Annotated in this window: 59 protein-coding genes (1 of these 59 running past the window's edge); 29 read left to right on the forward strand and 30 right to left on the reverse strand. The window is 39.9% G+C overall.

Features of this window, described 5'->3' with window-relative positions:
- The first annotated feature begins 78 nt into the window (after window positions 1-78).
- A complete protein-coding gene (locus AABI99_RS00005) occupies window positions 79-1566 on the forward strand; it encodes a dipeptidase (RefSeq protein ID WP_338362520.1) in 1488 nt (495 codons plus the stop codon).
- A gap of 74 nt (window positions 1567-1640) precedes the next feature.
- On the opposite strand, the gene AABI99_RS00010 is transcribed toward AABI99_RS00005, so the two are convergent.
- On the reverse strand, window positions 1641-2027 hold the full coding sequence (locus AABI99_RS00010) for a putative porin (protein ID WP_338362521.1): 387 nt from the start codon (window positions 2025-2027) through the stop codon (window positions 1641-1643).
- A 169-nt stretch (window positions 2028-2196) separates the two neighbouring features.
- Between AABI99_RS00010 and AABI99_RS00015 the strand changes: the two genes are divergently transcribed.
- Window positions 2197-2385: a 2TM domain-containing protein gene (locus AABI99_RS00015; protein ID WP_338362522.1), complete on the forward strand. Its 189-nt coding sequence runs from the start codon at window positions 2197-2199 to the stop codon at window positions 2383-2385.
- Between the two features lie 62 nt (window positions 2386-2447).
- Here the strand turns inward: AABI99_RS00015 and AABI99_RS00020 are convergent, their stop codons facing one another.
- From AABI99_RS00020 to AABI99_RS00030, 3 genes are all read right to left on the reverse strand, one after another.
- On the reverse strand, window positions 2448-2885 hold the full coding sequence (locus AABI99_RS00020) for an OsmC family protein (RefSeq protein ID WP_338362523.1): 438 nt from the start codon (window positions 2883-2885) through the stop codon (window positions 2448-2450).
- A 151-nt stretch (window positions 2886-3036) separates the two neighbouring features.
- Window positions 3037-3174 carry a DUF2256 domain-containing protein gene (locus AABI99_RS00025; RefSeq protein ID WP_338362524.1) on the reverse strand — a complete coding sequence of 46 codons (138 nt, stop codon included), beginning with the start codon at window positions 3172-3174 and terminating at the stop codon, window positions 3037-3039.
- A gap of 1 nt (window position 3175) precedes the next feature.
- Window positions 3176-4678 (reverse strand): deoxyribodipyrimidine photo-lyase, encoded by a 1503-nt coding sequence (locus AABI99_RS00030; RefSeq protein ID WP_338362525.1) that lies wholly within the window; start codon window positions 4676-4678, stop codon window positions 3176-3178.
- 84 nt (window positions 4679-4762) lie between these two features.
- Here AABI99_RS00030 and AABI99_RS00035 point away from each other — a divergent pair, with 84 nt between their 5' ends.
- From AABI99_RS00035 to AABI99_RS00060, 6 genes are all read left to right on the forward strand, one after another.
- Window positions 4763-5371 (forward strand): flavin reductase family protein, encoded by a 609-nt coding sequence (locus AABI99_RS00035; RefSeq protein WP_338362526.1) that lies wholly within the window; start codon window positions 4763-4765, stop codon window positions 5369-5371.
- A 71-nt stretch (window positions 5372-5442) separates the two neighbouring features.
- Complete coding sequence (locus AABI99_RS00040; protein WP_338362527.1) at window positions 5443-7371, forward strand: S9 family peptidase; 1929 nt, start codon at window positions 5443-5445, stop codon at window positions 7369-7371.
- 261 nt (window positions 7372-7632) lie between these two features.
- Complete coding sequence (locus AABI99_RS00045) at window positions 7633-9087, forward strand: ATP-binding protein (RefSeq protein WP_338362528.1); 1455 nt, start codon at window positions 7633-7635, stop codon at window positions 9085-9087.
- A gap of 8 nt (window positions 9088-9095) precedes the next feature.
- On the forward strand, window positions 9096-9770 hold the full coding sequence (locus tag AABI99_RS00050) for a response regulator (RefSeq protein WP_338362529.1): 675 nt from the start codon (window positions 9096-9098) through the stop codon (window positions 9768-9770).
- Window positions 9771-10074: 304 nt separating this feature from the next.
- A complete protein-coding gene (locus tag AABI99_RS00055; RefSeq protein ID WP_338362530.1) occupies window positions 10075-10350 on the forward strand; it encodes an EF-hand domain-containing protein in 276 nt (91 codons plus the stop codon).
- Window positions 10351-10360: 10 nt separating this feature from the next.
- Window positions 10361-10813 carry a hypothetical protein gene (locus tag AABI99_RS00060; RefSeq protein ID WP_338362531.1) on the forward strand — a complete coding sequence of 151 codons (453 nt, stop codon included), beginning with the start codon at window positions 10361-10363 and terminating at the stop codon, window positions 10811-10813.
- Between the two features lie 125 nt (window positions 10814-10938).
- On the opposite strand, the gene AABI99_RS00065 is transcribed toward AABI99_RS00060, so the two are convergent.
- The 5 genes from AABI99_RS00065 to AABI99_RS00085 form a co-directional block, all read right to left on the reverse strand.
- Window positions 10939-12240 carry an MFS transporter gene (locus AABI99_RS00065; RefSeq protein ID WP_338362532.1) on the reverse strand — a complete coding sequence of 434 codons (1302 nt, stop codon included), beginning with the start codon at window positions 12238-12240 and terminating at the stop codon, window positions 10939-10941.
- A gap of 4 nt (window positions 12241-12244) precedes the next feature.
- Window positions 12245-14185 carry an EAL domain-containing protein gene (locus AABI99_RS00070; RefSeq protein ID WP_338362533.1) on the reverse strand — a complete coding sequence of 647 codons (1941 nt, stop codon included), beginning with the start codon at window positions 14183-14185 and terminating at the stop codon, window positions 12245-12247.
- A gap of 144 nt (window positions 14186-14329) precedes the next feature.
- Window positions 14330-15169, reverse strand: a complete 840-nt coding sequence (gene yghU / locus AABI99_RS00075) for a glutathione-dependent disulfide-bond oxidoreductase (RefSeq protein WP_338362534.1) — start codon at window positions 15167-15169, stop codon at window positions 14330-14332.
- A gap of 77 nt (window positions 15170-15246) precedes the next feature.
- Entirely contained in the window at window positions 15247-15825 is a 579-nt protein-coding gene (locus AABI99_RS00080; protein WP_338362535.1) for a rhomboid family intramembrane serine protease, read from the reverse strand.
- A 103-nt stretch (window positions 15826-15928) separates the two neighbouring features.
- Window positions 15929-16612 (reverse strand): type 1 glutamine amidotransferase domain-containing protein, encoded by a 684-nt coding sequence (locus AABI99_RS00085; RefSeq protein ID WP_338362536.1) that lies wholly within the window; start codon window positions 16610-16612, stop codon window positions 15929-15931.
- Between the two features lie 167 nt (window positions 16613-16779).
- Between AABI99_RS00085 and AABI99_RS00090 the strand changes: the two genes are divergently transcribed.
- Complete coding sequence (locus AABI99_RS00090) at window positions 16780-17703, forward strand: LysR family transcriptional regulator (protein WP_338362537.1); 924 nt, start codon at window positions 16780-16782, stop codon at window positions 17701-17703.
- Window positions 17704-17715: 12 nt separating this feature from the next.
- On the opposite strand, the gene AABI99_RS00095 is transcribed toward AABI99_RS00090, so the two are convergent.
- The 5 genes from AABI99_RS00095 to AABI99_RS00115 all read right to left on the reverse strand — a co-directional run bounded on the left by AABI99_RS00095 (window position 17716) and on the right by AABI99_RS00115 (window position 23362).
- Window positions 17716-18450 carry a dienelactone hydrolase family protein gene (locus tag AABI99_RS00095; protein WP_338362538.1) on the reverse strand — a complete coding sequence of 245 codons (735 nt, stop codon included), beginning with the start codon at window positions 18448-18450 and terminating at the stop codon, window positions 17716-17718.
- Window positions 18451-18528: 78 nt separating this feature from the next.
- Window positions 18529-19785 (reverse strand): glycerophosphodiester phosphodiesterase family protein, encoded by a 1257-nt coding sequence (locus tag AABI99_RS00100; RefSeq protein WP_338362539.1) that lies wholly within the window; start codon window positions 19783-19785, stop codon window positions 18529-18531.
- A 55-nt stretch (window positions 19786-19840) separates the two neighbouring features.
- Window positions 19841-20704 carry a carboxylate/amino acid/amine transporter gene (locus AABI99_RS00105; RefSeq protein ID WP_338362540.1) on the reverse strand — a complete coding sequence of 288 codons (864 nt, stop codon included), beginning with the start codon at window positions 20702-20704 and terminating at the stop codon, window positions 19841-19843.
- A 103-nt stretch (window positions 20705-20807) separates the two neighbouring features.
- Window positions 20808-22943, reverse strand: coding sequence for a M3 family metallopeptidase (locus AABI99_RS00110; protein ID WP_338362541.1), 2136 nt, complete (start codon window positions 22941-22943; stop codon window positions 20808-20810).
- A 212-nt stretch (window positions 22944-23155) separates the two neighbouring features.
- Window positions 23156-23362: a hypothetical protein gene (locus tag AABI99_RS00115; RefSeq protein ID WP_338362542.1), complete on the reverse strand. Its 207-nt coding sequence runs from the start codon at window positions 23360-23362 to the stop codon at window positions 23156-23158.
- Window positions 23363-23534: 172 nt separating this feature from the next.
- Between AABI99_RS00115 and AABI99_RS00120 the strand changes: the two genes are divergently transcribed.
- From AABI99_RS00120 to yegD, 6 genes are all read left to right on the forward strand, one after another.
- Window positions 23535-24395, forward strand: coding sequence for a mechanosensitive ion channel domain-containing protein (locus AABI99_RS00120; RefSeq protein WP_338362543.1), 861 nt, complete (start codon window positions 23535-23537; stop codon window positions 24393-24395).
- Window positions 24396-24802: 407 nt separating this feature from the next.
- A complete protein-coding gene (locus AABI99_RS00125; protein WP_338362544.1) occupies window positions 24803-27067 on the forward strand; it encodes a TonB-dependent receptor in 2265 nt (754 codons plus the stop codon).
- Between the two features lie 106 nt (window positions 27068-27173).
- Window positions 27174-27473 (forward strand): hypothetical protein, encoded by a 300-nt coding sequence (locus AABI99_RS00130; protein ID WP_055017158.1) that lies wholly within the window; start codon window positions 27174-27176, stop codon window positions 27471-27473.
- A gap of 54 nt (window positions 27474-27527) precedes the next feature.
- The gene (locus tag AABI99_RS00135; protein ID WP_338362545.1) at window positions 27528-28184 is read left to right on the forward strand and encodes an HAD family phosphatase; all 657 of its coding nucleotides are present in this window, start codon (window positions 27528-27530) and stop codon (window positions 28182-28184) included.
- Window positions 28185-28217: 33 nt separating this feature from the next.
- Window positions 28218-29060: a DNA ligase gene (locus AABI99_RS00140; RefSeq protein WP_338362546.1), complete on the forward strand. Its 843-nt coding sequence runs from the start codon at window positions 28218-28220 to the stop codon at window positions 29058-29060.
- 61 nt (window positions 29061-29121) lie between these two features.
- Window positions 29122-30486 carry a molecular chaperone gene (gene yegD / locus AABI99_RS00145; RefSeq protein ID WP_338362547.1) on the forward strand — a complete coding sequence of 455 codons (1365 nt, stop codon included), beginning with the start codon at window positions 29122-29124 and terminating at the stop codon, window positions 30484-30486.
- A gap of 11 nt (window positions 30487-30497) precedes the next feature.
- Here yegD and AABI99_RS00150 read toward each other — a convergent pair whose 3' ends face one another.
- The 3 genes from AABI99_RS00150 to AABI99_RS00160 are packed head-to-tail and all read right to left on the reverse strand — an operon-like array spanning window position 30498 to window position 32831.
- Window positions 30498-30962: a methylglyoxal synthase gene (locus AABI99_RS00150; RefSeq protein WP_338362548.1), complete on the reverse strand. Its 465-nt coding sequence runs from the start codon at window positions 30960-30962 to the stop codon at window positions 30498-30500.
- Window positions 30963-30999: 37 nt separating this feature from the next.
- Window positions 31000-31641, reverse strand: coding sequence for a LysE family translocator (locus AABI99_RS00155; RefSeq protein WP_338362549.1), 642 nt, complete (start codon window positions 31639-31641; stop codon window positions 31000-31002).
- Window positions 31638-32831: a multidrug effflux MFS transporter gene (locus AABI99_RS00160; protein WP_338362550.1), complete on the reverse strand. Its 1194-nt coding sequence runs from the start codon at window positions 32829-32831 to the stop codon at window positions 31638-31640. The genes AABI99_RS00155 and AABI99_RS00160 overlap by 4 nt, the downstream gene beginning before the upstream one ends.
- Before the next feature lie 183 nt (window positions 32832-33014).
- Here AABI99_RS00160 and AABI99_RS00165 point away from each other — a divergent pair, with 183 nt between their 5' ends.
- Complete coding sequence (locus AABI99_RS00165; RefSeq protein ID WP_338362551.1) at window positions 33015-33488, forward strand: hotdog fold domain-containing protein; 474 nt, start codon at window positions 33015-33017, stop codon at window positions 33486-33488.
- 7 nt (window positions 33489-33495) lie between these two features.
- On the opposite strand, the gene AABI99_RS00170 is transcribed toward AABI99_RS00165, so the two are convergent.
- The 3 genes from AABI99_RS00170 to AABI99_RS00180 form a co-directional block, all read right to left on the reverse strand.
- Window positions 33496-33987, reverse strand: coding sequence for a polymer-forming cytoskeletal protein (locus AABI99_RS00170; protein WP_338362552.1), 492 nt, complete (start codon window positions 33985-33987; stop codon window positions 33496-33498).
- Window positions 33977-35140, reverse strand: a complete 1164-nt coding sequence (locus AABI99_RS00175) for a peptidoglycan DD-metalloendopeptidase family protein (RefSeq protein ID WP_338362553.1) — start codon at window positions 35138-35140, stop codon at window positions 33977-33979. The genes AABI99_RS00170 and AABI99_RS00175 overlap by 11 nt, the downstream gene beginning before the upstream one ends.
- Window positions 35141-35277: 137 nt before the next feature.
- Window positions 35278-35592 (reverse strand): YebG family protein, encoded by a 315-nt coding sequence (locus AABI99_RS00180; RefSeq protein ID WP_338362554.1) that lies wholly within the window; start codon window positions 35590-35592, stop codon window positions 35278-35280.
- Window positions 35593-35926: 334 nt separating this feature from the next.
- Between AABI99_RS00180 and AABI99_RS00185 the strand changes: the two genes are divergently transcribed.
- On the forward strand, window positions 35927-36223 hold the full coding sequence (locus tag AABI99_RS00185) for a ComEA family DNA-binding protein (protein WP_338362555.1): 297 nt from the start codon (window positions 35927-35929) through the stop codon (window positions 36221-36223).
- Between the two features lie 11 nt (window positions 36224-36234).
- On the opposite strand, the gene AABI99_RS00190 is transcribed toward AABI99_RS00185, so the two are convergent.
- Both AABI99_RS00190 and dsbB read right to left on the reverse strand, forming a co-directional pair.
- Window positions 36235-36537 carry a DUF6170 family protein gene (locus AABI99_RS00190; protein WP_338362556.1) on the reverse strand — a complete coding sequence of 101 codons (303 nt, stop codon included), beginning with the start codon at window positions 36535-36537 and terminating at the stop codon, window positions 36235-36237.
- A 1-nt stretch (window position 36538) separates the two neighbouring features.
- Entirely contained in the window at window positions 36539-37057 is a 519-nt protein-coding gene (gene dsbB / locus AABI99_RS00195) for a disulfide bond formation protein DsbB (protein ID WP_338362557.1), read from the reverse strand.
- 540 nt (window positions 37058-37597) lie between these two features.
- Between dsbB and fadR the strand changes: the two genes are divergently transcribed.
- On the forward strand, window positions 37598-38311 hold the full coding sequence (fadR, locus tag AABI99_RS00200) for a fatty acid metabolism transcriptional regulator FadR (protein WP_338362558.1): 714 nt from the start codon (window positions 37598-37600) through the stop codon (window positions 38309-38311).
- Between the two features lie 235 nt (window positions 38312-38546).
- The gene (locus AABI99_RS00205; protein WP_138540691.1) at window positions 38547-39152 is read left to right on the forward strand and encodes a peroxiredoxin C; all 606 of its coding nucleotides are present in this window, start codon (window positions 38547-38549) and stop codon (window positions 39150-39152) included.
- A gap of 89 nt (window positions 39153-39241) precedes the next feature.
- Here AABI99_RS00205 and AABI99_RS00210 read toward each other — a convergent pair whose 3' ends face one another.
- Complete coding sequence (locus AABI99_RS00210) at window positions 39242-41833, reverse strand: TonB-dependent receptor (protein ID WP_338362559.1); 2592 nt, start codon at window positions 41831-41833, stop codon at window positions 39242-39244.
- A gap of 378 nt (window positions 41834-42211) precedes the next feature.
- The gene (gene smpB, locus AABI99_RS00215) at window positions 42212-42691 is read right to left on the reverse strand and encodes an SsrA-binding protein SmpB (protein WP_338362560.1); all 480 of its coding nucleotides are present in this window, start codon (window positions 42689-42691) and stop codon (window positions 42212-42214) included.
- 146 nt (window positions 42692-42837) lie between these two features.
- Here smpB and AABI99_RS00220 point away from each other — a divergent pair, with 146 nt between their 5' ends.
- Both AABI99_RS00220 and AABI99_RS00225 read left to right on the forward strand, forming a co-directional pair.
- A complete protein-coding gene (locus tag AABI99_RS00220; RefSeq protein ID WP_338362561.1) occupies window positions 42838-43275 on the forward strand; it encodes a type II toxin-antitoxin system RatA family toxin in 438 nt (145 codons plus the stop codon).
- Window positions 43275-43592, forward strand: coding sequence for an RnfH family protein (locus AABI99_RS00225; protein WP_338362562.1), 318 nt, complete (start codon window positions 43275-43277; stop codon window positions 43590-43592). Before AABI99_RS00220 ends, AABI99_RS00225 begins: the two co-directional genes overlap by 1 nt.
- Before the next feature lie 61 nt (window positions 43593-43653).
- Here the strand turns inward: AABI99_RS00225 and bamE are convergent, their stop codons facing one another.
- Window positions 43654-44013 carry an outer membrane protein assembly factor BamE gene (gene bamE / locus AABI99_RS00230; RefSeq protein WP_338362563.1) on the reverse strand — a complete coding sequence of 120 codons (360 nt, stop codon included), beginning with the start codon at window positions 44011-44013 and terminating at the stop codon, window positions 43654-43656.
- 106 nt (window positions 44014-44119) lie between these two features.
- Here bamE and AABI99_RS00235 point away from each other — a divergent pair, with 106 nt between their 5' ends.
- Complete coding sequence (locus AABI99_RS00235; RefSeq protein WP_338362564.1) at window positions 44120-44434, forward strand: GIY-YIG nuclease family protein; 315 nt, start codon at window positions 44120-44122, stop codon at window positions 44432-44434.
- Here AABI99_RS00235 and AABI99_RS00240 read toward each other — a convergent pair.
- The 3 genes from AABI99_RS00240 to ilvC form a co-directional block, all read right to left on the reverse strand.
- Window positions 44421-45602: a tetratricopeptide repeat protein gene (locus AABI99_RS00240; protein ID WP_338362565.1), complete on the reverse strand. Its 1182-nt coding sequence runs from the start codon at window positions 45600-45602 to the stop codon at window positions 44421-44423. The genes AABI99_RS00235 and AABI99_RS00240 overlap by 14 nt on opposite strands.
- A gap of 79 nt (window positions 45603-45681) precedes the next feature.
- Entirely contained in the window at window positions 45682-47601 is a 1920-nt protein-coding gene (locus AABI99_RS00245; RefSeq protein WP_338362566.1) for a methyl-accepting chemotaxis protein, read from the reverse strand.
- A gap of 165 nt (window positions 47602-47766) precedes the next feature.
- Window positions 47767-49239, reverse strand: coding sequence for a ketol-acid reductoisomerase (gene ilvC / locus AABI99_RS00250; RefSeq protein WP_338362567.1), 1473 nt, complete (start codon window positions 49237-49239; stop codon window positions 47767-47769).
- A 139-nt stretch (window positions 49240-49378) separates the two neighbouring features.
- Between ilvC and ilvY the strand changes: the two genes are divergently transcribed.
- The 6 genes from ilvY (at window position 49379) to AABI99_RS00280 (ending at window position 54806) form a co-directional block, all read left to right on the forward strand.
- Window positions 49379-50284, forward strand: a complete 906-nt coding sequence (gene ilvY / locus AABI99_RS00255) for an HTH-type transcriptional activator IlvY (protein WP_338362568.1) — start codon at window positions 49379-49381, stop codon at window positions 50282-50284.
- Window positions 50285-50405: 121 nt separating this feature from the next.
- A complete protein-coding gene (locus AABI99_RS00260) occupies window positions 50406-51452 on the forward strand; it encodes a GGDEF domain-containing protein (RefSeq protein ID WP_338362569.1) in 1047 nt (348 codons plus the stop codon).
- A 160-nt stretch (window positions 51453-51612) separates the two neighbouring features.
- Complete coding sequence (locus tag AABI99_RS00265; protein WP_338362570.1) at window positions 51613-52416, forward strand: MipA/OmpV family protein; 804 nt, start codon at window positions 51613-51615, stop codon at window positions 52414-52416.
- A 13-nt stretch (window positions 52417-52429) separates the two neighbouring features.
- Window positions 52430-52798, forward strand: a complete 369-nt coding sequence (locus tag AABI99_RS00270) for a DUF3019 domain-containing protein (protein WP_338362571.1) — start codon at window positions 52430-52432, stop codon at window positions 52796-52798.
- A 14-nt stretch (window positions 52799-52812) separates the two neighbouring features.
- Window positions 52813-53505: a response regulator transcription factor gene (locus tag AABI99_RS00275; RefSeq protein ID WP_338362572.1), complete on the forward strand. Its 693-nt coding sequence runs from the start codon at window positions 52813-52815 to the stop codon at window positions 53503-53505.
- A 23-nt stretch (window positions 53506-53528) separates the two neighbouring features.
- Entirely contained in the window at window positions 53529-54806 is a 1278-nt protein-coding gene (locus tag AABI99_RS00280; RefSeq protein WP_338362573.1) for an ATP-binding protein, read from the forward strand.
- Window positions 54807-54870: 64 nt separating this feature from the next.
- On the opposite strand, the gene AABI99_RS00285 is transcribed toward AABI99_RS00280, so the two are convergent.
- Window positions 54871-55083: a DUF3820 family protein gene (locus AABI99_RS00285; protein WP_338362574.1), complete on the reverse strand. Its 213-nt coding sequence runs from the start codon at window positions 55081-55083 to the stop codon at window positions 54871-54873.
- Between the two features lie 435 nt (window positions 55084-55518).
- Window positions 55519-57093: a cation:proton antiporter family protein gene (locus tag AABI99_RS00290; protein WP_338362575.1), complete on the reverse strand. Its 1575-nt coding sequence runs from the start codon at window positions 57091-57093 to the stop codon at window positions 55519-55521.
- A 266-nt stretch (window positions 57094-57359) separates the two neighbouring features.
- Here AABI99_RS00290 and AABI99_RS00295 point away from each other — a divergent pair, with 266 nt between their 5' ends.
- Window positions 57360-57671, forward strand: the beginning of a protein-coding gene (locus AABI99_RS00295) for a sporulation protein (RefSeq protein ID WP_338362576.1). Its footprint extends 432 nt past the window's final position; only the first 312 of its 744 coding nucleotides appear in the window; its start codon is at window positions 57360-57362; the stop codon falls past the right edge of the window.

The raw sequence follows: 57671 nt of genomic DNA on the forward strand, positions 1-57671 counted from the left end.
CCTGTCGCAAAGCGCTATTTAATATTATGCTGCAGGGCTATAATTCGGCCCTTATTTAGTCATACAAAGGGATACGTTTTGAAAAAGTTAGTTTTGCTTTGCAGTGCTTTATTTGCCTTTAATACTCATGCGCAATTACATGAAAATATTGATAGTGTTGCCGATTACGCTGTAAACACTTACCAAAAAGCTCAAGTGCATACGCTAACTAACTTAGTGGCGTTTCCTACGGTAAATAAAGACTCAATACCCGCGCCACAAAATCCTGACTTTATTAATTTTAAGTCGCTCTTAAAAATGAAAGCCGCAGAGCTTGGGTTTGATTACCAAGACTTAGGCTATACCGTGCTTATAGGTATGGGCGATCAAAACGAAAAGGTTACCGTTGTTACTCACGGTGACGTACAGCCAGCTAACGCGAGTAAGTGGAAACAAAGCCCATTTATTATTGATACCTCAGAGCCAGGCAAATTAGTAGGGCGCGGCACAGAAGATGACAAAGGCGCTATAGCTACTGCGCTTTACGCTATGAAAGCGATTAAAGATAAAGGCATAAAGCTTGATAACAGTATAGAGTTGATGATTTACCTTGCCGAGGAGTCAGACTGGGGCCCACTTACTGAATTTATGAAAACCTATGAGCAACCAAAATATGCAGTAACCATTGATGCATCATACCCAGTTGTAGTAGCCGAAAAAGGCTGGAGCTTAATTGCCCCAACCTTCAACGCTACTTCAAAACAAACAGGCGTCTATGTAAGTGACGTTGCAGGTGGCGCGTTTAAAAGCCAAATACCAGAAGATGCAAGCTTAATACTTCATAATGCAAGTGCTAAGCTTATTGCCTCATTAAAAGCAAAAGCTAAAACGCTGAGTGAAGTTGAGTTTAATTTTGAAGAGCAAGGTAAGGGCTTAAAAATAACTGCTAAAGGGGTGTCGGCGCACTCATCTGAGCCAGAGTCGGGCGTTAATGCTATTGCCCATTTGAGTGAGTTACTTAAAGACGTCGCACTTGAAAATAACAGCGATGGCCAGCTTATTAAATTTGTAAACCAATTAATTGGCTTAGATATTCATGGTAAGCAATTTGGTAATATTGCTTACAAGCATAATTTTATGGGCCCAATGACAGTGGCGCCTACCCTAATCGAGCGCGATGGTAATGCACTAACGTTAGCCATTAACGCGCGCCGCCCAGTAGGCAAAGAGGAAAACTTACTTAAACAACAAATTAATAGCGCTATCAAAGGGTGGGAAACTACAAATAACGTAACGCTTACTAAAGTTGAAACCATTATTGGTACACCCATGCTGTTAGATAACGCACCGCACTCACAAAAGCTGCTCGATATATTTAAGCATTTTACCGGCGACAATAAAGCTGACTTTGTATCTATAGGTGGTGGCACTAACGCAAAACTATTTGATAATGCAGTTTCGTTTGGCCCTTCAATGCCGGGTAAACGTTACACAGGCCACTCTGAGCATGAATTTATAACGCTTGAGCAATTGGCGCTTAATTTACGTATGTATACGGCAATGATGATAGAGCTAGGTAATATGTAAGCTATAGCTGTTTTAATTTAAAAGCCGCCTTGTCTAACTAAAGTGACTCCAGCAAGGCGGCTTTTTTGTATTTATTAAAACTGGGCTACAATACTGAGATTGTATATATCGTAGTTATTTTTATCAGTGTAATTAGCGCTGAAATAGTAGCTATCGTTAATAAAACATTTACCTTCAACAACTAAATCTGAGTCGTATAAACCAACGCCAACTGCTACATGTTTATTAAAGTAATAATTTGCCAGCACATTAAAAAAAGGGTTATCACCAGCATCTAGGTAGTCAATATTTACAGTAATGTAGCTTTTATCGTAAAGGTAAGCAAAGTAACGTGATGATAAATCCCACGACTCTATTTCGTCGTCAGTCTCAACAGTAAAACCAATGTAGTTGGTGTTATTAATTTGGTGATTATATTGCGCTTTAAATAGATAAATTGCATTTAAAATAAGTGAAAACACATCTAAATAATTGTAAGTAACTGTATGTTTGTATAAGTATTTGTAGAGATGCGCTCAAAGGGGCTGCTATAAATTTATGACTAATGTCATGTTAACTGATGACAAATAGCACCTTTCTGGCTTAAAAATTAGGGCAATAATAACCCTACATTTTAAGAGGAGAGCAAACATGAATACATCAACTTTTTTTGATAACTTAAAACAATACCTTGTCGTCTTAACTTTTTTTACTGTGGTTAATTTAATAACATCGCCCGATTATTTATGGGTGGTATGGCCTGCTATAGGGATAGGTATAGCGCTGCTTAACGATCTATTAAGTTTAAACGACTCAAAAACGGTTAGGGATGAGCGTTAAGCCAACTAACAGGTTACCTAGCTTAACGCGTAGCGTGCAAACCTTAAAATTCAAGATTGCTTTTATGAGGGTGAGTCAAGTTTTGTGCTAAGTGAAATTTCGGTATTGAGTAGTTTTGAAATGGGGCAGCTTTGTTTAGTTTGCTCACATAATGCCTGAAATTGTTCATTGGCTATGTCGCTGATACGTGCTTTTACTTCAAGTGCGATGTGAGTGACAGCAAAGCCGTCATCAACCTCATCTAGGCTTACGGTGGCTTTAGTATCAATTTTATCAGCTTTAAAACCGGCATCACCGAGTGCAAGTGACAACGCCATACTAAAACAGGCACTGTGCGCCGCACCGATTAATTCTTCTGGATTAGAGCCAGGCTCGTCTTCAAAGCGAGTATTAAAGCCAAATGGTTGTTTATCAAGTGCGCCGCTTTGCGTAGAAATACTGCCTTTACCTGTTTTAATATCACCAGACCAAGTTGAGTTTGCCGTTTTTTTAATCGTCATCGTCTTCTCCTTGCGTTGTATGTAAGCTTTTCAGGGTGAGTAAGTGCTATTTACATAAAACACCTAAATTCAGCCTCAAAAGTCGTGTTGTATACACTGTTGCAAAATAGACGCCAGCAAGCTCTTGTATGACATAGAGAATTAGTATCTTTTACTTTTTACTACGTTTACAGCGCTCTGAGCAGTAAATAACGTTATCCCAATCACGTTGCCATTTTTTACGCCACGCAAAAGGCTTGTTGCAAACAGGGCATATCTTTTGTGGCAGGTTTAACTTTTTGTGCGCCATATTAATGCCTCTTTGCTTTTTGTTTTACTGTGCGAGTAAGCCCCACATGCCTTTTTAATATATGGGGGATCGCACGTTTAACATCGGCGCGCTCACGATATTGCCATAAACGCTCGCGCGCTTCTTTAGAAGCTTGGGTTAAGTCAAGCATGGGCTCAGGATAGTCTTCACCGAGTTTAAAGTCGTTAAATAATGCTTCCATTGGTGTTTGTTGCCAAGGCTCGTGTAAATATTCTATAGGTAGTTTTTCAAGTTCGGGGCACCACTTTTTAATGAATGTACCGGTTGGGTCTTGATCTTCAGATTGTTTAATTGGGTTGTAATGCCTAATGGTGTTAATGCCCGTAACCGATGCCTGCATTTGTATTTGTGGGTAATGAATACCCGGTTCAAAGTCTAAAAAGTAATTTGCCAGCGGTAAACTTGCCTGCTGCCAGCTGATATTTAAATGGTGAGTTACAAAGCTTACCAACATAGCGCGCATTCTAAAATTAATATAGCCCGTAGTTTTTAAACAGCGCATACAGGCGTCAATAATAGGAATACCCGTTTGGCCTTGCGCCCAACGCTCAATGTCGCGTTCTACACGCTCATCGGTACGATACGGAAATACATGATAACCAGGGTTTAATGCTTTAAACTCCATGGTGCATTCGCTTTCAAACTTTTGCATAAAATGGCAGTGCCAATGCAGGCGCGATACAAAAGCAGCGAGCGGACGTTTCCAGCCTTTTTTGCTGGGGGATTTAGAATGGTATTCATCAATTGCTATTTGGTATACCTGTTTAAGGCTAATATTACCCCATGCTAAATAAGGTGAAAGCCGAGAGCAATAAGTGCGGCTTAAACTGGGGCTAGATATGCCTTTTTGATATCCCTTACCGCGCTCAGTAAAAAAGCTTTGCAATATTGCGCGCGCGGTTAAAGGGCCACCCACTTGAAAGTTGTCATCATTTTGCGTGTAGTTATCGGGCAAATTGGGTGTTTGGTAGTTATTAAGGGTAATGGTTTTTATGTTTTTCCAATTAGGAATAGCAACAGGGGCCTGCATTGTTTGTTGCCAGCGTGCGTTCCAATCTTTACGGTTTTTTTTGCCACGAATAACGCCGCCCGTTTGTGACTCAAGCCAGTTAACTTTGTTAGCTTTACACCATATAGCCACGGCTTTATCGCGTTCAAAGGTATTGTTTAAGCCAATTTCTTGATGGCTAAATATGTTGACTATTTGGTATGTTTGATTAAGCGTGTTTAACAGTGTCAGCATGTTTTGGTTAAAAATATACAGCGTTGCTTTATAGCGAGTTAGCTGCTGATTTATTTCGCCTATTGATTGATAAACAAAACGCCAATGGCGCGCATTATAATGTGCATCCTCAAGCATTAGTGGCTCAAAGCTGTATAGCAGTAACGTGGGTAAATCATCACTAAATGCATTTTTAAGTGGTTGATGGTCGCTAAGGCGTAAATCGCGTTTAAACCACACTATGTTTATTTTTTCGCGCATATTTAAAAAAGTGGCTGCAGTTATGAAATACTCTACGCACTAAAGCGCTTTTACGATTTACAATAAGGCACATAAAGGAAAATTATGTTTTTAGATTTAACGCAAAGCACGCAGCACAATGTTTACTCTTATTTAGTTGGGGGTATTAGCCCGCGGCCTATTGCCTGGGTAAGCACACTTAGTAAGGAGGGGATTGCTAATATTGCCCCGTACTCTTTTTTTACAGTGGCCAGTTGTAACCCGCCAGTGCTGAGTGTGACTCAAGTAAACCCACGCGACAAAGCTAATAAAGACACGCTTTTAAATCTTCAAGCCACTAACAACTGTGTGGTTAATATTGTCAGCGAGGAGCTGGTAGAGAAAATGAATCAAAGCTGCGCTAATTATCCACATAATGTGAGTGAATTTGAGGCGGCAAATATTGAATCAGTTGCTAGTAAGCAGGTTGCATCCTTAGGCGTTGCAGCAGCTAAAGTAAGATACGAGTGCACCTTAAGAGAAATTATTCAAATAAGCGACCAACCAGGTGGCGGCAAAATTATGCTACTCAACGTGGTCGGAATTCATATTGACGATAACGTGTTAGTGAATGGCTACATAGACCCCACGCGTTTAAACAGCGTAGGCAAAATGGGCGGAGACTACTTTAGCTCTACCAAAGATAAATTTGTACTAAAGCGGCCACAATTGTAAAATAACAGATTAACTTTATACACTTACTGTTAACTCATTAAGCGTTACTGATAAAAACAAATGGATATTGAATGTCTAAACTTTACCTCACTTTAGTATTTGCCCTACTTAGTTTTAGCTGCCTATCAGCCTCTGATAAAAAGCTACCCATAGAAGCGTTTGCAGGCTTAAAAAGCATAAGCCAAGTTAAGCTCTCACCTGATGGAAATAACATTGCGTATGTTAGAAACCTTGATGGCGATTTAGTTTTAATGGTGCAAAGCCTTACAACAGGCAAGGGCAAGCCGATTATTAAATCGGATAACCACACTGTATTTTTTGACTGGTTTAGTTGGGCAAATAATGATGTTTTGTTATTGGGCGCACGATACATTAAATATCAATTTGGTGGGGTTAAGTATGCATCTACTTTAATGTATTCGTATAATCTAAGTGATGATAAAGGAATAAAACTGGCGTTTAGAGCAAACAACACGCGTGATGAAAAGCAGCCTCAGTTTTCTGACCGAATTATTAGCTTTTTACCGGAGCAAGAAAATAAAATACTCGTGCAGGGCGACTTTAAAATTGCCAATACCCCTGCGGTGTATGAACTTGACCTAACTACCTTACGCAAAAAACAAATACAACGTGCTCGTGCAGATGTAACCAGTTGGTTTGCTGATAGACAAGGCAAGGTTCGTATTGCTAAAAAAATGGATGGAACACAATTTACTTACGAGCTGTACAACGAGCAAAATGAGTCGTGGCAAACACTATTTAGCTACGAAGTATTTAGTGAGCAAAGCATTTCGATACTTGGCTTTGATAAAGACCCTAACTTTTTATACATCACTGCGTTACATGAAGGGCGTGATGCATTATTTAAGCTTAATCTAACAACTAACAAACGTGAGCTCATTTTTAGCGACGACAAGTATGATGTAGATGGCGATATTTTTTACTCCCGTAAAACTGGCGAAGTGGCAGGCTTTACGCATTCGCATTTAGAAGATGGTATTGCGTATTGGGATGAAGACTTAGACAAGCTACATCGCTCTTTACGAGCATCATTACCTAAAGATTCATTTGAAATGGATATTGTTAGCACCAGCGACGATCAGCAAAAATATGTACTTTATGTCAGCTCAGATAAAACATCCGGCGCCTACATGTTAGGTGACAGAAAGCGAGGTGAATTAACATTTTTTGCAGACGTTTACCCACACATTAATGAAAGCGTATACGCCGGTAAAGAGCACATCAGCTATAAAGCTCGTGACGGGCTTATTATAGAAGGCTACTTAACGCTGCCTGTTGGCTATGAGAAAGGCGATAAGTTACCCACTATTATATTTCCACATGGTGGACCTATGGCGCGAGACTATGCAGGCTTTGACTATTGGACTGCGCTACTGGCATATAATGGTTATGCCGTGTTACAGCCTAACTTTCGTGGCTCAAGTGGTTATGGTTATGACTTTTTAATGCAGTCGATCCAAGGTTTTGGTTTAGCCATGCAAGATGACTTACAAGATGGAGCTAACTGGTTAATAGACCAAGGGATTGCTCAGCCAGATAAAATTTGTATTGGTGGCGCAAGCTATGGTGGATATGCCGCCTTAATGGCTGTTATTAAACACCCTGAAACATTTAAATGTGCGGCAAGTTTTGCAGGGGTAACTGACCTTGAGCATATTGTGAGTAAAGCCCGACACTTTACAAACAAAGACATAGTAAGAAAACAGTTTGGAACAAATAGCGATAAGTTAGAGGCCAATTCGCCGGTCAATTTTGCTAAATCAATCAACAAACCTGTTTTACTTGTGCATGGTAGCGACGACAGTGTTGTCCCTATTTACCATAGTAGAGAAATGGAAGATGAACTAGATGACGAAGATAAAGATGTTACTTACATTGAGCTAGAAGATGGCGATCATTACTTGTCCTATCAGCCGCATAGAATTAAAACGTTACAAGCGTTCTTAGACTTTTTTGATAAGCATTTAAAAAACGATTAATAACAAAGGCGACTTAGGTCGCCTTTTTTGAGCTTAATTTTTTATATAATGCACATTGTTTGCACTTTTACTTGTTAACGTTATACGTTGTTATTAAAGGCGCTATTTATAAGTCGCTATAATAGAACACGCAATTAATACAATTGTTATTACAGACTATTCTTGAAAGTGCTTAGAGCTTTTAAAAATATGTTTTAGCAGTAAAAAATACGCAATAAATAACAGCTCAAATGCTTTTAGAGTCAGGTTTATAAAAAATAAATGAAAATTCATAACAAACTTTTTTTAATATTATTTAGCTTCACCTTTAGCATTATTGCGGGGCTTGTTGTGCTTATTCAGTATAGTATTGGCCAAGGTATTATTGATTTTGTAAACGCCAAAGAAGTAAAAGCATTAGAGCCATTAACGGTACAGCTGGCTAATAAATACGCGCAAAAGCCCTCGTGGGATAAAATTATAGGTAACGATCAGCGCTTTTTAAGGTTGGTTGAATCGCAATTACAATCTAGTCAGTTTTTATCTAGTTTACGTGAGATACCACAGCGCTCGGAAATTCGTGGCGAACAAAGACCCAGACCTCCACAGCATATGGCGCAACGCGATCGCCGTCCACCGCCTGAGCATGCCGCGCACTATGCTCTACTTGATGAAAACCAGCAACGTATTTTTGGTAAATTATTTGAGGATTTAAAGTACATTAAAACGCCTATTGAGCTTGAGGGTAAAGTAATTGCTTACCTTGCTGTTTCAAAAAGAAAAAGCCTAGCAGATGGGTACGAGCTGGATTTTTTAAAGCAACAAACTAACTACTTATGGCTTATTGCGTTAACCGCAGGGCTACTTACCTTAATGTTGTCTTTTTTACTGGCAAGGCATTTAGTTGGCCCTGTAAAGCAAATTGCCAGTGGTATGCATAAGCTAACCAAAGGGCAGTACAGTACCAAACTTTTATTAGATAGAAAAGACGAGCTGGGCCAGCTTAGTGAAGATTTTAATACTTTGGCCTTTACGCTCGCTAAAGATGAGCAAGTACGTAAACGTTGGCTTGCAAATATTTCTCATGAACTAAGAACGCCCATGAGCATTTTACTTGGTGAACTTGAAGCCATGCTCTTAGGGGTACGCGAGCCTTCACATAATAATATTAGTTCTGCTAACGATGAAGCGCTGCATTTAAAGCGCTTGATTGACGACCTACACATGTTAAACAGCGCAGAGCTAGGCGGCATGCATTACACCATGCAACCTACCGACGTAGGCTCTTTACTTAACTCCATAGAGCAAAAGTATCACATTATTTTTGAGCAGCACGCTATTAATTTTTACCTTCTTAATAGCGCTAATAACACCACAGTAAACGCAGATAAAACACGTATATTGCAATTGCTAGATAATATATTAATGAATGCAGTGCACTACGCGCAGTGCTCTACTATTTCTTTAAGTGCCAATAACGTAAATATTAAAAGCCACGCCTATTTAGAGCTTGTAATTGAAGATAACGGGATAGGCGTTGAGCAAACGCATTTATCGCACTTGTTTGAATACTTATACCGCGTTGACAGCTCGCGTAATCGCCAAAAGGGAGGCTCTGGTTTGGGCTTATCAATTTGCCAACATATCGTTAAAGGCCACCAAGGTGAAATAGCGGCTGAAAAAGCAAGTTTAGGTGGTTTAGCGATTATTATTCGCCTACCTTTAGTAAAGGTTTAGAGGACAGTATGCAAGAGCAGATACTTATTGTTGAAGATGAAATAAAACTTGCCAATTTAATGCGCGACTTTTTAACAAGTCATCATTATCAAACGCACCTTATTCATCATGGAGATGAAGTACTTAGCTGGCTTGAAAGTAATCGTCCATGCGTTATTTTATTAGATATTATGTTGCCAGGGCAAAGTGGTATAGAGCTGTGCAAAGCGATAAGAAAGCTCTCTAATGTGCCCATTATTATGGTTTCAGCAAAGGTGGAAGAGATTGACCGACTTTTAGGGCTGGAGCTGGGTGCCGATGACTACATTTGCAAACCGTTTAGTTATGCTGAGCTGGTGGCGCGTGTAAAAGCAATTTTAAGGCGTGTTAATACCACAAAAGAGCCGGTAAATAATGCCATGATACTGGATGAAAGTACTTACAGTGTTAACTATAAAAATAGCAGTATAGAACTTACTAATTTTGAATTTCAGCTATTTAAGCCCTTGTATTCAAACCCTAACAGAATCTATTCACGCGATAGTTTAATGGACACCATGTACGCAGACCAACGTATTGTTAGCCACCGTACTATCGATAGCCACATAAAAAAGTTACGTAAAAAGCTTGATGAAGTTACCCAAACCGATAGTGTTATTCAGTCAGTTTACGGTGTTGGTTACCGGTTTGTGCATCCCAAATAAGTAAACAGCCTCTGACTTTTATCAACTGAAGTATTTTTTAGCGCCTTATTTGCGTGCTTTTACTTACGTCGTTTTGTATTTATGATTTATGTCGTGTTCAAAGCGTTATTAATTAAAGCACTATTAATATAAGGTAGCGGCTGTATAGAAACCTTCACTTCATCACCTTAAAGTAAATTTTTAAAGGGTAAAAATACCCCCTTAAAAATAGGTTTTATTTCCTTATTTTTTGCACATTATTTGCGTTTTTTTAGCGTACTTTATACCCATACGCTTTATAAATATTTAACTCAAGGTGACCACGATGAAGCATTTTTCTACTTTTGCCATTGCTGCATTATTATCAGTGGCTTTTTCAGCCAATGTTGCAGCCAGAGGCGGTGATACCCCACCACCTAAACCTGACTTTTCAAGCATAGATACAGATGGTGACGGTGTGATTAGCCTTGCTGAATTTAGCGAAAGCGCGCCACCTCATGGCGATGCGCAAACTATTTTTAACGAAATTGATGCTGATGGAAATGGCGAAATTAGCGAACAAGAATTAACTGAACACAAGCCGCCACGCCGCGCACGTTAAGGAAAAAAATATGATCAACAGTATTGGTAGCTCAGCGAGTTTTATGACGCAACAATCTAGCCAAGTAAGCGCTCTAACTTCAGAGCAAACGGAGTTTGTTAAAGAAACTCTTGCAGAGTTTGACTCACAAAACCTAAGCACGGAAGATGCGCAAAGTATTCAAGCCGCATTTGCAGAGCAGGGGATTTCGCCTACAAAAGAGTTGGCTGATTTAATGAGCGAGCTTGATTTTGACGCTAAAAGTATTGGCGATGCAGGACGCCCTGAAGGGCAGCGCCCGCCACCGCCGCCGCAAAACTCTCTAGAATCTGTTGATACTGACGAAATGGTTAGCTATTTAGATGAGTTATTAACTGAATATTCAAGTCAGCTATCAGATGAAGATAAAGAGTCAATTCTTTCATCGGTACAAGAAAAATTTGGCTTTAGTGAAGGCGATTCACTGCTAAATGTAACAGCTTAGGTGTTATAACTTGAGGTAAAGCTGAGCGTTTATCCTTAGGTCTTAAGTCCAAAGCCCAGCGACTATTTTTGCTGGGCTTTTTTATTATGCCAATTCGCTTAATTAAGTGTTTTTGCACATTGGTATTACTCTGCTTGCGGTAGAAAAATCGCACTAATAGCGCCTACTAAACCGAGTAAGCTATAGAGTAGAATAAGTTGTGCGGTCGATAAAAACGCGTCAAAAAGCCCTATACTACCTAACATTAAAAGTAAAATACCAATAACAGTATTACTAACAGATACATAATCCGTGCGTTTGTTGCCTTGTGCCATATCAACCAAATAGGTTTTACGGCCAAGTCGCACACCTTGATGAGCAATACAAAGTAAAAAATAAAAACCAGGCATTACCCAAGCATATTCAAATAGCTGGCTATACCATGTGGCTAAAATAAACACACTTAAGCCGTTTATAGTGACAAGCAATGCACTGATCACAAGCACCTTTTGGCTAGAAAAATCGCTGAGTCTTCCCCATATTGGCCCAGAAATTAAACTTGCTAAGCCAGACACAGCTAAAAATACTGCCAACAACGAAAATTCAAACTGCTGAGCACTGGCTAAAATAATATAAAATGGCGCGCTTAGGGCTGAGCAAAGTAAAAAGGCGCGGGTAATTACAAAGTGTGCAAATTGTTTATCTTGGTAAAGCAGCTTTACTTTACTTAGCGCATTTAAAAAACCATTTTTACCGCCTTGTGTTGCCCCTTTATGCTCGTTTATGCGGCTATAAAAAAGCGCAGCAATAATCCATAAAATCGCACCTAAACTCAGTGCAATCAGTACCGTGTTTAGCTCCCCTTGCCCCGAAAAAAACCACATCATTAACCCAAAGGTGAGTGTTGCAAAGCCGGCAATACTTGCCGCTAAACCACTAATATTACCTCGCTTTTTTTTAGGAATAACTTTACCTAATACATCTTTAGCGGCAATTGAGTTAAACCCGCGGGCAAGGCTAAAGAGTATCAGCAAAGCTAAAATTGCATAGCCTGCCTGAGTACCCTCTAATACAAATGAAATGCCCACTATAGCGCCAATACATGCAGCTTGGACAACTGCACCATAGACCCACACCCATTTTCTGACTGAGAGCTGTCGGATGATATTAGCGATGACTAATTGGGGTAATAATGAACCTGACTCTCGAATAGGCACGAGCCATGCTATAAACGCGCTTGGCACATTTAAGCTTTGCATTAACCAAGGTAGGGTTACTTTAGGATTGAGTAGGGCATCGGCAAATTTACTAAAAAGCTGGCTTGTTAATAAAAGAATAAAGTTTCCTGCGACTTCCTTACAGTCATTTTCGTTTATATCTTTACAGGCGCGTGCGTCCTCATCGTTATTAAGGCGTTTATAAACTTGCTCTTTGGTGAGTTTTTTCATACAGCTAACTACACAATTTGTTTTGCTCATTAAGGTATGAATCTACAAAGCGTTGCTCCATAGGTTTAGAAAAATAATAACCTTGTAGGTGAGATACGCCAATCTCTGTTAGCATATTGGCTTGCTCTAAGGTTTCAACGCCTTCGGCGACTACTATAAAATCAAGCGTTGAGGCCATTTGCACAATTGCATGAATAATACTTAAGCCTCGTTTATCCATGTTTTGAATAAAGCTTTTATCTATTTTTACTATGTCTACACCTATATCTAACATGCTCGACAAGGATGAATAGCCAGTACCAAAGTCATCAATAGAAATACAAAATCCTTGTTTTTGCAGCTCTTTTACGGCGGTTAAAAAAGTGAGTTTATCTTCAGCAAATACAGACTCGGTAATTTCAAGATGCAGGTTTTCTGGTTTTATACCGTATTGATTAGCGATATTTGCTACTTTACTGACAAAGCTAGGATCTTGCAGTTGTATAACCGACACATTTACACTCACAGCAATTGCCGGCTGAAGGTTTTTAAACGCTTTTGCTTGCATACAGGCTTGTTCAATCACCCATAAACCAAGTTCAGTTATGAGATTGTATTGCTCGGCAATGGCAATAAACTCATCGGGAAAAATCGCTTCGTCATTTAACTGCCAACGTAAAAGTGATTCAAACGATGTTACCTTTGTTGTTTTACTGTCAATTATAGGCTGAAATACCAATCGCAAGCCATTGTCCTTTATTGCACTGGCCAAACGCTTACTGAGCAATTGCTCTCGCTCTTGCTGGCGTTTCAAATCGTTGTTGTAAATATTAGCGCAGCCTTTGGCAATGCGCTTTTGATGGTACATGGCTAAATCGGCAGAGCGAATTAACGCGCTTAAATCACCCTCATGCTCAGGGAATAACGCTATACCAATAGTGGCAGATACCCAGCTTTGGTATTTATATCGTTCATGCTCAGCACTAATACTTTTAATCACCTTTTTGGCAAAATTACATAAATCGTGCTCATTTTTATAGGTAGTTAAAATTAAAAACTCATCGCCGCCCCAACGGCATTTAAACAAATCACGGCTACACACATGAGTGAGTCGCTCTGCTATTTCTTTAAGTACTTGGTCACCAACTTTATGGCCCATGGAGTCATTAATTTGTTTAAAGCCATCTAGGTCAACAAAAAGCAAAGCGAGTTTTTCGTTGGGGTGATTTGCAAGTTGTTTATTGGCAAGTTTCAAAAATGCGGTGCGATTTAATAAACCTGTCAATGGATCGGTATTTGACAAGCGGTAGATTTCTTCTGTCCTAACTTCTACTTTGTTTTCCATCTCGTTAAGAAGTTCACGGTTTTGGTTTTGCAGCTTTATAGCGGACTGAGTAAATTCGGCTGATTTATAAGAAGAGGCCAACATAATAGCCGAAAAAGTAATACCCAAAAAGCCAAGTACATAGTGATAATAGTCATTAGATAAGGCGAGCACTAATGAGTAAGGCAGTAATAAAATGATGCTATAGCTTACCGAAGTAAAACGACTGCCTGAGAGTAAATTAGCTGACCCCCCAGCAAATGCTGATAAGATAGCTATTGTGGTGGTAATTTCAACCGTTGACGCACCTTTATGAAACCACAGCGCGTAACAGCACCACAAAATAGCTGTAGCAATACACCCTAATGAAAAGCGTTTTAGAAAGTTTGTGGCATTAAAGAGTCGTTCATTGCCTTTTCTGTAGTTAAAGTAAATAACATCCATTAGCCTAACCGCTAAAACGATTAGCATGAAAAAAAGCCATATTACTTTTTCTTGATTTCTTACTTCGTTTGTTAGGTCAAAGGCAAATACAAGGACAAAGCTAACTAAGGCGGAGACGCTAATTCCAGATAAAGCATTAGAATATAAAAGCTTTACGGCTTCTCTTCGTTCATCATTGTTTAAATTTTTATATTGCACTCACAAAGCCCTATGAAAGTAATGCAGGTAAATCGGGTTACATTTTATAAAAACACAATGATAAATATAGTTTAATGATGGAAAAAATGCAGATTTTCAATAAAAAAATGCCCATAACACAATATCTTGCTATGGGCTGATAGATTAAAAGTCGCTGGCGCTGTGTCGTTCGCTAAGTTGCTCCTCTTCAGGACCCCAGATGCGATTAACGCGGCGTCCACGTTTAACTGCTGGGCGCTGTGATACTTGCTTAGCCCAGCGAGTAACGTGTTTATAAGAAGCCACATCTAAAAACTCGGCGGCATCGTAAAGATCACCCAGTACAAGTGAGCCATACCACGGCCAGATGGCAATATCGGCAATAGAGTATTCATCGCCCGCCATGTATTCGTTTTCGCTTAAATGGCGGTCCAGTACATCGAGCTGGCGTTTTGTTTCCATAGTAAAGCGATCTATCGGGTACTGCATTTTTGTTGGAGCGTAGCTATAAAAATGACCAAATCCGCCGCCTAAATAGGGCGCTGCACCCATTTGCCAAAATAGCCAGTTACGGCACTGTGTCTTGGCGTTAAAGTTTTTTGGAATTAACACATCAAATTTTTCTGCTAAGTATTGCAGTATTGAGCCCGATTCAAAAATGCGTGTTGGTGGCGTGGTTGAGTGATCCATTAGCGCAGGTATTTTAGAGTTTGGATTAATATCCACAAAGTCCGAACCAAATTGATCGCCTTCGCCAATATTTATTAAATAGGCATCGTATTCTGCATCGGTTAGGCCAAGCTCAAGAAGCTCTTCAAACATAATTGTGGCCTTTTGACCATTAGGTGTAGCTAGAGAATAAAGCTGAAACGGATGCTCGCCAATACTCAAGGTTTTATCATGAGTAGCACCTGCTGTAGGGCGGTTAATATTGGCAAACTTTCCGCCACTTTCACTTTCCCACGTCCAAACTTTTGCTGGCGTGTATTCGTTATTGTTGCTCATAAAAAAACCTCAATTAATGAAATAAAATTTTACTGATAAATAATAAGTAAGGGCAAAAAAGCACAATTAAAGATCGATTACTTACCTTTTAGCCTATCTGATTTTGCAAGCTTGTAACCTAAAAAGAACCCGCTTAAAGCCCCAAACAAATGGCTTTCAAACGAAACATGAAAGCGCTGTGGTAGCACACCCCAAATAAATCCGCTGTAAAGTAGCGCAACCACAACGGCAATAACAATCGACTTGAACGAGCGCCTAACTACGCCATAGCACAGTATAAAGCCCCATAAACCATAAATTACGCCGCTTAAACCGACATGAAAACTGCTTCGCCCAAAGGCCCAGACTAATAGCCCGCCAATTAACGCGGTAAAAATAAACACGGTGTAAAAGCGTTTTACACTGTATTGGCAAATTAGCCAGCTAAGTACAGCAAAAGGAAGCATGTTGCTTGCAAAGTGCCACCAGCTGCCATGTAAAAATGGGGCGCACAAAATGCCGATTAACCCTTGAACACTGCGAGGGTAAATACCTAAACTATTAAGCGTAATGCCAGGTAAGCTGTTGATCACCTGTAGTATTAGGCATATAAAAACAACGCTAAATATTGCAAATCGCGTACTGGTTATCAGTGAAGATGATGGGGTAGATGGCATATAAACGCCTTAGTAGGATTATTTTGTACCAGTATAGGAGTATGTTTTCGCTATTAAAAGCGATTTAATATGCGCGGCGTTGTACGCCGCGCATAGGGGCTATTTAACCAAGCTTAGTTAATAGCTTTTTAGCCGCAAGCTCCGAACTTGCTGGGTTTTGACCTGTAATTACTAAACCATCTTCTACGGCTAATACGCCCCAGTCGTCGGTTTTTTGATAATCGCCGCCTTTTTTAATGAGTTCATCTTCAACCAAAAATGGCACGACGTCTGTTAGTTGTACAGCAGCTTCTTCTGAGTTAGTAAAGCCCGTTACTTTTTTACCAGCTACGAGTGCCTTACCCTCTGTATCTTTAGCATTTAAAAATACAGCGCTTGCGTGACAAACAGCCGCGACTGGCTTTTGTCCTTTTACAAACGTATCGATAAGTGCGATAGAATCGCTGTTATCTACTAAATCCCACAATGGGCCGTGGCCCCCTGGGTAAAATACCGCGTCAAAGTCGTCTGCGTTTACTTCGCTTAATACTTTGGTGTTTGCCATCAGCGTTTGTGCTGCGCTGTCGTTGTCATAGCGCTTGGTTGCTTCGGTTTCAAAATCAGCAAGTGTGCTGGTTGGGTCAATAGGAGGCTGGCCACCAGCAGGAGAAGCAAGCGTTACCTCTGCACCAGCATCAACAAATGCGTAGTAAGGCGCTGCAAACTCTTCTACCCAAAAACCTGTTTTTTCGCCTGTGTTACCAAGCTCAGAATGTGAGGTAAGTACCATAAGTATTTTTTTAGCCATAACAATATTCCTTCGATTATTGAGTAAATTAATTTATGTTTAGCTTTTACCAAAACGTTGTAAATACTATATGTACTTACAAGGATTAAAACAACGATGATAAATTTGACTTTATTGGTTTAATAATTGATACAATATTGGCATGAATACGCAAAAAGCGGTTTACGATGAAAGTGTCGTTTGAGCAACTCAAAAGCATGGTGGTATTTGCACAGATTGTAGAGCAGGGCAGCTTAACAGCAGCAGCAAAGCAGCTAGGGCTAACACGTGCGGTGGTTAGTTATCACCTTAAAAAATTAGAAACGCAGTTAGAAGTCATACTGCTTAATCGCTCAACTCGCACCATGACACTGACAGAGGCGGGTATAACTTATTACGAGCGCTGTAGGGTGATCACAGAGCAAGCAAATGCGGCTAATCAACAAATAGAAAACATAAAAAGCGAGCCTCAAGGGGTATTAAAAATTAGCTGTCCAGTTAATGTTGGCATGCAATTAATAGTCCCTGCGATTAATACGTTTAAGCGCCAATACCCAAAAATTGATGTCGATTTACAGCTCACTGATGATGTAGTAGATATTATTAAAAATGGTTTTGATATTGCTATTCGCGGTGTTGCTTTGAGCGACTCAAATTTACAAGCCACTAAGTTAACGACCATGAGTACGTGTATTTGTGGGTCGACTGAGTACTTTGAGCACTTTGGCAAACCTAAAACGCCAGCTGACTTAGCTTTACATAAATGGGTTGTTTACCAACTTAGTAGTAAAACATTAACGCTTAGCAAAAATGGTAAAAAACACGATGTCATACTCCAAGGAGGCATAAGCACTAACAATGCAGCAGCACGTACAGCGTTTGTAGAGGCAGGTCATGGGCTTGGTCGTATTCCTTTGTATGATGCATGGCCTAAAGTTCAGGCTGGGTTGCTTGAAATAATACTTGATGATTATAAAACAAAAGATATTGAGCTTTTTGGTGTATTCCCACCAGGGGCGGCAGGCTCCAAAAAGCTCAGGGTGTTTATTGATTATTTAAAAGCCTATTTTGTGAAGCAACATACCGCTTTAGGGCTACTAAAAAATACGTAAAACACTACTTAATCACAATGTACGGTTAAATAACGCAACCGCTTGTTGATACATGGTGATTGCAAGTGCACCGTCATAGCGCTCGCCTTCATCACGCATAAATGCATGCTGTGCGTTTACTTCTTGCCATTGGTAATTAATACCCGTGGCTACACATTGCTGGTAAATTTTACTTCGGCCTTGTTGCGGTACATGTGGGTCTTGCTTACCCCAAATAAAGTGTATTTCACCTTGAATATCGGCCATGCGTTCAAATGAGTTATTACCGGCTTGAGCAGGCAAAGTATCACTATGAATATCGGTGGCGTATAAACAAAATGCGGCTTTTATGTGTGGGTTTAATGCGGCTCGGTAAGCTAAATGCCCGCCAATGCACACACCCATAGCGCCCACTGTGCCAGTGCAGTAATCTTGGCTTTGTACAAAGTCAATGAGTGCTTGTGTGTCGCTATCGTGGTGCTCAAGTGGCTTTTGCCATTTATCGGCATTGCCTTTATCTTTACCTGCATCGTTGTACGAAAGTACAGTACCAATTGGGTTTAGCTCATGAAATACCTCAGGCACTAACACCACAAAACCATGGCTTGCTAAAATAGCAGCGCTGCGCGCAATAGGCGCGGTTTGCTGAAAAATCTCAGAGTAAAAAATAATACTGGGGTATTGGCCGGCTGCTTGTGGGCGGTAAACCGTGGTTCGCATTAGGCCTGTTGGGGTGGGTAAGTCGGTATTATGGTGTTGGATTATCATAAAAGCGCTCAGTTAAATTATTTAATAAGGTAATGGTAACTGAGCGCAGCAGAATAAACGATTGCTATAATGCATTTTTTAAATGCTTGCAGGCATTTTATTGCAACTTGCGTAGTAGCTTACGGTTGCAGGCCAATCCGAAAATATACCCATAACCCCAACATCCTGCGCGAGTACATCAACCACTGTCATCATGTCGCCATCGTTATCGATAACATCGGCGATTGATTGATAGTAGTAACCACCGCCCTCATTAAGAGGCCCTGAGCGCTCAAGGCTCCATGCAATCAGTTCAAGTCCTGCAGCTTTTGCGTCAATAGCATATTGTGAGGGGACAATATTACTTTCGTTGTCTATGGTGAGCATCATCCAAATAGGGGGCGCTAATATTTTAACGCCATCAGCTACTAGCTCTTGCATACTTGGTTGCCACGTTGCAGGGTTGCTTGGATCAAAGCCCGCTTCACTGTCACGGCCATCTAAATATACGCTTTGATTTGCAAAGTCGGGGTTGTTATTTATCCAATATTTCACATCATCTAGATTAAATGATTGCGGGTACACATCATTGCTTGGTACGTCCAATTGCGTGTACTCATCAAGCATTTTTTGCGCGTATTGCTGTTGTGTCATGCCCTTAAAGGGCATGTTAACTTGCGGCGATTTTAGCTCTGGGGTCATTTTTACACCTAGGCTTTTAAATAACTCAATACTTTGCTTATGGGTCATTAGGGTACCATTTGTAGCGTATAAATTGGTGCGCCAATTGGGCGTGCCCTGCATATATTTATCAGCAGTGGTGGCTTGGGTGTTGGCGCCATCCATTTTACCTTCAAGCGTTAAAAACTCGCTCAGGCTGATATCGCTTGTGCAGCATTTAGCACTGGCAGGCGTACCACTTGCCGCGTTAGCGGGAGTAAAAGGAACGGTGCATTTAGCGGCAAGTTCGTCAATGGCTAATATATTAGTGGTGGTGTGCAAATCGCACTGAGAGTGGCGACAAACGAGTTCTTTGTCGTTGGTAAAGGTTACATCGCATTCCAAAATACCTGCGCCCATTCGCGCTGCAGCGATATAAGACTCCTTTGTGTGTTCAGGGTATTGCATTGGCGCACCACGATGAGCAATAGAAAAATCTGTACGGTAAAATGGCCCATCTGTACACGATTCTAATTTTGTTTTTAAATCGCTCTGTGCCATATCATTAATTAGATAGTCGGCACGAGTACCTAATTGAATATCAGGCGCTTCGCCTTTTGCAACTTCAACATCGTCGACGCAGGCGCTCAGTAATGCAAGTATTACTGAGCTTGTTATTAGGGTGAGATGTTTCATGTTTAATCCTTCATATTATTTTATTCAACCCTAATCGCATTCAATGACAAATTAGCTACAAGGATGTGACGTTCTGTTTATTTGCCCCTATTTGATTAATTAAAAGTGCTGCTAACATAATTGCACCCCCTATACTTAAGCGTATTATGTCGGCATTTTTATTCCATATAAGCACGTTAACAATAATACCAGCAGGAATAAGCACGTTGTTCATTACCGCCAATGCGCCCACATTCACTTTAGTTGCGCCCTTGTTCCATAAAAAGTAACCCAGGCCCGAGGCTACAATCCCTAAATAGATTAAAATACCCCACTGGGTAGCTGTAGTTGGTAATTTGCTTGGGTTACCAAATAAAACGTAGCAAGCATTTGCCACCACTAAGGCGCCAATAAAAAACCAACCAAAAACGGTTTTATCATCGAGCTGATTAGTGGCCATTAAACGTTTATAAGTTACTTGGCCGGTAGCAAAACTTATATTGGCACCCTGAACCAGTAATAAACCAATAATAAAGTGACTATTCAGGTTTTCCCAGCGAATAGCCACAGCACCCAGCACGGCGATAAGTGCAACCGCAAAAAAGCGCGGGTTAAAATGCTTATTAAGCGCATCGTTTAAAAGCGTTATATATAGCGGCGTCATAACGGTAAAAAGCAGCACTTCGGGTACGCTTAAAAATAAAAAGGAGTGATAGTAAAAACTGTACATTACACCCAGCTGCACAGCGCCTATCAGCATGAGTTTAACTGCGAGGGGTTTTGAGGTGAGTTTAGGTTTTAAAAAGGGTAAAAAAACCAATGTGGCTAATGCAACTCGTATTAATACGCTAAACCACGCATCCACCTGACCTGCTAGGTACACACCAATTAAACTAAATGAAAAAGCCCAAAGTAGGGTAACTGCAAATAAATAGCCCATAATTGTCGTTTTTTATAATTTATAGTGTGGCTAGTTTATCTGTTATAAACAATAAAAGCCCGCAAGCGGGCTTTTATAAGGCAAAAATTAATAAACTAAGTTATTAATCAACTAAACCACGGCGCTTAAGCAGTGCGTCTGTTGTTGGTTTTTGGCCTCTAAACTCAATGTAGCTTTGCATTAAGTCGCGGCTGTTACCTTTTGATAGGATTTCTTCACGGAACTTGTCACCGTTTTCACGGGTAAGGCCACCGTTATTTTCCATATGTGCAAAGGCATCTGCAGCAAATACTTCAGTCCATAGGTAGGCGTAGTAACCTGCTGAGTAACCACCGGCAAACGTATGGCTAAAGTAGTTTGATTTATAACGCGGTGGCACTGGGTAGTAATCAATACCGTGTGCTTTTAGCGCATCGCTTTCAAACTTTTGAACATCACTGATTTTTTTATCAGAACCAAATGAGTGCCATTCCATATCAAGTAAAGCAGCTGCTAAGTATTCAGTAGTACCAAAGCCTTGGTTGAATTTTTGCGATGCTAATACTTTATCCAGTAATGCTTGAGGAATTGGCTCACCTGTTTTGTAGTGCTTAGCGTAGTTAGCAAGTACCGACGGTTCAATCATCCAATCTTCGTGTGCTTGTGAAGGAAATTCAACAAAGTCACGTGCTGTAGCAGTACCCGCTAGGCTTGGGTATTTAACATTTGAGAATAAACCGTGCGCAGCATGACCAAATTCATGGAACATAGTCGATACTTCGTCGAAGGTCATTAGCGTTGGCTCACCTTCAGCTGGTTTTGGAATGTTTTGTGCGTTGTAAATAACTGGTTTAGTGCCTTTTAAGCCGCTTTGGCTTACGTATGCACTCATCCATGCACCGCCACGCTTACCTTCACGTGCGTATGGGTCCATGTAAAATAGACCGATAGCGCTGCCATCAGCGTTAAATACTTCGTACACTGTTACATCTTCGTGGTAAACAGGTAAGTCTTGGCGCTCTTTAAAGGTGATACCGTAAAGTTTGTTCATTGCGAAGAATAAACCATCATGGATCACAGAATTCATTTCAAAGTATGGTTTAACTAGCGCAGGGTCTAGGTCATACTTTTCAGCACGTACTTTTTCTGCGTAAAACGCCCAGTCCCATGGCTTAAGCTCAAAGCTTTCGCCAGAATCGTTAATAACTTTTTGGATAGCGGCCGCTTCTGCTTTTGCTTTTTCAACTGCTTTTGGCGCCAGGTCATCTAAAATGCCGTACACGTTATCGGTTGTTTGTGCCATACGTGATGTCATTACATACGATGCCCAATCTTTAAAGCCTAATAGCTCTGCTTTTTGCGCACGAAGATTAGTTTCTTCAATAATGATAGGGCCGTTAGTTTTAGCGGCACGGTTTGTAGAGGCTTTAAAAATTTGCTCGCGAAGCTCACGGTTTTCAAGGCTTGATAAAATTGGCTGTTGTGTCGTGTTAACCAAGGTTATCATGTAGCCTTCTTTGCCTGCTTTTTTAGCTGCCGCCGCAAGGCCTGCAATTTCACCCTCAGAAAGGCCAGCAAGTTTAGACTTGTCTGTAACAACAATAACGTCTTCTTTAAACGATTTTAAAATGTTTTGAGAAAACGCGGTAGATAACTCTGCAAGTTGTGCGTTTATTCCGCGCATTTTTGCTTTTTCAGCATCGCTTAACTTAGCACCGGCTTTTACAAATTGCTTGTAGTAGAAATCAACTAAGCGTTGATCTTCAGCGTTAAGCGCATCTTTATTGTCGTAAATAGTTTGTACACGCTTAAATAGCGCGCCATTTAGGTAAATGTCATCAGAGTGAGCAGATAATACCGGCGCCATTTTTTTGCTTATACGTTGGTATTCGTCATCTGAGATTAAACCCGATAGGTTATAAAAAGCAGCCGATACGCGGTTTAATAACTCACCTGACTTTTCCATTTCAACCAGGGTATTTTCGAATGTTGCTGGTTCAGGATTGTTAGCAATCGCTTTAATTTGCGCAGTGTGCTCGGTAATGCCAGCATCAAAACCAGCTTCGTAGTCTTTTGTACCAAACTTATCAAACTCTGGTGCCATGTATTGTAGTGGGCTTGGTTTGAATAATACATTGTTTGCGTTCATATTTTGCACTTGTGCTGCGCTCTCTTTGGCTGTGCTCTGTGTCTCATTAGATGAGCAAGCTGTTAGGATAAGGGCACTAGCAATCGTAGTGGCGATCAGTGTTTTACGCATAATAACTCCATAAAAAGATGAGCCGAAATAGGCTTTTCGAGTCGAAAACCTAGTTAACTTATCAAATTTTGGCGTTTATACAATAAAGTTTATCGGTGTTAAGCGGGATTTAAACGCAAATTAACTACTGAAGATGCTATTTTGGGGTAAAAGTAGCCTTAAAAATAAACGTAAGGCTACTTAAATTTTAGGTTGCGTGTGCGTAAACTTGCTTAGTTATAGCCAAGCACATAGCGTTTTTCAGAGCCAAAGCTACTTGATTGTTGACCGAATTCTTTGTTAATACTCGAAAGCGTTTGCTCTTGCTCAGCAAGAAGGCACAAAATTTTATTGCGGTAATCTAGGCTGGTTTCGAACAAGTTTAAATCTACCTGCGGCTGCAAGGTAGCGAGTCTTTGATTGAGTGTAACTTGTGACATAAGCGTTCTCCAGTGCGTCTACACTATTTATATAGCACCCAGTGCGATAAATAGTTAATAAATTGGTGTTTTAATCTATTAACTTAGCGTTCTAACCCTATTATGCCGTGCTAAGCTTAGCGAATACTGAATCCCCCCGTTTTTTTATAAAAAGAATCGTTTAGGAGAGCACATGACGCTTGAACATATCCAACACTATTTGAATGTTGTTATTTTTACCTACGACGATGTCAACATCACTGTAGCTAAGGTAATACAAGTACCGTTAATTTTATTTATTATGTGGTTTGTTGTGACTCGTGTTGGCAAATTAATTAAAAAAACTTTGCTCGCTAAAAAAATAAGTCAAGATGCGGTTCATTTATTTACGCGCATTTACTTTATTTTGAGTATCGCGATATTAATCTTTACCTGCCTTGAAGTATTGAGTATTCCACTTACTGCATTTGCTTTTGTGTCTGGAGCAATAGCTATAGGGGTCGGTTTTGGCGCACAAAATATTATTAATAATTTCATCAGTGGCTGGATTTTGATGTGGGAGCGCCCCATTCGTATTGGTGACTTTTTAGAAGTGGGGAATGCAAAAGGGGTGGTAGAAACAATTAATACACGCTCTACCCGCATTCGTAGAAACGATGGTGTGCATATGCTTATACCTAACTCGCAATTGCTCGAAAACACAGTGACCAACTGGACGCTAATAGACGGTAATGCACGCTCTTCGGTTAGCGTAGGCGTTGCTTATGGTAGCGATGTATTATTAGTTAAAAAACTCATTCAGCAAGTGCTAGATGAACACGACGCAATATTAGCAAATCCAAAAGCCTCTGTTTTATTTGACGACTTTGCTGATAGCTCACTGGTGTTTAATGCCATTTTTTGGGTTTGTGCAGAGTCAGAAACCATGCTCAGAAAAGTACGTAGCGATATCCGCTTTAGTATTTATGCCGTTTTTGAAAAACACGATGTAGTGATTGCATTCCCACAGCGTGATATTCACATTGATGGAGAAATCGCGCTAAAGCGCACTTAATAAATCTAGCCTTAACATTTAGCAAGTATTAATGGGCTTTAACTACGTGTCTCTAGTTTGGGTTTATTTGTAAAAACATACAACTTGCTACTTTAAAATAGCTTTAAAATGAAAGGACATATGTCCGCATTATTGGTGTTTTGCATCTAAAATAGGGTGAAAATGCTTAAAAAAGAGGTTAAATGTTGCAAAAAAGTTTCTTTTTTTGTACATATTTATGCAGTAAATTTGTAATACGATGGTATAATCTTCACCGTTCGTTCAGCCTCATTACTCCGTTTTTGTACTCTCGGTAATGAGGTCCGCGCAACTTCTTAGTCGCGAAAAATTGGCCGAGCCCGCAATGAATACATTGCGCAACACAAAAACCGTTGAACAAGAGTGCATACAAAAGGTTAATACCCGACATGAAAGCAATCAAAAAAACTGCAATAGCGACCATCATCAATGCTGCTCTACTATCCGCAGCTGGTACCTCTGTTTCTACTCTTGCTGCTGAAGAAGAAACTGCAAAAAAAAATAACCAATTAGAAGTTATTCAAGTTACTGCTCGTAAACGTGTAGAAAATGCCCAAGAAGTACCTGTTGCTGTATCTGCATTACAAGGTGATAACCTTGATGCGTATAGCTCTGCTGGTATGGATATTCGCTTTATGAGTGCGAAAATCCCAAGTTTGTCAATCGAATCTTCGTTTGGACGTTCTTTCCCTCGTTTTTATGTTCGTGGTCTGGGTAATACCGATTTCGATCTTAATGCTTCACAGCCTGTATCATTAGTTGTTGATGAAGTTGTTCAAGAAAATGCTATTTTAAAAGGCTTTCCAGTATTCGATGTTGAGCGCGTAGAAGTATTACGTGGCCCTCAAGGTACATTGTTTGGCCGTAACACGCCGGCTGGCCTAGTTAAATTTGATACTGCTAAACCAAGTCAAGAATTTGAAGGTTACGGTGCTGTTTCTTACGGTAGCCGTGGCGCTGTAGATACTGAGGGCGCTGTAGGTGGTGCTTTAACTGACCGTTTATCTGCACGTGTTTCTTTGCTATGGCAAGATAAAGATGATTACATTGACAACCAAGCGCCTGGCTTTGAAGCAAAAGACGAGCAAGGCGGCTACACAGAAAAAGCAGCACGTATCCAGTTTTTATACGAAGGCGATGACTTTACCGCACTACTTAACTACCACACACGTGACTTAGACGGCTCGCCTATCGCGTTTCGTGCAAACGTTATTGAAGCCGGCTCAAACGATTTAGTAGACAACTACGAGCATGATGTGGTTTATCAAGATGCGGCTGTACGCAATACCCAGCAAGTTGAATCTGAAGGCGCAAGCTTAAAGCTTGAGTGGGATATTAGCGATGAGTACACGCTAACCTCTATTTCAGGTTGGGAAAGTGCAGAAATTTACTCACGTGCTGACATTGACGGCGGTTACGGCGCTTCTTACATCCCTGATTACATGGGACCAGGTGTTATTCCGTTTTCTTCAGAAAGTGCCGATGGCATTCCTGAACAAGATCAGTTAACGCAAGAACTTCGCCTTGCGAGTAACTTTAGCGGCGACTTTAACTACCAAGTTGGTCTTTTTTACTTTGATGAAGAGCTTACAATCGAAAACTTTAGTTACGATACATTCTCTTCACCTGCTGGCGCTTTAAACGGTTATGTTCAGCAGCAGCAAGATACAACCGCATGGGCTATTTTTGGTTCAGCAGATTACATCTTCTCAGATAAGTTAAAAGTTACTGCGGGCCTTCGTTACTCTGATGATGAAAAAGACTTTGTTGCAGATCGTACTATTAGCCCGATCGGCGGTGGTGCTTTATATGTAGAGCGCAGCGTAAGCGACAGCCACGTAAGCTGGGACTTATCTGCAAACTACAAAGTTAATGACGATGTAAACTGGTACAGCCGTGTAGCAAACACCTTCCGTGCACCTAGCTTACAAGGTCGTATTTTGTTTGGTGATGAGGTAACAACAGCTGAATCAGAAACCGTGACTTCATTCGAAACCGGTATTAAGTCAGACGTTCTTGATGGCCAAGGCCGTGTAAATGCAACGGTATTTTATTACACAATGGACGACCAACAGCTTACTGCTGTAGGGGGGGGGGCTAACTTTAACCGCCTAGTTAACGCTGATAAAACAACAGGCTACGGTTTTGAGCTAGATACAGAGTGGGTATTAAGCGATGAGTTTAATGCAACATTTAACTTAAGCTACAATAAAACTGAAATTAAAGATGATGAGTTAGCTGTAGCTGTATGTGCACAATGTACTGTAAATGACCCTATTAATAGCGCAGGTTTAGCAGTTCTTGATGGTAATAGCTTACCGCATGCGCCAGAGTGGATCTCTAACTTTACCCTTCGTTACAACAAAGAGCTTGAAGATGGTAACTTCTTCGCACTAGGTGATATTTCTTACCGTAGCGAAATTAACATGTTCTTATACGATTCAGTAGAATTTGAAGGTAAAGCATTAACAGAAGTAGGTTTACGTGCAGGTTACGAGTGGGCTGAAGGTGACTACGAGTACCAAGTATCGGCATTTGTTCGTAACTTATTTGATGAGCAACAAGCAATTGGTGCGGTAGACTTCAATAACAATACAGGTATTGTTAATGAAGAGCGCTACATTGGTGCAGAATTTAAAGTTAACTTCTTCTAAAGATAACTTTAAATTTTATTAATTTTTAAAAGCCTGCCTTGTGCAGGCTTTTATGTTTTTATAAAGCTGGTAAAGTAGCGTTAATTAAATTGAGTGAGATAAACAAATGGCTGGATTTTGGAACTACCGTGTAATTTTTTGTGAAGCAACGAAAGACGAAGCTGCGCAATACCAAATACACGAAGTAGAATATAACTTAAATGGCAAAGTAACTAATTGGTCAGAAACAGGCGCAGCTCCGTTTGGTACAACATTGGATGAGCTAGCAGCTGATGCCGAACGTTTAAAAACGGCGCTAGAAAAACCGGTACTTAAGGTTGTGCGCAAAGCCCGAGGTTATGAATTGGTTGATGTTGAAACCGGTGAAGAAGCATTTGCTGAGCCACCAGCTGGCTTAACGGCATAATATTATAAAGGCGCCTAGGCGCCTTTTTTTAACGTTAAAATTTAAGGAATGAGGATGAGCTTGAACGCAGTATTGTTTGATATGGATGGCACGCTAGTTGACTCTGAAAGCATGCACTTTGAGTGTTGGAGCCAGCTGCTTGCACCCTACAATGTAAGTTATAACGAAGTGGAGTTTTGTCAGCGCTTTTCAGGGCGCCCAACGTTAGAAGCAGCAATTGATATTAAAAATGAGCATAATTTAGCCGTCAGTGCACAATTTTTAGCAGATGAAAAATATCGATTATTTGGTGAATACGTGAAAACTAATTTACCACCTGTTATGCCTTTTACTGAGCAAACCTTACACGCTGTTAAAAAAAGTGGTCTAAAAATGGCGTTAGTTACCGGCAGTGCTCGCAGCGAAGCCATGCCTATTTTAAAAGGGCTCGGTTTTTATGAGTTATTTGATACTGTAGTGACAAAAGACGATGTAACAAATCCAAAGCCAGCAGGGGACCCTTACCTTTTAGCGCTTAAGCACATAAATATAGCGCCAGAGCAGGCCATTGCTGTAGAAGACACCTTTACCGGTGTATGCGCTGCAACTAATGCACAGGTTAGCGTTGTTGCGATTGCAAATCATCACACGGTTGATCATGATTTTAGTAAGGCGACCTACAAAATGGCTAACTTAGGTGAGTTTTGGCAGTGGGTAGAATCTCAACTATAGTTAAAGCCTTATTTTATTTGCAGGGATGCAGTAATGGCTTGGCTAAAATACTTACTATTAACTGTCGGTTTAATTGTTTCAAAGATTGCTTTTGCGGCGCAGCCTCAGGTGTTATTGGCAAAAGTATATGATGAATCTAAGCATGGCAATATTAGTGAATACCTCGTTAGTGAAAAATTTGATGGCGTGAGAGCAATATGGACGGGCGATAAATTTATTACCCGTAAAGGCAATGCGATTAACGCTCCCAGTTGGTTTACGGCGCCATTACCCAATGTTTGGTTAGATGGGGAGTTGTGGATAGCACGCAGTCAATTTTCTTTGGTCAGCGGGATTGTAAGAACTAAACGCCCCAGCAATTCAGATTGGCACGCGATACGCTATCAAATATTTGATATGCCAGACTCAACCCTTCCTTTTAGTGCGCGTTATAAAAACTACCAAGCTTTAGTAAAACAAATCAACAAGCCGCATATAACTGCAGTTAAGCAACATCGCTTTACTAGCACAGCCCAATTAACAAAATACGTTGAAGATTTAACTAGGCAAGGGGCTGAGGGGGTGATGCTGCATTTAGCCAATGCTAAATATAAAAGCGGGCGCAGCAATACACTATTAAAGTTAAAGCCCTATCTTGATGCAGAAGCGGTTGTGATTGCACATTTACCAGGTAAAGGAAAATACACCGGTATGCTAGGTGCATTAAAAGTACAAACACCTAGTGGGAAAATATTTAAAATAGGCACAGGTTTTAGTAACAAACAGCGACAAACACCTCCAGTTATAGGTAGCACGGTAACGTATCGCTACCATGGGTTAACAAAACATGGCTTACCACGTTTTGCTAGCTTTTTAAGGGTGAGGGAGGGTCATTAGCGTTTATAACTTTGGCAAAGTATGCTAAATTGCGCGGCCTTTTTCTAATGTATGGTGAAGTATGTTTGTAGGTTTTGATTACGGTAGTTCTAATTGTGCCATGGGGGTTATGGAGCAAGAGGAAGTGCAGTTAGTGCCACTAGAGCAAGGAAAGCATTATTTACCTTCTACTCTTTATACACACCATAGCGCATTAGTTGTCGACTTTGTGGCAAAGCATGTAAAAGGCTCAACACACGAGCATGACTTTTTAACGCAGCGCCAAGTTTTATTAAATACACTCCCACGTATTAAATCAGACTTAGATATACAGCCAGATGACGAAACACTTTTTATTGGCCGTGAAGCTATTAGCGAATATGTACAGTTTCCTGAAGAGGGCTACTTTGTAAAATCACCTAAATCGTTTTTTGGTGCCACAGGCTTAAAGCAAGGGCAAATTAATTTTTTTGAAGACATTGCTACGGCAATGATTTTAAAAATAAAGCAACGCGCAGAGCTTTCACTTAAGACCCCACTTACGCAAACGGTTATTGGTCGTCCAGTTAACTTTCAGGCCGTTGGCGGTGAGCAATCGAACCAGCAAGCCGTAGGTATTTTAGAGCGCGCAGCTAAGCGGGCGGGCTTTAAAGATGTGGAGTTTTTATATGAGCCACTTGCTGCCGGTATTGATTATGAAAGTAGCTTGATGGAAGATCAAAAAGTATTGGTTATAGATATTGGCGGTGGTACCAGCGATTGCTCATTTGTGCAAATGGGGCCAAGCTTTAGAGGCAATAGTGAACGCGATAATGACTTTTTAGCCCACAGTGGTAAGCGTATTGGTGGGAATGACTTAGATATAGCGCTTAGTTTTCATGGCTTAATGCCATTGCTTGGTTTAGGCAGTACCTTGAAATCGGGCCTACCTTTACCAAACCAACCTTTTTGGCAAGCCTGTAAAATTAATGATGTAAATTTACAAAGTCAGTTTTATAGCGAAAGCCATTACCGAGAACTTAGCACACAATTACGTGATGTAAGTGCACCTGAGTTGTTCAAACGCTTAATTAATTTACAGCAAAATAAACAGGGCCATCAGTTAGTACAGCAAGGCGAGGCGGCTAAAATAGCATTGTCATCGGCAGATGCTTTTGATTGCGACCTACGCTTTTTAGATAGTGATCTTTATAAAAACCTATCGGTTAGCGATTTAGCAGTGGCAGTAGAAAGCAGTATCAGCCAAATAGTGACGTTAGCTAAACAAGCCATTACTGATGCAGGTACCACCCCAGACGTTATTTATTTAACGGGGGGGAGTGCGCAATCACCGCTTATTAAAGCCGCGTTAAGTGAGCATTTAGGTGATATAAAAATGCTCAACGGCGATCACTTTGGCAGTGTAACGGCTGGCCTAACAAAATGGGCCAGCATGCTTTATAGGTAGCTTAAAAGGCTTTAAAGACTGATTTGTCGGGTTGCGAGGTACTTTTCGTAATCTGGCAAAGTACGTTCAAGCTCAGTGTCCATCAAGGGCGAGCTTAATAGCATATCTGCGCTGACTTCATTACAGGCTACAGGAATATTCCAAACAGCAGCTAAACGCAGTAATGCTTTAACATCCGGGTCGTGTGGCTGCGATGCCAGCGGATCCCAAAAAAACACCAATACATGAATTTCGTGCTCTGCAATTTTAGCACCTAGCTGTTGATCGCCCCCCATTGGACCACTCAATAGCTGAATAACCTCGAGCCCCGTGGCTTTTTCGATTAAATGGCCAGTAGTACCTGTCCCATAAAGGGTGTGCTTACTTAGAGTGTCTTTGTGTTTTTCGCACCAAAGTTTTAACGCGGCTTTTTTACCATCATGCGCGACTAGGGCAATATTTTTATTAGCGGGTAGCGATTGTTTTTTTTGTTCCATGCTGCATCTTATTTTTAATAACCAAGGCTTAAGGTAATTAGTATAATAAATTTATAGCCAGTGCAATAAATACCATACCTGTCACTCTATCAATCCAAAGTTGGCTGTGCGGATGTTTTTTGAAAAACTGCGCTATTTTATCGCCAAAATAAATATACGTGCAGTCAATTGGGAATGCAAAAATAGGGTAAAGCAGGCCAAAAAATGCTAACTGAAACGTTGCCGACGATAAGCTAGGATCTACAAATTGCGGTATAAATGCTATAAAAAATAGGGCTACTTTAGGGTTTAATACCTCGGTCATCATAGCTTGGAACATCACATTAGACTTTTTGCTGGTGCTCACATGGGGTTTGTCATCACTATCAAATTCAACTAAGTTTGATGTCGATAAAGTGCTTTTGATCATTACTATACCTAGGTAGCACAAATAAGCAGCGCCAAGGTATTGCACTGCGCTGTATGCTATAGGTGACGCTTTTAACACCGCGCTTAGTCCAATTACAGCAAAAAAGGTATGTATAACCCCACCTAAAGCAAAACCAAATGCGCTTTGCATGCCTGCTGCTCTGCCATTGGCAAATGTTTGCGCCATTAAAAAGGCATTTGATGGCCCAGGGGCCACTGCAATTAAAAAGCTAGCCAGTAAAAACGAAGCTAAGAAATCAGGGTTGATCATGTATTAACCGGGTGCAATGTATGGGCTTTTTTACTCATTAAAATAAGCCAAAGTGGGGTAAGTAATAATAAATGAAAAGCAATTAACCATGGCGTGCTAAGACCTAAATATTGTGTTAAAAACACAAGCACACTGGCACCACTCATTTGCATAGCACCAATTAGAGCAGAGGCTGTGCCTGCTTGTTTTGGAAAACGTGATAATGCCATGCCTGCTGCAGATCCTAAGCTCAAAGCAAAGCCAAGTGCTGCAATCAAAATCGGGATCATAAGCGCAATAGCCGATTCGATGCGGCTAAGTGCAATCATTAATATGCCAGAAGCCACCAATATACTTACTCCAACCCGCAGTGCTTTTTGGCTATTACGTTTAATATAAATGGGGGTAATAAAGCTTGCGATAATGCTTAATACAGCATTGAGTGTAAACCAAAAAGTAAAGTCGGCAACGGTGCCACCTAAGTGCGTAATTATCCACCCTGGTGCTAAGGTAACAAACACAAGTATTGCCGACATGGCAACCATGCACAGTAAACTATTAAATAAAAATATCGGAGTTTTTATTATTGGCACAAAGCGACGTAGGTCTAAAATGTGCCCTTGATAGTGACTATCTGCAGGGCGAGTTTCTCGAAATAGAGTGAGCGTAATAACCAACCCCGTTAAGGCAAATAAAGTTAAAAACATAAAGTTCATGCGCCAGCCAAATTGCACGGTAAGCCAAGCACCTAAAATAGGTGCAAGCGCAGGAATAAAACACACAATACCATTTAGATAAGTGATCATTTGCCCACTTCGCTCGCTGCCATATTTGTCACGCACAATCGCAAATGCGACTACAAAGGTCGCACATGCCCCTAGGCCTTGCAGAGCCCGCGCAAACATTAATACAGCAAAAGAGGGGGCTATATAAGCAAGCAGAGCTGAGCCTGCATATAAGCTAACACCAACAACAGCTATTGGCTTTCGGCCAAACTTATCTGCAAGTGGCCCAGCAATTAACTGCCCTAAACCTACGGTAAGCATAAAAATAGCCACTGTTTGCTGAACTTGTTGTTCGGTTACATTAAATTGCGCAGCAATAGTTGGAAAAGCGGGAAGATAAATATCAATTGCCATAGGGCAAAATATTACGAGTAACGCTAAGATAAGTAATAAAATCAAGTTAGGTTTAGCGGGCTGTGTTTGCATTAGGTCTCCTTTTGCTGGCTATTTTAGGTGTCCGCTTATAAAAAAGAAAGGACTTATGGTTGAGCCGCGCACCATTGTGATAAATATTTTATGACATGAGGATTAACAGCACAGAGAATTGCACTTTTTTTAACTGGTCTGATGTGTTAGTTTGGATTTATAAACAAAAAATGGGAAAGAACAATGAGTAATAAATCAGCCCTTTTGAAAACCTGGCTTAAATTTAAACGCTTACCTTTTGGTAACTGGCTGTTTAGCAAAGCAGTGTGCATGAAAGCCCCTTATTTTGGCTCAATGAAACCTTATGTCCTCGATTTAAGAGAAGGGCACTGTAGTGCTGTGGTAAAAAATCGTCGAAGTGTACACAACCATATAGGCACTATTCATGCTATTGCACAATGTAATTTAGCGGAATTATGTGCGGGTGTAATGGTTGATGCCACCGTGCCTTATAAAACGCATCGCTGGATCCCTAAAGGAATGACGGTAAGTTATTTAGCAAAAGTTGATACCGATGTAACTGCTATTGCAGAAATCGACTTGCCTCGCCAATGGCAAGATAAAGAGGATTTAGTGGTACCAGTTAAGCTTTATAATACCCGCAATGAACTGGTGTTCACTGCAGATATTACAATGTACATAACCGAGAAAAAATAATTAACGCTTATTTAGATTTGGCTTTATCTGCGGCTTGCTTATTAACAAATGACAAGTCGCTGTCAGCGTCATCCAGTAAGGTTTTTACTTCTTTAGCCGGCTTTAAATCTTCGCTAATAAGTTCTGGTTCTTCTTTTTCAAAGCGTTGTTTTAAACTGCCTTCAATAATGGCTCCTGCCTCAATACTTAGTGTATCGTGAAAAACATCGCCGTGTACGTGAGCACTGCTTTGGATATTCACTTCACTGGCGTTAAGCGAGCCAATAATCTTACCTTTTACTACTACGTTTTTAGCTTCAACTACACCTTCAACAATGCCGCTAGAGCCAATTACTAGGTGCTCTGCTTTTATGTCACCATCAATACGTCCATCAAGCTGCACTTCGCCTTGGCTAGTGAGTGTGCCAGTTAAGCGCACATCTTCAGAAATAATAGAAGGGGTATGGTTTACTCTTTTTAACGTAGCTTGGCTACTTGATTGCTTTTTTTTACCGAACACGAGAAAGCGCCTTTGTTATTTTTAGAGGATTGACATGTTTACCATTAAGTAACACTTCATAGTGTAAGTGGGTACTGGTACTTCTACCGGTGCTGCCCATCAAACCAATCACCTCATTTTTAGCGATTGCTTGGCCTTTTTTAACTTTAATTTTATTTAAGTGGCCAAAACGGGTGACTAAACCATTTTTGTGCTCAAGCTCTATAAAGTTACCATAGCCACCATTTTTACCTGCACGAAGAACCGTTGCATCGGCTGGAGAAAAAATTTCAGTTTTGTGCCAGCCTGCTAAATCAACGCCTTTATGAAAAGCTCGGCGATTATTTATAGGGTCTTTACGAAGACCGAAGTTGCTTGAAATATAGTATTTTGCGGCTGGTAACGGGAGTGTTTTAGGTAGTTCAGTTAAAAAGTTCTCAAGTGTGTTAAGTAATAACAACTTGTCGGCAATAGCTAAAAATTGCTGTGGTATTTTTGATTCATCGAATAAATCTAAAGGACCACCTTGCGCATTAGTTTGCATGCCTTTTGCTAAATGTTGTTCAAGAGCAGACTCTAGCCCTGCTCCTTTTAGCATTGCTAAAATAGCATCATGGCGTTGATTAATTTGTGCATCGATGAGTGAAAAATTATGTTCGTAGTACTTATTTAAGCGCTCATATCGTGCAGCAAAGGTCACCGGCGTTAAGAGGTTTGCGTGTTTATTTTTTTGTTCTTCATCGACAAGTGGTTCATGAAACTCACCTTTGTCTTCATTAACAGGGGATTCAAGTTGTTCTTCTAGTTTAATTGTCTCTTTACTAATAGACGTTGGGAGAGATTCAATCATGCCCTGTAAAAGCGCTTGTTTTTGTTCTAAAACCGCAAGCTGTTCTAATTGCTTAGCGTGTAATGCTTTTTGTTCATTGACCTGTTTTTGCCAAGCTTGTTGTTCGTCGATTTGGCTTTGTTCAATATTGGTGATCTTGTTTGTTTGGCTATAAACACGAAAACTAGAAATAGCGACCCAAACAATAGTCGTTAAAACAAGTAGTACTGTAAAAAGCTGAAACCAAGATGCCAAAATCACATGCTTAACTTCACCGTTTTGACGGATAAGTAGCTGGCGGGCAGGAAAAAACTTTTGGTAAAAAGACTTAATAAATACTGACATGGCACACAAACACTCGCTATTAACCGGATTAATGTATCAATTTCAGTTTAAAAAGCCAGAAAAAATTTGTAACTGTTCAAAAATTAATAAAAAAGGGCTGCTATTAGTAGCAGCCCTCTATTGAAAATAGTTGGATACTAGCTAGCTTGTTGCTCGTCGCTTTCTTTTATTGATGCTACGTTGTCGGCTTTTTTAACTTTAGCTGTGCTTTTTGTTGAGGGCTCTTTCGCGCCTTTTAGTACCGCCATAAAGTCATCTTTGCTCTTTGCGATTTCAAGTGCGAGCGACTCGACTTGTTGCTCACTCAGAGGTACATCTACTTTTTCCAGCATTACTTCAAGCGACTCTGCTATATCGAGCATTTTGTCATAGGCATCCGCTTCTTTTTTAGTAGTAAACGTCATTCGCTCAACTCCGTTTCGTTCTACAACATATTTAACAACAACAGCCATGATCTCTCCTGCTTGATTGTGTGGTAATGTGGTTACTGACCTGTAGGTCACTGTTTTTTTATACAGTAAATGTTTGCGTGACAAATTGCAAGTTTCCGCGACCTTTTAGCTAGTCATAAATTTGACAAAAAAGGCCGGCTTTACTTTATTTAAAGCATCACTTTGGAGTTCCAGCTGCATTTTAGGTTTTCGGATTAAGGTGATAATGCACTGGAAATAAAATAAGTGATGTAAGCAGTTCCTTATTGAGTTTTATTTCCGTAAACAAAATTGAGCACCTACTTAAAGCCTTTTAATTAAAACGCTTTGAGATAAACAAAAATAAGGAATAACAATGAAGCACTTACTAACACTACTTATCATGAGCTTTCTAACCTTTAGTGCGTTTAGCTACGCTAACCCAACAATGGAAGAGCCCAAGGTTGAAATGTCGCAACCGGCGGTCATCAATATAAATAGTGCGGACTCAAAAATGCTTGCTAAGTTACCCGGAATTGGCAAAAAGAAAGCACAAGCTATTGTTGATTACAGGGTAGAAAATGGAAAATTTAAGGATATTAGTGATTTGGCTAATGTAAAGGGAATAGGGAAAAGACTGGTTGCAAAATTAGAAGGCAAAGTGTCTTTATAATAGGCAGGGCGCTATGCGCCCTGTGAATATTGCTCTAGCGCTTTTACTAAGTACTTTTTAGCAAAGTTTATTTCAACTGGTGTTGTTAAAAGCGGGTAACACAGGCCGCCTAAAATTAAAAAGGGAATGAGCTCCCACCCTTTAAAAACAGTAAATAATAAAAACAATGGACTGAGCAATATCAACTTTACTATTCTTAATAACACTCTGTCGGTAGCTGGTAACATACTAAGCGCAATAGCAACTACGGCTTGGCGTTGTCGTACCTTAAGGTGCTTTAACTCCGGTAATTGACTGGTAAAAAACGTAAACATATTAAATTGACTTTTTAGTGATAAAGCGAGTAGTAATAATTACAAACAGTGTAATAGTAAATAGTGCAAATAATATCTCCATCCACGCGGGCATACTTAATCCTGCAAACTGCCAATCGATATTACCGCAATCCCCTGTAGCTTCAAAAAAGCTAGGGATCCATTCATGCAATGGCATAAATGCGGGGAAGTTTGGCTCAAACTCACAGCTAAACGCAAACGGGTCTGTTGTTGTTTGCATTTCAATGTGCTCACGCGCAATAAAGTATCCCCATACACTTGATATGCCCCACGTTAAATAAGCTATCATACGTACTAACTTACTCTGCGGTTTAGTAGCGCCAATTATTCCAGCCCCTAGTAAGCCTAGTACCGCAGTGCGCTGATAAATACACATAATGCAGGGCGCAAGACCCATTTGGTATTGAAAAAATAGTGCGGTGACTTCTAGTAAAAACACAATGCCAGTAAATAATAGCCACGGAGCGCGTTGAGTAGGGAGGTGTGCTAGCCAGTTCATAAAATATCCGCATTGAAATAAGTTGCTGAATTATGTACTAGGATAAAGTAACGAGCAACAAAAAGGGCAAAAAAGCTACCGACATCACTTTTTAGGATGAAGCGATATAAAACAATACTATAAAGTAAGGTTAGTTCTTACTCACATAAAATATAAAATTAACAGTGCAGCAGTCAAGTAGTGAATAAGGCAGGCCTCGGCTGGAATTGTACCAATATATGTATAGCTACACTCACAGCTAAATACACGCTAACATTAATTTTTGTTGTGGTTAAGGCTACTTAATAATTTAATAATACCAGATAATTCTTTGTAAAAAGGTCGATAAAATATATGTATGTACGATGAACAAAGCAGGTTATCTTGGCAAAATTAGTAAAATAAAAATATGCTGAAACATATTCGTGATTATTGCAAAATTTTCCGCTATTAGTAGACACTTATATCAACGAGTTTACTTGTTAGTTAAATTTCATCTGGTACAATCTGTTAGTTATCCGTATAAAACGATGAGTTGTGATTAATTCGAGTGGGAATTGAATGAGAATTTTTAAAGCTAAAAGCCCAGCAGGATTTGCTGAAGAGTATATAGTTGAATCTATCTGGAACGGCGATTTCCCTCCAGGTTCAATCCTTCCTGCAGAGCGTGAGCTTTCAGAGTTAATTGGTGTAACTAGAACAACCTTACGTGAAGTACTGCAACGTTTAGCACGTGATGGTTGGCTTACGATTCAGCATGGCAAGCCAACACGAGTAAATAACTTTTGGGAAACATCGGGTTTAAATATCCTTGAGACTCTGGCGCGTTTAGACGAAGATAAAATGCCAGAGCTGACCGATCAACTTTTATCGGCACGTACAAACATTAGCGCTATTTATACACGTGCTGCTATTAAATATAACCCTGAGCGTGTTATTGAGATATTAGCACAAAGTGACGAAGTTGAAGACACCGCACAAGCGTTTGCAGACTACGATTACAAAGTTCACCATGAACTAGCTGTAGCCGGTAATAACCGTATTTACGTACTTATACTTAACGGTTTTAGAGGCTTTTATTTTAAAATTGGGTGTCATTATTTTTCCGATGCAGGTACTCGCCAGTTGGCACGTCAATTTTATAAAGACTTAACAGTATTGGCTGAAAATCGCGAGCACGACGGGGCTATTTCGATGATGCGTAAATTTGGCCATCAAACGGGTGAAATTTGGCAAAATATTAAAGGCGATATGCCTTCCGATATAATGGATTAAATACGTATTAAAACCTGCAACTGCAGGTTTTTTTATAAGTGTAATTAACTTTTAATATCTATTCGGTATTTTCGATTGTACACATCGCTAAATACGATTGTTCTTTTTTATTTATTAAATTTAAAATGTTACGTAATTATGTGTTGGCGCTATTGTTTTTTAATGTTTAGCGCCCATATAAGTATCAGTATTGCGTTAGCAATCGACAACAAACTCAAAATATTTGGAGAATAAAATGGGTGTATTAGTAGGCCGCCAGGCACCAGACTTTACCGCTGCAGCTGTACTAGGTAATGGTGAAATTGTAGATAGCTATAACCTTCATGAAACAATTAAAGGTAAAAAAGCAGTAATCTTCTTTTACCCACTAGATTTCACATTTGTATGTCCTTCAGAGCTAATCGCGTTTGATAAGCGTTACGAAGAATTTCAAAAGCGTGGCGTAGAAGTAATTGGTGTTTCTATCGATTCTCAATTCTCACACAACGCATGGCGTAACACTGCTGTAGCAGACGGCGGTATTGGTAAAGTTAAATACGCATTAGTTGCAGACGTTAAGCACGAAATTTGTAAAGCATACGACGTTGAACACCCAGAAGCGGGCGTTGCATTTCGTGGCTCTTTCCTAATTGATGAAGAAGGTAATGTACGTCACCAAGTAGTGAACGATTTACCACTTGGTCGTAACATCGACGAAATGATCCGTATGGTTGATGCACTAGCATTTCACAGCGAAAACGGTGAAGTTTGTCCTGCTGGTTGGGAAGAAGGTAAAAAAGGTATGGACGCAAGCCCTGAAGGTGTTGCTAAATTCCTATCTGAAAACGAAGGTGAGCTATAATTTAGCCCTGCTTTTTTAATAAAAAAAACCGCCAACTGGCGGTTTTTTTTGTTTTTAATATAACCCATTCGCAAATGGGCTATATTAAATTAAAACGAGAAGGTTACTTTAGTGTAGAAGTAACGACCACGTGGGTTGTGTACGCCCGATGCATAACCGTAAAGGTCGGCATCGCCATCACCAATGGCAAATGGTGGTTCTTCGTCAAACACATTATTGACACCAAGTGACACTTTTGCTGCCTCGCTGATACGGTAAGATGTTTGTAAATCTACCAAGGCTTGCGAATCAACCATGCGTGATGTATTGCTATCAAAGTCTAAGTTACCATCAAAATCAATATCAGGCGTATCTTCAAACTCACCTACGTAGCTAATATTTACGTTGGTATTAAATTGGCCAATTTCCCAGTTTGTTGAGAAAATCCAGCGATGCTCTGGGTAGTAATACTCTCCCGTGTAATCGCGGCCATCTTTTTCAAACTTATCTTGATAAGCCCACTCTAGGTTAAATTTAAGTAGACCTAACTCATCCAAAGAGTGATTGTAGTTTGCTGATAAATCAATACCCGATACTTCTTGCGAAGAGACATTCTCAAAAGTGCTGTATATTTTTTGAATAGTCCCTAAGCTATTACCACCACTAGGTGCTAAGCGCACACATACAGTGCTATTTTGGTTATTACACTCAGAGTTGTAAATTGGACCAAATTCTTGCTCATCAATTTTATTATCTTGGGTAATACTCCATACATCTACGCTTAAGCCGAACTCAGCAGAAGGGGCCCAAATAAAGCCAACATTCCATGATTCTGACTCTTCGGCTTCTAAGTCAGGATTACCGGCAAATTCAATATTGTAATCAAGCGCATCACAATCAAGACCTGTGGCTTCACAACGATACGTATCTACAAAGAACTGACTTTCTTGTGATGGACCTAAACCTACTTGTGCAAGCGATGGGGCTCTAAAACCTTGCGCCCACGAACCACGAATAGTTATTTCATCAGTTGGCGCCCAACGTAAAGCTACTTTAGGGTTTGTTGTGTTACCAAAATCACTGTAATCATCGTAACGGCCAGCGAGTTGTAGCTCTAGATTTTCTGCAAGAGGGATTGAGAATTCGACGTAAGCTGCGTATTGATCACGCTCTGCAGCAGCAGATACAGACTCAGTACCAAAAATTAGACCGCGCTGAAATTGATCATCCGGTGTATCACTTACATCTTCTTCACGGTATTCAATACCGGCGGCCATCATTACCACATCATCACCAAAGCTAAATGCTTCACCAGAGATGTTAGCATCAAACGAGGTCATGTGAGACTCACCACGGCGTACTAAGCTTGTGGTAATTCTGTCGATGACTTCAGGGCTGTTATAGGTGCCACCAAATGGATTGTAATTGCCTGCATCAATTTCTTGTTGTAAGAAGTCGGTACGTACCCAGCCTTGTGTTCTATCACCTGTTTGCATTGACTTACTACGGCCTTTTTGAACTGCAGCTTCCCAGCTCCATTCGTTAATTTCGCCTCTTAAGCCGGCTACAAAACGAAGTGTGTCTGATTCTATATCCCATTGGCGAGCGCCAGCATCAACGGTACGGTAACGACCAATATCAATGTCTTGACCAAATGGGTTGTTAGGATGGCTTCCTGGTACAGTTAAGCCTGCATCTTCATCAAGTGGAGTAGGCGCACCGGCGGCAACAGAGGTATTATGCTGAACTGCCATCTCTAAAAAGCCAGTAATACCATTGTCAAAATTATATTCAAATTGAGAAATAGCACCTACACGCTCAGACTCTGGGGCAATGTAGCCAAATGGGCCGTAATCAAATAAACAGCTTCCGCTTGCGGTTGCGTTTTCTGCAGGACAGTCTGGGTCAATTGTCTTAACACCATCTACATAAAAGTAGCCAGGGAAACCACGAGAAGAGCGGAAATCTTCCCCGCCGTAGGGTGATTGATTGGCTGTGCCTAAGCTGCCCATTTCATCTGATGAAAGAGAGGTGTTTTTAAAGTAATCAATAATAATAGAGGCGCTACTTTTTTCGCTCGTTGTGCCCCAAACTAAACTCGCTGTTGTTTCTTCGTAGTTAGGGCCATCAGTACCACCGTAGCCTAAGTTTAGTTCAACGCCATCTATATCTTTTTTCAAAATAACGTTGACCACACCCGCAACCGCGTCAGAGCCGTAGATTGCTGATGCGCCATCTTTTAAAATATCAATGCGTTCAATTGCCGATACCGGAATACTATTAATATCGACAAATGAGTTTGTAATACCTTCGGCAAAGGCACTAATAGCCACACGGCGGCCATTAATTAGAACCAAGGTAGCATCTGCACCTAAACCACGTAAGCTGACCGCAGCTGATCCATTTGCAGTTGAATCCTGGTTGTTACCACGTGTTGAGAAAGTACCGCTACCTGCCACTGGCATTCTTTCGAGGAGTTGTTGAAGGTTATCGTAACCCATGTTTTCGATATCCGCTTTGCCAATAGATTGTACTGGCGACGGCCCTTCGATATCTGTGCGTTTAATACGCGAACCTGTTACTTCAATGCGTTCTACTTTTTTTGCTTCTTCAGCAGCATATGCTGTTGTTGTAAAACCTGCTGAAAGTGCGATTGTAGCACCTGCAATAATGCTAGGTGTAAATGCAATTGATTGCTTCATCCTTAAGTCCTTGTTGATATGTTATAAATTTAGTTGCTTAACAAGCGCTGACATTAATATCATGTAACTTAAGTGTTATCAATCTACACCCTTTGCGATTTTAGTATGAGTTTTTATAGAGTGTTGAGGGAATAATATTCAATAATAGAAACAACGAAAAGGGATAGACAAGGCTAAATTACTCGCTTTATACCATAAAATTTGCGCACTAAAATGGGCAGGTATCTAAAGAAATTAAAAAAATAAATAAAGTGTAATAATTTATTTATATTATGCACATGGGAGAGTTAAATAAAGCTGTGGTTAATTTGATCAGCTTGTTTTAAATTTGACCAGTGAAAAATTAAAAAAAACGCCTAAATAAATTAGGCGTTGTGTTTATACTTTGTGCTTCATGAGGCGCTCTTTTTCACGCGACCAATCTTTATTTTTGCCATCTTCGCGTTTGTCATGCATTTTCTTACCTTTAGCTAAATGAAACTCAAGCTTCACCCAGCACTTTTTCCAATACATAGCTGTTGCTACAAGTGAGTAGCCTTCTCGTTCGGTCGCGCCTATTAATTTATCAAGTTCTCTGCGGCTTAATAAAAGCTTACGGTAGCGCATTGGATCGCAAATAACATGAGTCGAGGCGCTATTTAAAGGCTGGATTTGACTGCCTAGCAAAAAAGCTTCGCCATTTTTAAGGTGAATGTAAGTTTCTGAGATGTTTACCTTACCAGCTCGGATACTTTTTACTTCCCAGCCTTGTAATTCAACACCTGCTTCAAACTTGTCGTGTAAAAAATACTCATGACGTGCTTTTTTGTTAAGCGCGATGGTATTACTGTTTGATTTTGATGATTTGTTCTTAGCCATAGTGCCCTATAATATACGTATTAAGAGATGTTTTACATAGATTTATTTATATGCGTCTTTAAAATAATCAAATAAACGCAAGACCATGAAAATTTGGGGAAACGCGTAAAGCTTGCTAAAATTCGCCCACACAGTTGGGAGTGAGTATGCCACAAATAGAAAAAAGTGCGCTGGTTATGTACAGCACTAAAGAGATGTTTGACCTAGTTAATGATGTAGAAGCTTACCCGCAGTTTTTACCTAATTGCTCAGACTCTAAAATCGTTTCGCAGGACAATAATAACATGACCGCGAGTTTAGAAATATCCAAGGCGGGTATAAAAAAGTGGTTTACTACTGAAAATACGTTTATTGATGAGCAAACCGTGCAATTGAGGCTTGTTGATGGCCCATTTAAAACATTACAGGGGCGTTGGCACTTTCAAGCGTTAGATAAAACAGCATGTAAAGTTGAACTTAAGCTTGAGTTTGAATTTTCTAGTAAGCTTATCGAATTGGCGTTTGGTAAAATATTTAACGATGTAGCTAAAAATATGGTGAGTGCATTTACACAACGTGCAAAAGATGTATATGGGGCAAGATAATGATTAGCGTTGAAATAGTGTTTGCACTTCCTACTAAAGCAACTACTTTAACTGTTGATGTTGTACAAGGAACCACAGCCGAGCAAGCAGTTATTCAATCAGGGATCATTGAAAAGTGTCCTGAAATAGACCCCACTGCGCTTACTTTAGGTGTGTGGAACAGAACAGTAAAAGCACATTACGAATTAAAAGACGGTGATAGAATAGAAATTTATCGCCCGCTTATTGCAGACCCTAAAGACGCGCGAAGAAAGCGTGCAGAAAAAGCAAAAGAGGAAGGGCGAGCTAATAAAATTACTGGTGGGCGTCCATTGTAAACGTGCTTTGTTTGGCTAATAAAAAAGGTGAGCAGTGCTCACCTTTTTTTAGCTAAAGTGTTTATTGCTCTAGTGGAGTATCAAAGTTTTCTGGTTGCTCGTAATCACCAGAAACAGCGACAAGCTTCTCGTTTTCAAATTTGATAATTAATTCTTTATGCTGCTCATTATCGCGGCCTTTATTAAAACTGTACACATAACGCCATGTGCTATTATCAAACGCATCTTCAGCAATAGGTCGGCCTAAAACATAAATAACTTGTTCACGAGTCATGTTTACACGAAGTTTATCTACATCTGATTGCTCTAAAAAGTTACCCTGAGGAATGTTAATTCTGTATACCCAGCTAGAGCAACCTGCTAAAGAGCTGAATGTCAGCGCAACGATAAGCCAAAGAGAAAAAGTTTTTAACGACTGCATTGTTAGTTGTGATCCTTATTTTTTATAATCTGCATGATACCGATTAGTCACTGAAGGTAAAACCCTTTTATAAATTGTTTTTAGTTACCTGAGTTGAGATAAAGTTTTGACCGCAAACACACAAAAAAGTTTAAGCATAAATATAAGTAAAGCATCCAAAAAGCCTTCAATATGGTATCTGTATATAGTACAAACTCGTTTTGGTCACTGGTATACGGGTATAACAACCAATGTTGAAAAGCGCTTAGTGACGCATCAAACAGGTAAAGGCGCAAAAAATTTAAAAGGCAAAGGCCCCTTAGTGTTAATTCATCAACAACAGGTAGGCACGAAAAGCGAAGCCAGTAAGCTTGAGTGGCAAATTAAAAAACTAACGAGGCCTCAAAAGGAAGACTACGTAAAGTGTTTTACTCACGACTAAGAGAAGCGGTGATATTTTTTAATACGTTGAGTTTATTTTTATAACGGGTTTTATCGTGGTTAAACTCAGCATTGACACCTGCTAGTTGCATATACTTTTTAGCAAGCGTGATATTGCCGGTTAAGTAGTAAGCTCGAGCTAAACCAAAATAACTTTCATGTAAATGAGCATCCAGCTTGTAAGCTGTTTTAAAATGCTTAAGTGCCAACATGTAATTTTTTAGTGCCAGCTCGGTGTTACCTAGTGATATATGATAATAGGGATTCGCTTGGCGTTTTTCATTAAGCTGCTTAAGTATTCGCTGGCCTTTTTGTGCACGGTTACTTAGCGTGTACAGTACGGCTAAGTTACCCATGGCTGTATGATTATTTTTATCAAGTAACAGAGCATAGTTATAAGCTTGCTCAGCCTCTTTTAAGTAATTAAGCTGCCTAAATACGATCCCTAAATTTCCCCAACCAGCACTGTATAGCGGTGCCGCTTCAACCGCTGCGCTAAAGTAGCTATATGCTAAATTATAGTTTTTATTCACTAAAGCCAAAGCCCCTTTGTTGTTATAAAACATAGCCGTAACAAACGCTTTGCTAATTGGGCTGGTTTTAAAGTGTTGTTTTCTTATATTTGGGTCAAAATCTATCGTTAAGTGTTTATCTCGTTGATAAATCATTGTCGCAGGAAGGTTGTGGATAGATGTGTTTTCGATGGATAAATTAATATGGCCTGTTAGTAAATTTACGCCTTTAGTCATCGCCCAATATTCTGGAATATGCACCTTTTGAAAGCGTGCCTTAACACCTAAATAGTCAGCTAGGCTGTATGCCAATATTGATAACGACAAACAATTGGCATTTAAATTTTGGTAGGTTTGTGAGGCGCTTAGTGTGGCACCGCTTTGGTAGGTTAACGAGTTATCGCCGTTTTTTAATAAAAAACTTAAAATACTGTTTGCTAAATGCTGGGCGTTTCGCTTGCTGGTTAAATGGGTATCAAGTTCTGTGGTAATATTTTTATTAAGTTTGAATATGTCTTGCTGAGTTTCAACCATAATGCGGTTAAAGGTTGAATGATTAGCAAGCATAAGAGGGGGTGGCTCGCGCACTGAAGTACTACATGCACTTAAATATAAACAACTACTAAGTAATAATGCGTTAAACCAATATATGTTCATAAACCACCTCCAGCATACTACATCTATAAGTGTAGATGTAATATGCGTGAGTGGTTTATTAAAGTGTTACAAAAGGTGTTTAGTGGTGTTTTTCAAAGGTGGCCACAAGTGCATCAAGTGTTTGAGCGCTATTTGCTAAATCGCGAATAGCTTGCTCAGTGTTTATTTGCTCATTCATAGCACGGTCGCTTATTTCACTTATTTGCTCAATATTACGTCCTACATCGGCAACTACATTACTTTGTTGTTCGGTTGCTGTTGCAATTAGGGTGGCCATATCGTTTATTTGGTTTGCCGTTTCGCTTATTGCATCAAGTAACTCAACAGAGTTTTGCATTGCACCTACGCTTTGCTGGGCTTTTTGTTTTGATTGGGTAATATCGTTTACTACCTCTTCAGAGATAGTGGTTAGCTCTTCAATCATTGACTGAATTTCGGTGGTTGATTGCGAGGTACGATTAGCAAGTGCGCGTACTTCATCAGCTACCACAGCAAAGCCTCTACCATGCTCTCCTGCGCGCGCAGACTCAATGGCTGCATTTAAGGCCAGTAAATTAGTTTGCTCCGAAATTCCGCGAATAGAGTCAACAATACTAGCTATATCAATGGTTTTTTTAGAGAGCAGTGTTACTTGCTCGGTAATGCCGTCAATGTCAGTGGCAAGTGCTGAAATTGTGGTTTGGCTTTGTAGCACTTGTTGGTGGCTTTGGTTCGTGTTTTTTTGACTGCTATGTGTAAGTTTGGCTGCATTAGCGGCACTTTGAGCTATTTCTTGTACGGTTGCGCCCATTTCGTTAATGGCTGCAGCTACGGAAATAGTTTGCTCTTTTTGATTATCAATAGACTGGGAGTTGTTTTTTGCTTGTTCAAATACGTGGTTAGAACTTTGGCGTATTTCGGTACTCTCGTTTGCTACTTGTTTTATAGCCGTATCAATTTTATGAATAAACTGATTAAAGCCATGACTTAAATTATTAAGTTCTGGCTGGTTAGACTCTGGTAAACGGTAAGCTAAATTAGCATCGCCAGATCCTAGACGTGAAAAAAGCTCAGCCATTTTTGAAAGGGGTGACGCTAAAGAGCGCGCTAACAGGTAACTTAACATGCTCGCAATGAGTGCTATGACTAGCGTAAAGGTAAATATTTGCCATTGTAATGTTCCTACGCTAGCAAATACCTCACTTTTAGGTACTTGCGCTAATACGTATAGGTCGGTATTTGCAATTGGCATGGCTGCTAAAAATGTAGCTTCGTTATTAAGTGATAATTCTGTAATTGCAAAACCAGAGGGGTTATACAAAGTGCGATGAATATTACTACCATAAAGTGTGTCTATGTTTACTTTAGCTACTTTATTTGCATCTTTGTGTAATTGAATTAACCCGCTTTTGTCTGCAATAAATACAAAGCCAGTTTGCTCTATTTTAAATTGCTGCAAGAGCTTTTGCATGTCGGTGATACTTTTTGCAAGTCCCGCTAAACCGAGTCCATTTGTTTGCTGATGATTTACAAACATTTTTACATCAGTCGGCGACTCTTGATAAATACTGATAGAGTAAGGGTTATTTGAGTTGGTAAAGCCAAAAAACCATCCATCAGCCGCATCGTTTTGAAGCACACGCAAAAAGCCATGCTGATTCCAGTATTGCGCTGTTTCACGGTTAGCCCACGACGCTGTGGCTAGATCAAATTGATTGGCAACACGGTTTAACTCTTTAAGCAGTAGTGTGTCATCTTGGTTGTTTGAGCGCGCCCACTGTAAAATAAATTCGTTTGATGATAGTTGCTGTGCAGCACCTAGAAGTTCATTTATTTCGCCGCCAATTTGATTGCTAATACTGTGTAATTTGCTGGGAAGCTCAGACTCTATCATACGTTGCTCAATGATATCTTCAGAGCTATATAAAGACGTTAAACCAATCAATGCAGCCACACAGATTGCAATGGCACTGCCTAAAATGGTGATTTTTTGAGTGATAGTTAGGTTTTTTATCGGCATATTATTTTAACTTTACATCTAGGTAGTCAGCCATATTAGCACATTATTAATTAGGCGCTAATTATTGCGTTATGTGCATAAAATTATTTTTATTTAGGTTAATTACTTACATGAAAAAGCCCACAGCATATGCATGTGGGCTTGGTTTCTAACAAGCGAAACTAATTATACAATTTTTTTCATGGCTGACATGTAACCGCGAAGCTTAGCGCCCACAATTTCAACCGGATGTTCTCGAAGTGCTGTATTGATTTGAATCAGTGTTTGGTTATCAACTTGGTTACTTTGCTCACTTAAACCTTTACCAATAACATCGGTGTCGATGTTTTTCATAAAATCGGCAAGTAATGGTAAACACGCATGGTTATATAGGTAACAACCGTATTCTGCAGTATCAGAAATAGTGCGGTTCATTTCGAATAACTTTTTACGTGCGATGGTGTTTGCAATTAACGGCGTTTCGTGCAAAGACTCGTAATACGCAGATTCATCAATAATGCCTGCAGCAGTCATGGTTTCAAATGCAAGCTCAACGCCCGCTTTAACCATGGCAACCATTAAAATGCCGTTATCGAAAAACTCTTGCTCAGAAATTTCTACATCACCTGCTGGTGTTTTTTCGAAATTAGTTTCGGCAGTTTCAGCGCGCCATTTAAGTAAGTTTGCATCGTCGTTTGCCCAATCTTCCATCATTACGCGTGAGAAAGTACCGTCGATAATGTCATCTTGGTGTTTGTTGTAAAGCGGACGCATAATAACTTTAAGTTCTTCGCTTAGTTCAAACGCTTTTACTTTTGCAGGGTTTGATAAACGGTCAAGCATATTCGTTACGCCACCGTATTTAAGTGCTTCGGTAATGACTTCCCAGCCGTATTGAATTAGTTTTGACGCGTAACCCGCATCAATTCCTTTTTCGACCATTTTATCAAAGCATAAAATAGAACCCGTTTGTAACATGCCACAAAGAATTGTTTGCTCACCCATTAAATCAGATTTAACTTCAGCAATGAATGATGACTTAAGTACGCCAGCACGATGACCACCGGTACCCGCAGCATAGGCTTTTGCTTGTGCTAAGCCTTGGCCTTGAGGGTCGTTCTCAGGGTGAACAGCAATAAGCGTAGGTACACCAAAACCACGCTTGTATTCTTCACGAACCTCAGAGCCTGGGCACTTAGGCGCAACCATGATTACAGTAATGTCTTCACGAATTTGCATGCCTTCTTCAACAATATTAAAACCGTGCGAATAAGCAAGTGTAGAGCCTTGTTTCATTAAGGGCATAATGGCAGTTACAACGGCTGTATGTTGTTTATCTGGCGTTAGGTTTAATACCACGTCAGCAGTAGGAATTAGTTCCTCGTAAGTGCCTACAGTAAAGCCGTTTTCAGATGCATTTAAGTATGATTGACGACGCTCATCAATAGCTGATTGGCGTAGTGTGTATGAAACATCTAAGCCTGAATCACGTAAGTTTAAACCTTGGTTAAGACCTTGTGCGCCACAGCCAACAATAACAAGTTTTTTGCCTTTAAGTGCATCAACACCATCGGTAAATTCACTTGGGTCCATAAATTCACATTGCGCTAACTGAGCTAACTGCTCGCGTAAAGGTAAGGTATTAAAATAATTCGCCATGTTAGTGTCCTATAATTCGTGTTTGTTAGATGCAAAGCGTATTTACTTTGCTTAAGGACACCATAAGAAAAAACTTAGCTTGCGTAAAATGATATATTTGAATTAAAGTATTTCAAAAAATGAAACGTTAAGGTGTATTGTGGATCACAAGCATTTAAATTACTTTTTAGCGTTAGCTAAAACACTTCACTTTGCCCGCGCAAGCGAGCTTTGCCATATAAGTGCCCCTACATTAAGCCGTAATATTAAACAGCTTGAAGATGAGGTGGGCGTAGCTTTATTTGTGCGGGATAACCGAAGTGTAAAATTAACAAAAGAAGGGGAGTCGTTTATTGATTACGCCACCTCTACTTTGGCTAATTGGCAACGCTTTAAAGCGAATGTAAAAGACCCCTCCCAACACATTTATGGCAATGTTAGCATTTATTGTTCAGTTACCGCCTCGTATAGTTTTTTGCACCAAATATTAGAGCAGCTTCGTGCGCAGCATCAATATATAGAAATAACGCTTAATACCGGCGACCCAGCATTGGCAATAAACCGAGTGTTGGATGCCCATGAGTCAATGGCCATTGCTGCACGCCCAAGTAAGCTGCCCTCTCAAATTGCTTTTGTAAACATAGGGCACTCTCCACTGGTTCTCATTGGCCCTAAAATTCACTGCCCAATTAGCGAAAAGATAGCTAACAATGAGTCGCACATTGATTGGTCAGAACTTGAATTTATAGTTCCTGAGCAAGGTTTCTCTCGCCAGCGATTAGAGCAGTGGTGGCGCAAAAATAATGTGCATGGAAAGATTTACGCTCAAGTGGCAGGGCACGAAGCTATGGTGTCGATGGTGAGCCTAGGTTTAGGTGTCGCTATGGTTCCTAAAATAGTGCTAGATAATAGTCCCTTGCAAGATAAAGTACACGTGCTCCCCATTACAAATGACCAACCCGAAGGATTTGATATTGGTTTGGCGGTATTAAAAAAAGAGCTTAACGACCCTGCCATCAGTGCATTGTGGAATATTGCGCAAACTATAGGCGCAAATGTTATCTAAAAGTTCAAGGAATAAATATAATTCAGTAAATAGTATGATTAGCAGTTGCGTATAGGTTTACTATTACTTAACATGAAAGCTTCATAATAAAAAAAATAACACATGAGAGTTTATAAGAATTATGAATCAAGCTGTATCATTTGCTCACTCTGCTCAGTGTTTGAAAAAAGCAATTCCTCTGATGGTAAAGCACCGAATGCCGGTAACGCCCATCAATTACGCGATTTGGTATTGCTACGTGCAAGGTAATAAGCCGGCATTGAATGCTGAGCTTGATCACGTCATTGCCGAGTATCAAACGTGTACACAAAATAAAGCGCAAGAAATTTTTGATAAGCATTTAAGTGAAGATGACTTAGTGTTTTTTCAAGAAATGGCAGATCGTTTTCATGGCACTATGGAGCAAGTACAGAACGATATAAGCGTTACCCTTAACCATTCTAAAAGCTTTACTACGTCATTGGTCGATTCTCAAAATGAGTTGGCGAGTTTAGCGAATGTAAATTCGTTTAACGAGATACTCGGTTGTGTTGAACGCTTAACTGACGAGTCGGTGGCTATGCAAGACTATGCACGAGAATTCCAAACTAAACTTGCAGTAGCCTATAATGAAATTAAAGATTTGAAAGAGGCGCTTAACCTCTCACAAGAAGCCGCTGATACAGACCCGCTAACAGGTTTTTTTAATCGAAGAAAGTTTGATGATGATATTCAGCAGTTTTGTCGGTCTTATTCTGAGCAAGCTGATGACAGCGTATTAGCAGTACTCATTATGTTTGATATTGATCACTTTAAACGTTTTAACGACGATTTTGGTCATCAAAAAGGGGATGAAATGCTTAAGCTAGTGGCCAAAAAAGTGTCGCAAAATATCTCCGATAACCTGAACGTTTACCGCTATGGCGGTGAGGAATTTTGTATTACTGGGTATTTTGACAGCATTAACGACATTATGGTGTTTGCTGATAAAATTCGTTTAGATATTGCCTCACTAACGATCCGCAAAAAAGGAGATGTAAATTCTAAGCGTGCAATTTCTGCAAGTTTTGGACTTGCTATTTTACGCCCATTTACAAAAGGCTCGGTGCTTATTGAGCGCGCCGACCGTGCTTTATATATTGCTAAAACGCATGGTCGTAACCGTATTGAAATAGCGCCTGACATATAAGTGTGACGCTTATGTGTGAAAATTGTGAATGATTGTAACTAAGTAGCGCGTATACGCATTTACCTTGCTACTATGAGTCACTTACTTTTTTATTTAGATTAATTTAATGCGGCTGAGTACGATTGTTTATTATTTTTGCTTTGTTGTGTGCCTTGTCTGCATGCCCAGTGCAGCTGCGCAATCTAATAAAGAGCATACGGACCAGCATATTGCTATTGAGCACTGGCATATAAGCCTCAGTGTTGGCGCAGGCGTTATTACTAATCCACTTCATGGCGGTAAAAACGTTCCTCTTCCTATTATTCCGCGAATTGCGTTTTATGGTGAGCGTTGGTTTTTTGATAATGGACGCCTTGGCTACACATTAAAAGAAAGTCAAAAGCATCATTTTAATATCGTTTCAGAACTTAACGCAGAGTCACGCTTTTTTATTGATTGGCACCCAAATAACCTCTTTGTTGTGCCTGCAACCGCCGGTGCTTCTTCACTCACGCAAAATAATGCCCAACCTAAAAAAATAAATATCGACACTATTAACAAACGCCGTTTAGCCTTAGACGCAGGGGGGAGCTATCACTATGTGCAGCAAAGTCATGTGTTATCAATACAGCTCTTACACGATATCAGTAGCGTATATGACGGCACTAGGGGAGCTATACAATGGCAATATCACAGTGAGATAGGGCGTTTAAAATTAAAACCTACGCTTGGGATTAACTATAAGTCAGCTGAATTAAACAACTACTATTATGGATTAAAAGCGGCAGAAACCGCATTAGGTAAAATTGACGTTGGTAGTAGTTGGCAACCTTATGCTAAAATCGACGCCAGTTGGCCGTTTAGTGAGGCTAACAGTCTTCGTTTTCATGTAGCATATTACGACTATTCAGCTATGGATGGCAGTCCGCTTTTTGAACGCAATTATTCAATGACTGCTTTTATAGGATTTGATCATACTTTTTAATATGAAGTATTTAATGTTGATTGTGCTTACAGCTTTTCTGTTTAGCCCTCCCGTTATCGCGAAAAATGCGTTTTTAAAGGTCTCTCCCAAAGTGTGTGTTGTATCTGATCAGCAAGCGTTTTGCGACCTCAATTTAGTGTTTAATTGGCAACAAGCCTTACCAAGTGATGTATGTCTATACGAACAAACCAAGCTTATTAAATGCTGGCAACAGCAGGCTGTCGGAGAGTTTGAATATAAAGCGCGTGTTCAGGTAGAGACAATATACTCCCTAATCAATCCTCATACCGGTGTGTTAATTGCTAAAACACACGTTGAAGTGCAAAGTGCTGATGCTAAAAAAAGTAGGCGCAGGCTTCGCTCTCCATGGAGCTATTTTTAATTTAGGAGCAACTCATGCCAAAAATTTTACTTGTTGAAGATGATTTAGGTTTGCAACAACTAACAAAAGATTATCTTGAACATAATGGCTTAGAAGTAGACGTATTAAGCCGTGGTGATGAAGTATTTAGTTATCTTGAGAATAACGCTGCTGATTTAATGATTTTAGATATCATGTTACCAGGTAAAGATGGCTTTAGCGTATGTCGCCAAGTACGTGATAAGTATTCGTTACCAATCTTAATGCTCACTGCAAAAGGTGAAGACTTTGACCAAGTAATTGGTTTAGAACTTGGTGCCGATGATTATGTTGTAAAACCTGCAGAGCCACGTGTTTTATTAGCGCGTGTTAATGCACTGCTTCGTCGTGGACAGACGGTAGTAAAAGCTGCACAAGAGATTCAGTTTGGCGATTTAGTGATTGATAAAACCAGCCGAATTGTTAAATTAAACGAAAACGAAATAGTACTTACATCCCATGAGTTTGAGCTATTATGGCTACTTGCCTCTAATGCTGGCCAAGTACTAAGCCGTGAACATGTTCATCAACACATGATAGGCCGCCAGTACGATGGCTTAGACCGAACCGTTGATGTTCGCGTGTCTCGTATTCGTAAAAAGCTAGGTGATAACAGTGATAAACCCTACCGGATAAAAACCGTGTGGGGACAAGGTTACTTGTTCGTCTCAGACGCTTGGGAAAAATAATACATGAGGGTAAATAAAGAAAAATGGGCAAACTATTTATAAGTTTATATGTTTATATCATTGTTTCTTTATTTATTGTTAGTGGTGTTATAGAACAAATTTGGCCTTACGAAGACACGCAGCAGCAAGTGCTGTTAGATGATGAGTTTGGCCAAGCACTATGGTTGTTATCGCAAACCGATGATGGGCTACATAAGCTAACACACAGTTTTGAAAGCCAAATTATTGCCCGCCGCGATCTTATTTTACCCCTCAAGCAACAAGCTATGCTTGATAAAAACCATTACCTATACCTATATGATAAAAAACAACGTATCGTTTGGTATGTTGAACTAGGTGATAACAAGCTACTCCAAATAGGTCCTGTCGGCGTTATAAAAGCTGCCGAAAGCTCCGTTATCCCATATTTAATGTTGCTGGCTATTGTAGGGTTACCAGTGGGGCTTTGGAGCTTTTTATTATGGCGTGATTTTTCTAAGCTACGTCATGCGTGTGAAGCGGTTGATGGCTCGCAAGACTTTAATTTGAGTAGCCCTTCTAAATCGTTTTTTTTGCCCGTTACGGATACTTTAAAAGTAATGCAACAGCGCATAGAGCAGCTTCTTAGTGCGCAACAAGAACTAACCTCTTCTGTATCTCATGAATTTAGAACCCCTCTTGCGCGGTTAAAATTTGGCATAGCCATGTTAGAAGAAACGCTACAATCGGAAAAAGGGCAACATTACCTAACTAACATGCAGGCAGATATAAGTGAACTTGAGGCGCTTGTATGTGAAATGCTTGAATACGCAAGGCTTGACACGCAACAGCCAAATTTAGTGACAAGTGACGTTGACTTAGCTGCTTTGACGCAATCGGTCATCAATAAATTAAATTTTGCAAACGGTATAGAGTTTAATGCGATATTACCACCGACTCTAATGTACAAGTGTGACGCGCATTTCATTGCACGTGTTATGCAAAACCTAATCGGTAATGCGTTAAAGTACGCTACTAATCGCGTTGATATCACACTTAAAGATCAAGGTGATGCAATTGGCTTAATTGTTGAAGATGATGGTGAAGGTATTTTAAAAAGCGACAGAGAAAATGTATTTAAACCTTTTACTCGTCTAGATAAAAGTCGTGATAAAAGCACAGGTGGCTTTGGTTTAGGCTTAGCAATAGTGGCAAAAATTGTATCTTGGCATAAAGGGCATTATTCAATCACTGACTCATCGCTTGGTGGCGCTAAGTTTATCGTTACCTTACCTAAAAACACCAGGCATAAAAAAAGCGCCGAGGGCGCTTTTTGTGGTTAAAAACCAAAATCAACAAGTAGCAAAATAATAGACCCACCGATGTGGAAAAAGTTCTCAATTATTTTCACTTTTTTAGTAAGGGCATCAGCATTTGCTCAAGTCCATTTAATTTAATCTCGTATATCATCGCAAGTTGTGCGCCGAGTCTATCATCGGGAAAACCTTGCTGCTTAAACCACACTAAGTAGGGCTCTGGCAAAAGTAATAGAGGCCTGCCTGCGTATTTACCAAAGGGCATAATTGTATTAATGGCAAGCTTAAGTTCTGTGGTATCCATAATAAGTATGTAATTGATAAAAACATTTAGCGGTAATAGTACTGCGTATTAGTACTAAACGCATTAAATAGTCATAGCAAGGTATTAATTCGTACCATTACTTAATTACAGTCATAAGTACAAGATAGTAGATAAAATAGGCTGTGACGGGCAAGAAACAGCCTATTGAACGAGGGAGTAGGCCCTCTAATTGAATAAATGTATGTTGATAAATAATGCTTACCTTACATTAATCAGCTGGAGTCTAATTATGTAGCATTGGTGATAAGGTGTTTATTTAAGCAACAGCAATAGTTTATCTTTTTTTGATGTAGATGGAGAGAAGTAATGTAAAGGAATGTAAATAAGATGGGTTTTTAAAATTAAACTAATACAAAAGCCTTATTAAATAAAAGGCTTTTGTATTGTTTTTATTTTTTGTGTGATTTTTAAGTGCTATTTTTCAAATAGCTCTTGCTTTACGTGCTCTGCAAAACCACTACCGGCTTCTAGATAAAAGTTATAAGTAGAGTTTACACCCATTTTTTCTAATTCTTTTTGTTGATCAGGATAGTTGGCGATAGCTGTTACTTGACCGCTATAACCTGAAGCCTGTAATTGCTCTAGCGCAAAAATATTTTGCATATGTTTTGGCATAGCCAACATGACCATTTCTACATGCGAGTGATTCATTCGTTGCCAAAAGTCAGGATCGGTGGCGTCGGCAAGAAGTACCTTTCGGTCGCGTTTTATATGCTTTTCGACCACTTCTGGTTTTATATCAATACCCGCCACCACATTAGGGTGAGTGGCATTTATAGTTTCGTAGGCACCTGTTCCTATACGTCCCATGCCAAAAATAACAATCTTAGTTTCGGTTAAATTTACGGGCAATTCTTCAGTCAAGCGAGTTTTACTCTCAAACTTTAACAACCAGCGCTCAATCATTACGTATATTTCATTTGAGCGCTTATTGAGAGGTGATGCCACAACAAACGTAATAGATACGGCAATGGCTATTACTGCCAGCCACTCTGAGGTGATCATACCGCTAGAGGCTGCCACAGCGCACACGATAAGACCAAATTCACTAAAATTTGCCAAGCTAAATGCAGTCAGTAGTGAGGTTCGCGCTCTGAGCCTAAATCTATTAGTAAATATATAATAAAGTACGGTTTTTATGGGTAACACTAATATCAAAACCAACGCGACGATGAGAGAGTGAGTGGTAAGCTCTGCATTGAGACCAATACTTAAGAAAAAACCGACGAGTAAAATATCTTTTAAATTAAGGAGTGACTTAGACAGTTCTCCTGCCTTTTTATGGGGTGCGAATATCATCCCTATGATGAGTGCACCTAAATCGCCTTTTAAGCCTGCAAAATCAAATGCATTATAACCTGCTACCAGCGCAAAGAAAAAGCCAAATAGAGGCAATAACTCACCATGTTTAGAGCGATTAAGCACACCATACATAAGCGGGCGCATTAGGGGGAGTGCAATAATTAACGCAAGTGCCCATATATTAGGTACTTTACCGGTACTGATAGCTAAAAATATAACGGCAAAAATATCTTGCATGACCAAAATGCCAATGGCTATTTTTCCGTGTAGACTAGCCATTTCACCACGCTCTTCAAGCACTTTTACTGCAAATACTGTACTAGAAAAGCTAAGTGCAAAACCAACTAGTAACGCACTTTGCCAGCTTAAATCAACAAACATTGGTACAGCAAACATACCAAGCAATAACATAAATCCACTAAATAAGGCACTACTAAAAATAATGTGTAGGGTTGCGGGAGCCCATACTTGGGGCTTAATTAAGCTTTTAACCTTAAGTTTTAAACCAATACTAAAGAGTAGAAGTGTTACGCCTAAAGCGGCAATAGTGTCGAGTAGTTCTGTGCTTTTATAACCAGATAAATTTAATGCAAAACCGGCGAGTAAAAAGCCAATAAGAGGAGGAAGTTTTAGTTGATAAACAGCAAAGCCACAAACGAATGCGGCGGCAAAATAGATTAGTTCCATAATTCTTAATATCACTTCATTTGTGATATCAGTGTAGCGAAAATTTTATACCATTGAAAATAAAAATAGCCCTATAAGTGAGCGCGTTTAATCAAGTATTTGCTTTGATGTGTATAAAAAATGCACATTAAGTATGTATTTAATCGTAAATAGCATGTAAATAACACTTTTTCACTGACAATGGCTTTTAAATATGGTTAAGATGCTTTAACGAAGAAATTTAAGCTTGAGTAACACGTTGAAGTGCTCAGCTTAAGGAGACAGATATGTTTAAAAAGATTTTGGCGTCGGTTGGTATTGGCGCTGCGAAAGTAGATACAATTTTAGAAACTGAACATCTTCAACCAGGGCAACTTTTTAACGCCAATATTGTTATTACTGCAGGTGATGTGGCTCAAGAAATTACAGGGCTAGATCTATATTTGATGACACGTGTTAAGGTTGATGGCGAAGAAGGTGAATACTTTACTAATCACGTTATTGATCAATGGCGTATAACTGACATAGGCACTATCGAACCTGGAGAAGTTAGAAGTATTCCGTTTGAAGCTCGCCTTCACCCAGAGACGCCAATTACA

Source organism: uncultured Pseudoalteromonas sp. (genome assembly GCF_963922945.1).
Classification (GTDB): domain Bacteria; phylum Pseudomonadota; class Gammaproteobacteria; order Enterobacterales; family Alteromonadaceae; genus Pseudoalteromonas.

Excerpts from the sequence above, each read along its gene's own strand:
- AABI99_RS00265 (WP_338362570.1), top strand. The coding sequence starts at position 51,613 with ATGCCCAGTGCAGCTGCGCAATCTAATAAAGAGCATACGGACCAGCAT.
- ilvC (WP_338362567.1), bottom strand. The coding sequence starts at position 49,239 with ATGGCGAATTATTTTAATACCTTACCTTTACGCGAGCAGTTAGCTCAG.
- AABI99_RS00150 (WP_338362548.1), bottom strand. The coding sequence starts at position 30,962 with ATGGAACAAAAAAAACAATCGCTACCCGCTAATAAAAATATTGCCCTA.
- AABI99_RS00060 (WP_338362531.1), top strand. The coding sequence starts at position 10,361 with ATGATCAACAGTATTGGTAGCTCAGCGAGTTTTATGACGCAACAATCT.
- yegD (WP_338362547.1), top strand. The coding sequence starts at position 29,122 with ATGTTTGTAGGTTTTGATTACGGTAGTTCTAATTGTGCCATGGGGGTT.
- AABI99_RS00035 (WP_338362526.1), top strand. The coding sequence starts at position 4,763 with ATGTTTTTAGATTTAACGCAAAGCACGCAGCACAATGTTTACTCTTAT.
- AABI99_RS00045 (WP_338362528.1), top strand. The coding sequence starts at position 7,633 with ATGAAAATTCATAACAAACTTTTTTTAATATTATTTAGCTTCACCTTT.
- AABI99_RS00225 (WP_338362562.1), top strand. The coding sequence starts at position 43,275 with ATGATTAGCGTTGAAATAGTGTTTGCACTTCCTACTAAAGCAACTACT.
- AABI99_RS00245 (WP_338362566.1), bottom strand. The coding sequence starts at position 47,601 with ATGCCGATAAAAAACCTAACTATCACTCAAAAAATCACCATTTTAGGC.
- AABI99_RS00095 (WP_338362538.1), bottom strand. The coding sequence starts at position 18,450 with ATGATAATCCAACACCATAATACCGACTTACCCACCCCAACAGGCCTA.
- AABI99_RS00135 (WP_338362545.1), top strand. The coding sequence starts at position 27,528 with ATGAGCTTGAACGCAGTATTGTTTGATATGGATGGCACGCTAGTTGAC.
- AABI99_RS00080 (WP_338362535.1), bottom strand. The coding sequence starts at position 15,825 with ATGCCATCTACCCCATCATCTTCACTGATAACCAGTACGCGATTTGCA.
- AABI99_RS00290 (WP_338362575.1), bottom strand. The coding sequence starts at position 57,093 with ATGGAACTAATCTATTTTGCCGCCGCATTCGTTTGTGGCTTTGCTGTT.
- AABI99_RS00280 (WP_338362573.1), top strand. The coding sequence starts at position 53,529 with ATGGGCAAACTATTTATAAGTTTATATGTTTATATCATTGTTTCTTTA.
- AABI99_RS00155 (WP_338362549.1), bottom strand. The coding sequence starts at position 31,641 with ATGATCAACCCTGATTTCTTAGCTTCGTTTTTACTGGCTAGCTTTTTA.
- AABI99_RS00090 (WP_338362537.1), top strand. The coding sequence starts at position 16,780 with ATGAAAGTGTCGTTTGAGCAACTCAAAAGCATGGTGGTATTTGCACAG.
- AABI99_RS00065 (WP_338362532.1), bottom strand. The coding sequence starts at position 12,240 with ATGAAAAAACTCACCAAAGAGCAAGTTTATAAACGCCTTAATAACGAT.
- AABI99_RS00285 (WP_338362574.1), bottom strand. The coding sequence starts at position 55,083 with ATGGATACCACAGAACTTAAGCTTGCCATTAATACAATTATGCCCTTT.
- AABI99_RS00260 (WP_338362569.1), top strand. The coding sequence starts at position 50,406 with ATGAATCAAGCTGTATCATTTGCTCACTCTGCTCAGTGTTTGAAAAAA.
- AABI99_RS00040 (WP_338362527.1), top strand. The coding sequence starts at position 5,443 with ATGTCTAAACTTTACCTCACTTTAGTATTTGCCCTACTTAGTTTTAGC.
- smpB (WP_338362560.1), bottom strand. The coding sequence starts at position 42,691 with ATGGCTAAGAACAAATCATCAAAATCAAACAGTAATACCATCGCGCTT.
- AABI99_RS00160 (WP_338362550.1), bottom strand. The coding sequence starts at position 32,831 with ATGCAAACACAGCCCGCTAAACCTAACTTGATTTTATTACTTATCTTA.
- AABI99_RS00030 (WP_338362525.1), bottom strand. The coding sequence starts at position 4,678 with ATGCGCGAAAAAATAAACATAGTGTGGTTTAAACGCGATTTACGCCTT.
- AABI99_RS00105 (WP_338362540.1), bottom strand. The coding sequence starts at position 20,704 with ATGGGCTATTTATTTGCAGTTACCCTACTTTGGGCTTTTTCATTTAGT.
- AABI99_RS00275 (WP_338362572.1), top strand. The coding sequence starts at position 52,813 with ATGCCAAAAATTTTACTTGTTGAAGATGATTTAGGTTTGCAACAACTA.
- dsbB (WP_338362557.1), bottom strand. The coding sequence starts at position 37,057 with ATGAACTGGCTAGCACACCTCCCTACTCAACGCGCTCCGTGGCTATTA.
- AABI99_RS00240 (WP_338362565.1), bottom strand. The coding sequence starts at position 45,602 with ATGAACATATATTGGTTTAACGCATTATTACTTAGTAGTTGTTTATAT.
- AABI99_RS00100 (WP_338362539.1), bottom strand. The coding sequence starts at position 19,785 with ATGAAACATCTCACCCTAATAACAAGCTCAGTAATACTTGCATTACTG.
- AABI99_RS00015 (WP_338362522.1), top strand. The coding sequence starts at position 2,197 with ATGAATACATCAACTTTTTTTGATAACTTAAAACAATACCTTGTCGTC.
- AABI99_RS00205 (WP_138540691.1), top strand. The coding sequence starts at position 38,547 with ATGGGTGTATTAGTAGGCCGCCAGGCACCAGACTTTACCGCTGCAGCT.
- AABI99_RS00110 (WP_338362541.1), bottom strand. The coding sequence starts at position 22,943 with ATGCGTAAAACACTGATCGCCACTACGATTGCTAGTGCCCTTATCCTA.
- AABI99_RS00115 (WP_338362542.1), bottom strand. The coding sequence starts at position 23,362 with ATGTCACAAGTTACACTCAATCAAAGACTCGCTACCTTGCAGCCGCAG.
- AABI99_RS00165 (WP_338362551.1), top strand. The coding sequence starts at position 33,015 with ATGAGTAATAAATCAGCCCTTTTGAAAACCTGGCTTAAATTTAAACGC.
- AABI99_RS00175 (WP_338362553.1), bottom strand. The coding sequence starts at position 35,140 with ATGTCAGTATTTATTAAGTCTTTTTACCAAAAGTTTTTTCCTGCCCGC.
- AABI99_RS00190 (WP_338362556.1), bottom strand. The coding sequence starts at position 36,537 with ATGTTTACGTTTTTTACCAGTCAATTACCGGAGTTAAAGCACCTTAAG.
- AABI99_RS00020 (WP_338362523.1), bottom strand. The coding sequence starts at position 2,885 with ATGACGATTAAAAAAACGGCAAACTCAACTTGGTCTGGTGATATTAAA.
- AABI99_RS00180 (WP_338362554.1), bottom strand. The coding sequence starts at position 35,592 with ATGGCTGTTGTTGTTAAATATGTTGTAGAACGAAACGGAGTTGAGCGA.
- yghU (WP_338362534.1), bottom strand. The coding sequence starts at position 15,169 with ATGAGCAACAATAACGAATACACGCCAGCAAAAGTTTGGACGTGGGAA.
- AABI99_RS00130 (WP_055017158.1), top strand. The coding sequence starts at position 27,174 with ATGGCTGGATTTTGGAACTACCGTGTAATTTTTTGTGAAGCAACGAAA.
- fadR (WP_338362558.1), top strand. The coding sequence starts at position 37,598 with ATGAGAATTTTTAAAGCTAAAAGCCCAGCAGGATTTGCTGAAGAGTAT.
- AABI99_RS00055 (WP_338362530.1), top strand. The coding sequence starts at position 10,075 with ATGAAGCATTTTTCTACTTTTGCCATTGCTGCATTATTATCAGTGGCT.
- AABI99_RS00270 (WP_338362571.1), top strand. The coding sequence starts at position 52,430 with ATGTTGATTGTGCTTACAGCTTTTCTGTTTAGCCCTCCCGTTATCGCG.
- AABI99_RS00125 (WP_338362544.1), top strand. The coding sequence starts at position 24,803 with ATGAAAGCAATCAAAAAAACTGCAATAGCGACCATCATCAATGCTGCT.
- AABI99_RS00220 (WP_338362561.1), top strand. The coding sequence starts at position 42,838 with ATGCCACAAATAGAAAAAAGTGCGCTGGTTATGTACAGCACTAAAGAG.
- bamE (WP_338362563.1), bottom strand. The coding sequence starts at position 44,013 with ATGCAGTCGTTAAAAACTTTTTCTCTTTGGCTTATCGTTGCGCTGACA.
- AABI99_RS00120 (WP_338362543.1), top strand. The coding sequence starts at position 23,535 with ATGACGCTTGAACATATCCAACACTATTTGAATGTTGTTATTTTTACC.
- AABI99_RS00185 (WP_338362555.1), top strand. The coding sequence starts at position 35,927 with ATGAAGCACTTACTAACACTACTTATCATGAGCTTTCTAACCTTTAGT.
- AABI99_RS00025 (WP_338362524.1), bottom strand. The coding sequence starts at position 3,174 with ATGGCGCACAAAAAGTTAAACCTGCCACAAAAGATATGCCCTGTTTGC.
- AABI99_RS00140 (WP_338362546.1), top strand. The coding sequence starts at position 28,218 with ATGGCTTGGCTAAAATACTTACTATTAACTGTCGGTTTAATTGTTTCA.
- AABI99_RS00085 (WP_338362536.1), bottom strand. The coding sequence starts at position 16,612 with ATGGCTAAAAAAATACTTATGGTACTTACCTCACATTCTGAGCTTGGT.
- AABI99_RS00210 (WP_338362559.1), bottom strand. The coding sequence starts at position 41,833 with ATGAAGCAATCAATTGCATTTACACCTAGCATTATTGCAGGTGCTACA.
- AABI99_RS00050 (WP_338362529.1), top strand. The coding sequence starts at position 9,096 with ATGCAAGAGCAGATACTTATTGTTGAAGATGAAATAAAACTTGCCAAT.